The following is a 54,445-nucleotide window of genomic DNA, read 5'->3' on the forward strand; positions in this document are numbered from 1 at the left end:
ATCCGTCGACATGACTTCCATGGCGAATGGAACTACACCATTTCGCCAAACACACCGACCAGATTGAAGCGATAATTTATCAACAGACCCTAAGCCGTCCAGCCGCCGTCTATGACATGGATGGCGCCGGTGGTGAAGGACGAGGCGTCGCTTGCCAAGTACAGCGCCAGTTCCGCGATCTCCTCCGGCCGGCCCAGGCGGCCCATGGGCTGGCGAGCAACGAAAGCGGCCTGAGCGGCGGCATAGTCGCCGGTGGCGGCCAGGCGTTCATCCAGCGAGGGGGTGTGCACCGTCCCGGGGCAGATGGCGTTGCAGCGCACCCCCCGGCCCACGAAGTCGGCCGCCACCGCCTTGGTCAGGCCGATGACGGCGGCCTTGGTGGCGCCGTAGGCGAAGCGGTTGGGCACGCCCTTGATGGAGCTGGCGACCGACGACATGTTGACGATGCTGCCCCTGCCCGCCTCCAGCATGCCGGGCAGGAAGGCACGGATGGTGCGGTACATGGCGCTGACGTTCAGGTCCCAGGAAAAGTCCCAGGCGGCCGCATCGCACTTCAGAATGGTGCCGGCATGGACGAAGCCGGCGCAGTTGAACAACACGTCGATGGGCCCGACCACCGCCGCGATGGCGGCCACGTCCGCATCGCTGCGCACATCCAGCCTGTGATGGCGGCAGCCCGCTACCTCGGCCAGCTTGTCGGTGTTGATGTCGGTGGCGTGGACGGTCGCCCCCTCGCGCGCGAACAACTCCGCCGCCGCGCGGCCGATGCCCTGGGCGGCCGCCGTCACCAGCGCGGTCTTACCCTCTAGACGTCCCATTAGTGATCTCCTTCAGGCGGCGCGGCCGCGCGTGGGCAGGCAGGCGGGGCCCACCGGCTCGAACGATTTGTAGGTCAGGATGAATTCCTGGTGGCCCAGGGCCTCGGACGCGGTGCGGTCGCCCGCCGCCGCCGCCTCGACCAGGTCCAGGATCTCGGCCCCCACCTCATCCAGCGTGGCCTTGCCTTCCAGGATGCGGCCGGCGTTCACGTCCATGTCCTCCGACAGGCGCGCGTAGGTCTCCGGATTGGCGCAGACCTTGATGACGGGGGAAATGGCGGAGCCGACGACGGAGCCGCGGCCGGTGGTGAACAGGATGACGTGGCTGCCCGATGCGATCAATTCCACGATCTCGGCATTGTCGGAGATGTTGGGGAAGCCGAAGCGCGGCTCCCCATCCGGTACCACGTCCATCAGGTACAGGCCGCCCGTGGGCGGGATGTCGCCCGGCTTGATCAGGCCACTGATGGGGGAGGAACCGGACTTGGAATAGGCGCCCATGGACTTTTCCTCCTGGGTGGTGAGGCCGCCCTCGGCATTGCCGGGGGCGAAGCTGCCGAAGCCCATGATGGTGTAGTAGCGCTCCGCCTTCTGCACGCAGGCCTCGATCTCAGCGCCCAGTTCCGGCGTCACGGCGCGGTCGGACATGATGCGCTCACAACCCACCAGCTCGCCCGTCTCTTCGAAGATGCAGGTGGCGCCGGCCTCGACCAGCCAGTCGAAGCAGCGGCCCACCGCCGGGTTGGCGGTGATGCCGCTGGTGCCGTCGGACCCGCCGCAGATGGTGCCCACCACCAGTTCATGCCGCGCCATGGGCACCACCGGTGTCTGGCCGGCGATGGCCTTCAGGCGGGCCACGGCGGCGCGCCCGGCCTCGATGGTGGCCCTGGTGCCGCCGGCCTGCTGGATCACCAGGGTTTCCACCGGCCGGCCGCTGGCCGCCACCGCCTGGCGCAAGGCCTCGCGGTTGAAGCTTTCGCACCCCAGGGACAGCAGCAGCACGCCGCCCACGTTGGGGTGGGTGCACAGCTTGGTCATGATCTGGAAGGCGTAGCTGTTGGGATAGCAGCCGGGGAAGCCGATCAGGTGCACGTCCATGTCGTCGCTGAGCGTGACGATACGGCGGGCCACATGGTGGGCGCATTCCACCAGATAGGCCACGACCACCACGTTGCGGATGCCCTTGCGCCCGTCGCTTCTCAGAAACCCACGCATCTCAGCCATATCAGTGGCCCCCTTCGCTACCGCCGACCACCTGGCCCCCAACAACTTGGCGTGTATGGCTGGCGATGTAATCGCTTTTCATGTTGTGCATGTGAACATGGCCGCCGACGTCCACCGCGGCGGTCATGGACCCGATGGGCGCGCCGTATTTCAGCACCTTGTCGCCAGCGGCCAGGACGCGGCGGGCCAGCTTGTGGCCCACGGTCACGTCCTGGGCGGCGGTGACCCGGGCGCCATCGATGTCCAGGGCGTCGCCGGCGCGGATGGCGGCGCGGACGACCAACACGTTGTCATCCGGATGCAGCAGGATGAGGGGGGAGATGGGCGTGCTCATGCGGCCTTCGTTGCGTTGGGGGTGGGAACGGGGGCGTCCGGGTGCAGCAAGCCGTCGGCGCGTAGGGCCCACCACAACTCTGGCGGAACGCCGGTATCCATCAAGGCCCGGGTTTGGGCCACCTGTGCCGCGTCCGCCATGCCGGGGATGACGCTGGCCACCACCGGATGGGCCAGGGGAAACTGCAAGGCGGCCGCGGCCAGGGGCACGTCGAAGCGGTCGCAGGCCGCCTCCAGCCGGCGCACGCGGTCGACGATGGCGGCGGATGCCGGCTCGTAGTTGTAGTACAGCGGCGCGGCGCCCCGGGTTCCGTTCACCAGGATGCCGGAATTGTAGGGGCCGCCGACGATGACCCTGACCCCACGCGCGGCGCAGGCGGGGAAGAAGGCGTCCAGCGCCGTCTGCTCCAGCAGGGTGTAGCGGCCCGCCAGCAGCACGACATCGAAATCGGCATGGCCCATGGCATCCAGGCACACCTGCCACTCGTTGACGCCCAGGCCGATGGCGCGCACCGCCCCCTGGTCCCGCAATTCCCGCATGGCGCGGTAGCCGCCGTCCAGGAAACGGCGAAAATGAGCGGCGTGGTCATCGCCATGGGTGACGGTGCCCAGGTCATGGACCAGCAGCAGGTCGATGCGCTTCCGCCCCAGCCGCCGCCGGCTTTCGGTGTAGGAGCGCATGACGCCATCATAGCTGTAGTCGAACACCGGTTCATACGGTGCGGCGTCGGCGAATCCGTGCCTCACCGGGCTCGCGCCCGCGCCGACCGGGACCAGCACCCGCCCCACCTTGGTGGAGACCAACAGGTTCTCATCCGGATCCAACTCGGCCAGCGCGGCACCCAGACGGCTCTCGCTGAGGCCGAAGCCGTAGTGGGGGGCCGTGTCCAGGTAGCAGATGCCGGCGCTCACCGCCGCTGTCACGGCGGCCCGGGCCTCCTCCTCCGCCACCGCCTGGTACAAGTTGCCGATGGCCGCGGCGCCGAAACCCAGCGGGGGCAAGGGCGGGCATGTCGGAGTGAAGGATGCGTCCATTGGGGCCTTCCCGGAGTGGGGCGACTTTCCATTCATATACGAAATCGCCTTCCGCATATAAAATCGTCGGCCGCATTCCGGAAGTCAAGGCGCTCACGCCATCTCTTGCCCGGCGGGCGCCCTGATGGCATAGCCGGAGAGCCGCAAACCCAGCCCTCAGGCGCAGGCCGGATTATCCCATGACCGCCCTTCCCGATGATACCGTGCCCGACCTCGACGCCACCGACGGCTTGACCGGCGATGGCGCGGCGGAAGCCGTGCGCAAATACCGGGCGCCCGCCTTGGAGAAGGGCCTGGACATCCTGGAGCTGATGGCCAGCCACGGCGCGCCCATGACGCCGTCGCAGATTTCCGCCCGCCTGGGCCGCTCGGTCAGCGAGTTGTTCCGCATGATCCAGGTGCTGGAGTTCCGGGGCTACATCGCGCCGGCGGCGACGGCCGATGGCTATGAGCTGACCAACAAGCTGTTCACCCTGGGCATGGCCCGGGCATCGGTGCGCACCCTGCTGGAGGCGGCCTTGCCCCTGATGCGCGAGCTGGCGCTGGCCATCGGCCAGTCCTGCCATTTGGCGGTGGCCTCGGACGACCAGATGGTGGTGGTGGCGCGCATCGAGAACCCCGGCCATCTGGGCTTTTCCGTCCGTCCCGGCTATCACCGCAGCCTGGTGGAGGCCACGTCCGGCATGGTGCTGTACGCCTTCCAGCCACCGCACACCCAGGTCCTGTGGCGCGCCATGCTGGAACGCGCCGTGGGGCCGGCCCGGGTGGCCCCCTTCGCCGCCCGGGCCGACGCCGTGCGCGCCCAAGGTTATGCCCAGGCCGCCAGCGACTACGCCCTGGGCGTCACGGACCTGTCCGCCCCCGTCATCGGCGGCACCGGGGCGGCGGTGGCGGCCCTGACCGTGCCTTTCATGCAGCATACGCCCCCGGTCCGCTCCTTGGCGGAAACCATAGGCATGGTGCAGGCCACCGCCCGGCAGATCGCCCAGGATCTCACGGAACGGGCCTGAACCGCCCCGGCGCGGATGGCCGGCATGCACGCGCCCAGGGCTGTGACACGCCCTTGGTTTATGCTAGACCCGGGCAACTTCCTTCCAAATAACACCCGCATGCCTTGAGGAATCGTTCGCCGTGACGTCGCAGCCGCCCCCCGCTCCCCACAGCCCCTACGTCCTGGTCCTGACCTGCCCCGACGTGAAGGGTGTGGTGGCCGCCGTCTCCAGCTATCTGGCCGACAACGACGCTTCGATCACCGAATCCAACCATTTCAACGACCAGCTGACCAACAGCTTTTCCATGCGCACGGCCTTCCGGCCGGACGGCCCGGGCTTCCCCGACCTGGAGAGCCTGCGCCAGGGCTTTCAGTTGATCGCCCGCCGTTTCCGCATGGATTGGCAACTGGTGGACATGACGGTGAAGCCCAAGGTGGTGATCGCGGTGTCCAAGTTCGGCCATTGCCTCTATGATCTGCTGCACCGCGCCCGCTCCGGCTCCCTGCCCATCGACATCCCGGCCGTCATCTCCAACCACGACGACATGCGGTCCTTCGTGGAATGGAGCGGCGTTCCCTATCACCACCTGCCGGTGAAGGGGGACAAGGCGGCGCAGGAGGCCGCGTTCATGGACGTGGTGAACCAGGCGGGTGCCGACCTGGTGGTGCTGGCCCGCTACATGCAAATCCTGTCGGCCGACCTCTGCGGCCAACTGGCGGGCCGCTGCATCAACATTCACCATTCCTTCCTGCCCAGCTTCAAGGGCGCCAAGCCCTACCACCAGGCCCACGCCCGTGGGGTGAAGCTGATCGGCGCCACCGCCCACTACGTGACGACCGATCTGGACGAAGGCCCCATTATCGAGCAAGGCATCGAACGGGTGGACCACACCCAGACGCCGGAGGATCTGGTGGATATCGGCCGCGACATCGAATGCGCCGTGCTGGCCCGCGCCGTGCGCTGGCACATCGAACGCCGCATCCTGGTGACCGGGCAGAAGACCATCGTCTTCAGCTGAACGAAAGGGCGGGACAGCCGCCCAGCCGTCCCGCCCTTCGTTTTCAAGCGCCGCTATGGTTTAGCGCGGCGTCACGCTGGTGTTGGCCGAGGTGCTGCCCGAGGCGTTCACCTTGGCCGAGGCGCCGCCGGCGGACACGCTGTCCTGGCTCTGCACCTTGGCATGGTCGCTGGCGGACACGCCGGACTTACCGGCCGAGACACCAGCGCCGCCGTTGGTGCCGGTCGACATGTCGGCACCGCCATTCAGCGGCGTCGGCGCCTTGGCGGTGCCCACGGCCGTGGTGCTGGTGCTGCCGGTGGTCTGGGTCGTGCCGGCGGCGGTGCCGTTGGTCACGCCCATGGCGCCGGCGGTGGTGCCGTTCTCCACCTCCTGGGTGGTGGCCGCCGCGCTGGCGGCGGTGTTGCCGGCGGCGTTGGCGTTCGCCTTGGCGGCATCGGTCGCGGTGTCGGCGCCGTTCTGCGCGGTCACGGCGGCGCTGTCCGTCACCCGGCCTGCGGTGGTGGCGGTGCCGCTGGCGGCACGGGAGGCGGCCTGGGTGTTCAAGCCGGCCATCGCATTCTGCTGGGCGCCCAGGTTGGCGCCGGCGGCGGTGTTCATGGTGCTGTTGACAGCACCGGTGGCATGGCCGCCAATCAACTGGGCGTTGGCGCCGCCGGCCAGCAGGGTGGCGACAGCCACGCCGCTCAGGAGAAGACGGGTATTCATGGTGTTCCTCCGTATCGCAGTGCGGCAAGCGCCTTCAAATTCCCGCGCCTGCCTTTGCCACTGATGCCAGTTCATTACCCAATGATGGCGGCAATTTGGCAAGGTAATGGATTCAATTAGCCTAGTGCGAAGGCCATAGAAGCTGACAATTCAAAATATTTCGCACCCTATTAAAAATGAAATTGGGCAACATCCAGCCTCTACACCTCCATAACCTACGCGAATTTTTCAGCGGCATAGCCATAAGAAAGGGCGGGACATCCCGGGGACATCCCGCCTTGCTTTCGCCGGCCGCCAGGACCGGTCACACCAACGGCGCTCAGCGCGGCGTGCTGGTGGTGGTCGTCGTGGTGCTGGTGTTGCCGTACCCGTCCGTCTGGGTCGCCTGGCGTTCCACCACGCTGCCGTCCGGCGTCTCAACCTTGCTGCCGCTGCGCGTGATCTTGGTGCCGTCCGGGTAGGTCGTGGTCGTGGTGCGGGACTTGGTGACGCGATCGTCATCCGAGCCGGTGACCGAGCTGTAGGAGGTCTCGGTCGATTGGGTGGTGCCGGGCGCCATCATGTCGGGGGCGGGCGGCTGCACCGTGGTGGTTTCGGTGGTGGTGGTGCGGGACTGGGCCACCGGCGCCGCGCTGGTGGTGACGGTGCGGGTCGTGGTCGTTTCGGACTGGGCGCAGGCCGCGCTGGCCAGAAGGCTGGCCAGGGCCGCGCCGCTCAGAAGAAGACGGGTGTTCATGATTATTCCTCCATTGAGTCGTGGCGGGCGTCGTCCGTTGAAGTCATCGCGTCCGCCTTGCTACGGATTCAAAATTTATCTTGGAATATGGCCGGATTTCGGCAGATCATTGGAATAAATTTGCCGGTATATTTTTGAAACTGACGCATATTTGAAATATATTTCAAGATACAATGAATAAATAAGGGCAGGATGACCTGCTGGGACATCCCGCCCTTCTTTATCTACTGCACTATCCTGGGGGCGCATTGCGGGACGCAAGCCACACCCCGGTTGGCGTCAGCGCGGCGTGCTGGTCGTCGTGGTGGTGCTGGTGGAATTACCGTTGCCGTCGGTCTGGGTCGACTGGTGCTCCACGGTGCTGCCGTCCGGCGTCTCCACCTTGCTCTTGCTGTGCGTGGACTTACTGCCGTCCGGATAGGTGGTGGTCGTGGTCTTCGACTTGGCCGTGCGATCATCGTCCGAGCCGGACTGGGAGCTGTAGGTCTCCGTCGACTGGGTGGTGCCGGGCATGGCGGCATCCGGGGCCGGAGGCTGCTGCGTGGTTTCCGTGGTGGTGGTGCGCGACTGGGCCGCCGGAACGGCGGTGGTCGTCGTGGTGCGCGAGGTCGTGGTTTCCGACTGGGCGCACGCCGCACCGGCCAGAAGGCTGGCGAAAGCCACGCTGCTCAGAAGAAGACGGGTATTCATGGTTATTCCTCCGTATCTGCATACGGCGGGCATCACATGAAACGATGCGCCTGCCTGTTACCGACCAGAGTTCAGCCCCGTAATATGGCCGGAATTTGGCAATAATCGCAGCTCTATCTGCTTAACCCCTTCGCGGGCGCATGGGTATTTTAAAATGGATAGGAGAATCGATGAGCGACATATACTCCTCATGCTGCCCGAATGAGGGACTGATCACTTAGCCATCATGGATAGACGGCGGTCAGCCATTCGGCCAGGAGCGCCGGCTTTTCCTGACCTTCGATTTCAATGGTGACGGTGCGGGTCAACACCCAACCGCCGCCCTTTTCCTCAACCGAATCCACGGTCTGGCGACTGCGCAGGCGCGATCCGGCCGGCACCGGGGCCAGGAAGCGGATCTTGTTGAAGCCATAGTTCACGCCCTTGCCGGCGTCACGCACCTCCAGCGTCTGATCGCTGAAGACGGCCAGCAACGACAGGGTGAGGAAACCGTGGGCGATGGTGCCGCCCAGCGCCGCCGTGGCACGCGGCACGTCGATATGGATCCATTGATGGTCGCCGGTGGCATCGGCGAAACCGTTGATGCGGTCCTGATCCACCACCACCCAGTCGGAGTAGCCCAGGTCCCGCCCCGCCAGGGCGGGCAGGTCGGCCATATTCACTATCAGCATGCCTTGCGTCCTCCACGTTATTGGCGCCCCCGAAGGTTTGCCCGTATCACGGGGACGGCGCGTTGGCGGCAGGATGCCAAATTGGCGGGGCAAGGGCACGGACTATGCAATTCCCCACGCACACCATTCGCCTACCATGCGCGTCTTGCTTCCCTGTGGCCCCACCCTTGGCCCGCCCTGACCAACGGACCATCCATGACCGCCACCGCCGTGCCCGACGATATCGCCCCGGACGAGCGGGGGCCCAGCCGGTCGGTATGGGCTGAGTTCCGCCGGGGCCTGGCCGCCATGGCGCCCATCCTGCTGGGCGTGGCGCCTTTCGCCCTGGTGCTGGGCTCCCAGGCCGCGATGAAGGGCCTGAGCCCGCTGGAGGTGGCGCTGATGTGCGGCCTGAACTTCGCCGGCGGGTCGGAGTTCGTCGCCATCGAGCTGTGGCGCAGCCCGCCGCAGATCGCGCTGATCGCCGGCATGACCCTGCTGGTCAACTGCCGCCACCTGCTGATGGGGGCATCTTTCGCCCCCCATCTGCGGCGCCTGCGCCCCTGGCAGGCGGCCCTGGTGCTGTTCGTCATGGCGGATGAGACCTGGGCCCTGGGCATGGACGACGCGCGCCGCCGCATGGCCGCGACCGGCCGGCCAGGCATCAGCCTGCCCTACTACGCCGGCCTGGCCGTGTCCCTCTACGTCGCCTGGGTGGCGGTCACGGTGCTGGGTGCCGTGGTGGGGCCGGTGCTGGGCAACCCGCACGCCTATGGCTTCGACATGGCCTTCACCGCCGTCTTCCTGGTGCTGATCCGGGGCATGTGGAGGGGCTGGCGCCGCGCCCTGCCCTGGCCGGCCAGCCTGGGCGTGGCCGCCCTGACCCATCTGGTGGTGCCCGGCGCCTGGTATGTGCCGGCCGGCACGCTGGCCGGCCTGGCCGTCGCCTATTTCGTCGCCAGCACCGAAACGGCGGAGGCAGCACCGTGAGCGATTTCGCCCGCTATGTCGCCTTGGACGTCCCGTCGCTGCTGGCCATCCTGTCCATGATGGCGGTGACCTACGCCACCCGGGTTACGGGGTACCTGGTGCTGCGCAAGCGCGCCCTCAGCCCCCGGGCCACCGCGGTGCTGGAGGCAGTGCCGGGCGCCGTGCTGATCTCCGTCATCGCCCCGGCCTTCACCACCACCAATCCGGCGGACCTGCTGGGCCTGGCGGTGACCTTGGCCATGGCCTGCCGCTTCTCCATGCTGCCCACCGTCATCGTCGGTGTGGCGGCCACCGCCCTGTTGCGCCACCTGCTTTGACATGTTGCGCGGGGCGCGGTTGATCCGCGCCCCGGTCCTTGGCATCCTTTCCCGCCAAGACGTTCGGGGCCAAGACGTTCGGGGCCAAGACGTTCGGGGCCAAGACATCCGGGGCCACGGCATTTGGGGGAAAGGCATCATGATCGAACTCGTCATCGACCAGCGGCGGCGTGATTTGGGCGGGTTCGAGGTCGGGCGCATCCTGCCCGTGGCCCAACGCCGCCATGTCGGCCCCTTCGTCTTCTTCGACCACATGGGCCCGGTGGATTTCCCCAAGGGCATTCCGCTGGAGCGGGACGTGCGCCCGCACCCGCACATCGGCCTGTCCACCGTCACCTACCTGTTCGATGGTGAGATCATGCACCGCGACAGCGTGGGCTCCGAACAGGCCATACGGCCGGGCGAGGTCAACTGGATGACCGCCGGCAGCGGCATCACCCATTCCGAACGCTTCGAGAAGGCGCGGGCCGAGGGCGGCGCCCTGCACGGCATCCAGGCCTGGGTGGCCCTGCCAGAGGCGGACGAGGAAACCGCCCCCAGCTTCCACCACCACGGCGTGGACGACCTGCCGACCTATGAGCACGGCGGCCTGTGGGCCCGGCTGGTGGCGGGTGAGGCCTTCGGCGCCAAGGCCAAGGTCAAGACCCACTCCCCCCTGTTCTACGTGCACTGGGTGCTGCAGCCCGGCACCAAGGCGCAGTTGCCGGCCGAGTATCCGGAGCGCGCGGCCTATGTCGCCGTCGGCTCGGTGGAGGTGGAAGGCAGGACGGTGGAGGCCGGCCACATGCTGGTGTTCGCCCCCGGCCAACCGGTGCTGTTCACCGCCATTACCCCCGCCGTTGTCATGCTGCTGGGCGGCGAGCCGCTGGGCGACCGCTACATAGACTGGAACTTCGTCTCCTCCCGCAAGGAGCGGATCGAGCAGGCCAAGGCCGACTGGCGCGCCGGCCGCATGAAGCTGCCGGACCTGGACGACAAGGAATTCATTCCGCTGCCGGGGTGAACCGCGTCTGACGGCTTCACAAACGCGCAGCGCTGACGACGATGCCGTCCTCATCGGCGTAGAGCCACGCGCCGGGCGTGAACTGCGCGCCGCCGAAGGACAGCGGCACGTCCACCTGGCCGGCGCCGGTCTTCGTGCTTTTCTTCGGGTTGGTGCCCAGCGCCTTGATGCCCAGGTCGATGTGGGCCAGGGCCACGCTGTCACGCACGGCGCCCCACAGCACCAGGCCGGCCCAGCCGTGCTTGAACGCCAGGCCAGCGATGACGTCGCCCACCAGGGCGGTGCGCAACGAGCCGTGGCCGTCGACCACCACCACGGCGCCCTCGCCCGCCTCGGACAGCGTATGCTTCAGCAGGGCGTTGTCCTCGTGGCAGCGCACGGTCCGAATGGGCCCGTGGAAGGACGCCCGCGCCCCAAAGGAGCGGAACTGGATCTCACAGCTTTGCAGGCTGTCTTCATAGGCATCGACCAAGTCGGCGGTGCGATGGGTCATGCCGCCCCTCCCTTCCCTGCCAAGGTTTCGTACCATTCTAACGCATTTCGCCTGGCCCGGCAGCGGTGAGGATGGCACCGCGACCACACTCTTAAGTGACTACAAGGATGTGTATACTTCCATGCGAAGGTTTGGCGCCGGGTTGGGGACGACAGGGCCGGCGCCGGACCAGGAACTGTGGGGAAATCCTGTGGCTTATTCCGTCTATGTCTTGGTGGTGCTGGTGCTGGCCTATGTGCTGGCCTTCATCGATCGCCAGATCCTGACTCTGCTGGCGGTGCCGATGAAGGCCGATCTGGGCTTGAGCGACCTGCAGCTCAGCCTGTTGCAGGGTCTGTCCTTCGCCCTGTTCCTGGCCATCGGCGGCCTGCCCATCGGCCGCCTGGTCGATCGGCGGCGGCGCACGGCGGTGCTGGCCGCCGGCGTCGCGGCCTGGAGCCTGTTCACCGCCGCCTGCGGCCTGGCGCGCACCTTCCCGGCCCTGTTCCTGGCCCGCGTGGGGGTGGGCTTTGGCGAGGCGGCGATGGTCCCGTCGGCCTACTCCCTGATCGGTGACCTGTTCCACGGCCGCCGGCTGGGCCTGGCCATCGGCCTGTACAACATGGGCCCCTATGTCGGGGCCGGGCTGGCCCTGATCCTGGGTGGGCTGGTGCTGCACCATCTGCCGCCGGATGTCGTCCTGCCCGTGCTGGGCAGCCTGCGCGGCTGGCAGGTCGTGTTCCTGCTGCTGGGTCCCGTGGGCCTGCTGATGGCGCTGTGGGTCGCCAGCGTGCGGGAACCGGGGAGGACGGGCGCCGGAGCGCACACCGCGCCCAACTGGGCCGAGGTGCGGGCCTATTACCGCGCCCATGGCGTCAACGCCCTGCTGGTCAACCTGGCCGGCACCTTCGCCGCCATGGCGCTGTACAGCCTGGGTGCCTGGCTGCCCCATCTGCTGGCCCGCATCCATCACATGAAGCCGCTGGATATCGGCCAGGGCATGGGCTGGCGCCTGATGGTGTTCGGCGCCGGCGGCGCCTTGCTGGCCGGCATCCTGGGCGATTTCCTGCGCCGCCGGGGCTGGGCCCAGGGGCGCCTGATGGTGATGATCACCGGTGCCACCACATCCTGCCTGCTGCTGTACCCCGCCCTGTACGCGCCAGACGGCGGCAGCGCGCTAATGTGGCTGGGGCCGCTGATCGGCTGCATGACCCTGGCCATCGGCTCCAGCCCCCCGGCCTTGCAGGAGATCACCCCCAACCGCCTGCGCGGATTCCAGCACGCCGTGGCGGCGCTGATCGCCACCCTGCTGGGCCTGGGCGCGGGCCCGTCGGTGGTGGCCCTGGTGACGGACACGGTGCTGCGCGACGAAAGCCGGCTGGACCTGTCGCTGCTGCTGACCCTGCCCGCCATGCTGGGCGCCTGCATCCTGCTGGCGTTGATCGCGTGCCGCCGCTACGCCGCCAGCCTGGCGGCTATGGCGTCAACGTCCGAAGCGGTGCCAGCGGCCGGCCTTTCCCTTTCGGGGGCAAGCGGAAGAGCCACAACCTGAGCAATCTATTTTTGTAGGAAGCTCCCGCAAAAAGATGTATGAGGGGATGCATCGTTTATGCGCGCATAGGTTGTCGCGCCAGCCCTGGAGAAGAGCATGTACAACACCGCCACCTTCCCCGTGCCGGACGGCACCACCATCAAGATCAACGGTTTCACCAATTCCGCCTACTGGGCCCAGCGCATCGTGATCGAGGTCACGGGCCAGACGCCCATCACCTGGAACGGCACCGGCGCCCAGAACAACAAGCTGGTGGGCCAGGTGGTCATCCCGCCCGGCAACGGCCGCCAGGTCAGCATCACCATGTCCTACGATCCGGGCGGCGGCTTCGCCCCATCCACCGTCGTCAAGATCCCCTTCGACGATCCCAGCTTGACCGGCTTCGTCATCGGCGGCCAGGACGCCGGCGGCCGCCCCAACGGCCCCGCCAGCTGGAACACGGTGGCCTTCGTCTATTGGGCCAAGGGTTACTGATCCCGCTCCGCCCGTTGAAAAACCCCCGGGATGGAAGACCACCCCGGGGGTTTTTGTTTTGGCGATTTAGGCCGCTTCGCGGTTCTGCGCCAAGCGGTCCAGCAGGGTGTCCTGCTGATCGATCAGTTCCTGCGGCGTGTCGCCGCCGAAGCGGCCGAACAGCTCGGACTGGTCGCGCAGTTCCGTCTCGGCTTCCACCTCGTCCACCGCCATGACGGCGTCGAACTGGTCGCGGCCGAAATCCAGGCCGGTCCAGGTCAGGTCCTCATAGCGCGGCGTCAGGCCGAACAGGTTCTCATCCGTCTCCGGCGCCCGGTCGCGCACGCGGTCCACGATCCACTTCAGCACGCGCATGTTGTCACCGAAGCCCGGCCAGGCGAACTTGCCGTCCTGGCCCTTTCGGAACCAGTTGACGCGGTAGATGCGCGGCAAGTCATTGATCTTGTTGCCCATGTCCAGCCAGTGGCGCCAGTACTCCGCCATGTTGTAGCCGCAGAACGGCAGCATGGCGAAAGGATCGCGGCGGATGGCGGCCTGGCCCACGGCGGCGGCGGTCGCCTCCGAGCCCAGGGTGGCCGCCCAGTACACGCCCTCGTTCCAACCGCGGGTCTCGAACACCAGGGGGAAGGTGCGCGACAGGCGGCCGCCGAAGATGAAGGCACTGATGGGCACGCCGGCGGGGTCTTCCCAGGCCGGGTCGATGCTGGGGCATTGGCTGGCCGGGGCGGTGAAACGGGCGTTGGGGTGCGCCGCCTTGCGGCCGCTGGCGGGCGTCCAGTCCTTGCCCTCCCAGTCGATCAGGTGGGCCGGCGGCGTCTCGGTCAGGCCCTCCCACCACACGTCGCCGTCATCGGTCAGGGCGCAGTTGGTGAAGATGACGTTGGCGTGCAGGGTCAGCAGGGCATTGGGATTGGACTTCAGGCTGGTGCCCGGCGCCACGCCGAAGAAGCCCGCCTCCGGATTGATGGCGCGCAAGGTGCCGTCCGGCGACGGCTTGATCCAGGCGATGTCGTCGCCGATGGTCCGCACCTTCCAACCATCGAAGGCGGCCGGCGGCACCATCATGGCGAAGTTGGTCTTGCCGCAGGCCGAGGGGAAGGCCGCCGCGACATAGGTCTTCTCACCCTCCGGGCTTTCCACGCCCAGGATCAGCATGTGCTCGGCCAGCCAGCCCTCCTCGCGCCCCAGGGAGGACGCGATGCGCAGCGCGAAGCACTTCTTGCCCAGCAGGGCGTTGCCGCCATAGCCGGAGCCGAAGCTGATGATCTCATGCGTCTCGGGGAAGTGGACGATGTACTTGTGCTTGGCATTGCAGGGCCAGGCCACGTCCTTCTGGCCGGCCGTCAGGGGGGCGCCCACGGAGTGCAGGCACTTCACGAAGCCGCCGTCACCCAGCTGGCGCAGCACCGCCTCGCCCATGCGGGTCATGATGCGCATGTTCACCGCGACATAGGGGCTGTCGGACAACTGAACGCCGATGTGGGAGATGGGGGAGCCCAGCGGCCCCATGCTGAAGGGCACCACGTACAGGGTGCGGCCGCGCATGCTGCCCTTGAACAGGCCCTGCAGCGTCTGGCGCATCTCGGCGGGATCGGCCCAGTTGTTGGTCGGGCCGGCCTCTTCCGCCGTCGGGGTGCAGATGAAGGTGCGATCCTCCACCCGGGCGACGTCGCCGGCATCGGACCGACAGAGGAAGGAATTGGGCCGCTTGGCCGGGTTCAGGCGGATGAAGGTGCCCTGGGCCACCATCTCCTCGCACAGCCGGTCATATTCCTCCTGGCTGCCGTCGCACCAATGGACGGCCGCCGGCCGGCAATGGGCGACGACCTCGTCAACCCAGTTCAGCAGGGCCTGGTTGGTGGTGGGCGCGCCGGTGAGGGACGTCGTGACGGTGCTGCTCATGGAAATATTCTACCTTTCGATCCGCGAAACCGCTGGCGGCTGGCCCGGCTTGATCCCGGCCTATCGGGCCCGGGAGGGTCGCCGGCCGTCGATGGAAGCGCTGGATACGCGGCATCGTTCCTTGAGGGCCGGCGGGGCGTGGGCACAGCCGAAGGCAAACGATGCCGCGCCGCTTCCATCGGCGCAGACGGTCATGATGGGTATGGGGCGTTGAAGGGCGCGATGGCCGACCGTTGACAGGTCAACTATATGCGCATGCCTCCCTGGCACCGGACAGGCCGGGTGCGGCAGGGCGATAGCCCCGCAAATGGGATCGTCGGTGTATTCCGTGGGTGAAGGTCATTGTGCGCTACTCCCCGAAGTTGAGTACGGGTGGGCCGGTCTTTGCCGCCAGCTCCACCCTCAAAATATGGCCGGCCCTGTCGCCGGGCGCGCGCCTGATCCATCTTCTACCGCCGCGCCACCGGATGTCCAGTGGCTTGGCTGTGTCAACGGCGGCCGGCCTGGTCCGGAACGTCGGACGCCTTCATCCAAGGTATTAACATCATGGCGTATCCGCCAGCATCCGCGCGGTCGACGGGTCACGCCGGTAAACCATGAGGACGGACAGCAAACCGCACAGGGCGGCGGCGGCCATCCACAGGCCGGGTGCCGCCTTGTCGTCCGTCAGGTCGATCAGCCAAGTCGAGACCAGCGGCGTGAAGCCGCCGAACAGCGCCGTGGCCAGGCTGTAGGCTAGGGAGAACCCGACCGTCCGCACCTCCGGGGGCATCACCTCCGTCAGGGTCACCAGGGCCGCCGCGTTGTAGCTGGCGTAAAGGAAGGACAGCCACAGCTCGGCCACCAGCATGGTGCCGAAGCTGACGTCATGAACCAGCCAGCTCAGCACCGGATAGGCCGTCAGCATGGCCAGTACGGTGAAGGCCGTCAGCAGGGGCCGGCGGCCCACCTTGTCGGACAGCGCCCCCATCACCGGCAGCCAGATGAAATTGGACAGGCCGACGCAGAAGGTGAGCAGCAGGCTTTGCCCGGCATCGAGCTTCAGCACGCTTTTGCCATAGGTCGGCGCGTAGACGGTGATGAGGTAGAAGGACACCGTCGTCATCACCACCATCATCATGCCGGCCAGCACCAGCCGCCAGTTCGCGGCGATGGACCTGACGATTTCCCGGAAGGTGGGGCGATGCCGCCGGTGCTGGAATTCCGCCGTCTCCTCCAGCGAGCGGCGGATGATGAAGATCACCGGCACGATCAGGCAGCCGATGAAGAAGGGGATGCGCCAAGCCCAGTCGTGGATTTGCTGCGGCGTCAAAACCCGGCTCAAGCCATAGCCGATGAGGGCGGCGGCCATGATGGCCGCCTGCTGGCTGGCGGATTGCCAGCTGACATAAAAGCCCTTGCGACCCGGCGTGGCCATTTCCGACAGGTAGACCGAAACGCCACCCATCTCCACCCCGGCGGAAAAGCCCTGCAACAGGCGGCCGATCAGCACCAGGGCGGGGGCCAGCAGCCCGATGCTGGCGTACCCGGGCACGAAGGCGATCAGCACCGTGCCCAGCGCCATGATGGCCAGGGTCAGCACCAGGCCCTTGCGGCGCCCGATCCTGTCGATGTAGCTGCCCAGGATGACGGCGCCCACCGGCCGCATCAGGAATCCGGCGCCGAAGGTGGCGAAGGTCAGCATCAGCGACGCGGTGTCGTCGCCGCTGGGGAAGAAGGTGCTGGCGATGTAGGGCGCGTAGAAACCGTAGAGGAAGAAATCGAACATCTCCAGGAAGTTGCCACTTGTCACACGCAGCACCGTGGCCAGCCTGGACGGCTGCTTGGCATTGGAACTCGGCATAGGGGGCGATCCTCAGCGGGGGGCTGCGGGGGCGGGCACCAGCCCGGATTTGATGATCAGCGACGCCGCGTCGGGCGAGGACAGGAACGCGATCAAGTCCTCAGCCGCCCGCGTCTCCCGCGTTCCGGCGACGATGCCGATGGAAAACGGCGTCACCTTCTGCGCCTCGTCAGGCAGGGGCCCGACGATGTCGATGCCGGACAGCGGCAACAATTCGCTGATCTGCTGGAAGCCGACCTCCGCCTCGCCGCGCGCGACCACGGCGCCGACCGGTTCCGCCGGGATCATGCGCGCCTTGTCCTTCATGGCGTCGGCGATGCCCAGGCGCTGGAACAGGACCGTGGAAAGGAAAACACCGCTGGCGCTGTCCGAATAGGCGACCGACTTGGCTTCCAGCAGCACCTTCTTCAAAGCGGCGACGGTGGAGATGTCCGGATGGGGGGCGCCGGCCTTCACGGCCAAGCCGATCTTGGACAGGGCCAGGACCCTGTGGTCCAGATCCATCACCTGCCCGGCCCGCACCAGAGTCTCAAGGCTGTCACCCACCATGATGACGACATCGATATCATGATGGTGCCGCAGCCGATTGGGGATGGCCTCCGGCGTGTCGCCCATGGACGGGCCCCACACGGACACCAGCGTATGCCCGGTGCGTTTCTCAAACTCGGGCGCCAGCGCCTTGTACGCGGCGGCGAAGCCCCCGGAACTGGCGACGTGCAGTTCCGCGGCGCTGGCCGGCAGCGGCGACAGCGCCAGCAGCAGGGCGACCACGCGCGACATGACGCCGCCCGCGGAACGCGGGACACTTCCGGTCATCACCGTCTCCTCCGGTTTTTATGTCGCGGTCATTGTGGAACGCCGACGACCGAACATGAATTGCATTTATCTTCTCAATTAATAATGATGGCGCATCAATGGGAGCGTGCGGCATGCGGTTGGACTTTGAATTTGGGGAGGTGCTGGCCTTCGTCACGGTGGCGCAGACGTTGAACTTCCGCGCGGCGGCGGACAGGCTGCACCTATCCCAGCCGGCGCTGAGCCGGCGGGTGGAGAAGCTGGAGGCGGCGTTGGACATGCGCCTGCTGGAGCGGACGACGCGCAAGGTGGACTTGACGGAGGCTGGCCGCCAGTTCCTGAACCACGCCGTCGTCATCCTGGAAGAGCTGGAGCTCGCCCGGGCCAGCATGGTGGAACGCGCCAGCCGGGCCAAGCAACTGGTGACCGTGGCCTGCGTGCCGTCGGTGGCCAACCACGTGCTGCCCGACATCCTGCGCCTTTACGCCCAAACCCATCCGGGGGTGCGGATCCGCATCATCGATGAAAGCGCCGGCAAGGTGCTGGAGGCCGTGATGGAGGGCGAGGCCGATATCGGGATCAGTTTCCTGGGCGCCCAGAACGCGGAGGTCGACTTCACCCCCATCCGCAGCGAACCCTATGTGCTGGCGGTGCGCCGCGACCATCCCCTGGCGGCGGCGGCGGCGGCCCGCTGGGACAGCCTGGAGGCGGAACGGCTGATCGCCGTCTCGCTGAACAGCGGCAACCGCATCCTGATTGAAAACGTGCTGGCCGGCCTGCCGCGGCGGCCGACCATCCATTACGAGGCCAACCACGTCACCGGGGCGCTGGGCCTCGTCTCGGCCGGGCTGGGCGTGGCCGTTCTCCCCGCCCTGGCCCTGGCCAACAACGCCTATCCGGCGCTGGTGGGCATACCGATGCGCGACCCTGAGCTCAGCCGCACCCTGGGCCTGGTCACCCGCGCCGGGACGCGGCTGAGCCAGCCCGCGTCCGCCCTTCATGACCTGATCTTGCGTAAGATCGGCGAGTAGCCGCGCCTCACCCCACCTTGGCCAACAGGGCGCGGCCGGCGCGGCTGGCGTTGGGGCGGCCGATGGCGCCTGAGATCCAGCCACCGATGGCCGACAGCGCGTCCAGGTCCACGCCGGTGGACAGGCCCTGCCCTTCCAGCATGTAGACCACATCCTCCGTCGCCACATTGCCGGTGGCCCCCTTGGCGTAGGGGCAGCCGCCGAGACCGGCGACGGAGCTGTCGATGACCCGGATGCCCTCGTCCAGGCAGGCCAGCAGGTTGGCCAGGGCCTGGCCGTAGGTGTCGTGGAAATGCGCGGCCAGCCGGGACACCGGAACCTCCTCGGCCACGCGGCGGACCAGGGCCGCCGCCTTGGCCGGCGTGCCCACGCCGATGGTGTCGCCCAGGGAGATCTCCGCGCAGCCCAGCTCCACCAGGCAGGCCGACACCTCCGCCACCTTGGCGGGGTCGATGGCGCCCTCATAGGGGCAGCCCAGGACGCAGGAGACGTAGCCGCGCACGGCGATGCCGTTGTCCCGCGCCAGGCGGGTCACGGGGGCGAACCGGTCCAGACTCTCGGCGATGGAACAGTTGATGTTGCGCTGTGAAAAGGCCTCCGACGCGGCGGCGAAGACGGCGATTTCCGTCACACCCGCCGCCAGGGCCTGGGTGAAGCCGCGCTCATTGGGCACCAGCACGGGATAGCCCACGCCCGGCCGCCGCTGGATGCGGGCCAGCACGTCGGCCGTGTCGGCCATCTGCGGCACCCATTTGGGCGAGACGAACGCACCGGCCTCCACCACCGGAAGCCCGGTGGCCGACAGGCGGTCGATCAGGGCCACCTTGGTGTCGGTGGGCACCAACGCCGCCTCGTTCTGCAGGCCGTCGCGGGGACCGACCTCGACAATGCGAATGGCCGAAGCGTTCATGCCTCATCCCCCTTCACGATGATCAGTTCGGCGCCGTCCGGCACCTGATCGCCCACGGTATAGCGCACGGTTTCCACCGTGCCGGGCCCTTGCGCCTTGATGGTGTGCTCCATCTTCATGGCCTCCAGCACCACCAGACCCTGGCCCTTCTCCACCCGGTCGCCGGCCGCCACCAGCACGGCGATGACCTTGCCCGGCATGGGCGCCACCAGGCGCCCGCCGCCGCCGGCATCGACCACGCCCACGTCCAGCGGATCGGCCAGGGTCAGGCGGTGGTGCCGGCCGGGGCGGAACAGGTCCAGCTCCCGTCCCCGGCGTGACCACCCGGCCGTCAGGCGACGCCCGCCGACCTCGGCCACCAGGCGGCCTTCCCCATGAGCGTCATCGGGCTCGAAGCGGGCGTTACCCGCCAGTTCCTGGCCGCTGGGCAGGGTGATGTCGAAGCCGCCATCGCGCCGGCGGCAGGCACGCACCTCTTGCGGCTCGCCGCCCTCACGCCCATCGGCGAAGGTCAGGACTTCCGCCACGGCGTCGTTCAGGCGCCAGCTGTCCGCCGTGGCCCAGGGGCTCCACGGGTCGTTGGTCCCGGCCGCCGCGGCCACCGTTTCCGCCTTGCGCTCCAGCAGCACGCCCAAGGCGGCCAGCGCCAACACATCATCGTCGGGCGCAGCCGGCGCGGGCAGCAGATCGGCCTGGTACCGCTCGATGAAGCGGGTGTCCAGGTCCGCCGCCAGGAAGGCGGGATGGCCGGCGATGGCCGCGAGGAAGGGGATGTTGGCCGCCAGGCCGCCCACTTCCGTCCCCGCCAGGGCCTGGCGCAGGCGCCGCACGGCGGCGGGGCGGTCCACGTCCCACACGATCAGCTTGGCGATCATGGGGTCGTAGTGGATGGAGATGGCGTCGCCCTGGCGCACGCCCGTGTCGACCCGGATGTGCGGCCCCGCTTCCGGGAAGCGCAGGTGCGACAGGGTACCGGTCTGCGGCAGGAATCCCTTGTCCGGATCCTCGGCGTAGAGGCGCACCTCGATGGCGTGGCCGTTCACCGCCAGCTGGTCCTGGCTCAGCGGCAGGGTGCCGCCGGCCGCCACCCGCAGCTGCCATTCCACCAGGTCCTGGCCGGTGATGTACTCCGTCACCGGATGTTCCACCTGCAGGCGGGTGTTCATCTCCATGAAGTAGAAGCGGCCGTCCCCGCCCGTCTCCACCGGATCCAGCAGGAATTCCACCGTGCCGGCGCCGACGTAGCCGATGGCCTTGGCCGCCGCCACGGCCGCCGCCCCCATCTCCTGCCGCAGTTCCAGCGGCAGGTTGGGCGCCGGCGCCTCCTCCACCACCTTCTGGTGGCGGCGCTGGATGGAACAGTCACGCTCGAACAGGTAGACGCAGTTGCCGTGGCTGTCCGCGAACACCTGGATTTCCACGTGGCGCGGACGGCCCAGGTATTTCTCGATCAGCACCCGGTCATTGCCGAAGGCGGCCTGCGCCTCGCGCTTGGCCGAGGCCAACTGTTCGTGGAAGTCCTCGGCCGAGGTGGCGACCTTCATACCCTTGCCGCCGCCGCCGGCCGACGCCTTGATCAGCACGGGGAAGCCGATGCGGGCCGCCTCGGCCGCCAGCACGCCGCTGTTCTGCTCCTCCCCGTGGTAACCAGGCACCAGGGGGACGCCGGCGGTCTCCATCAGGGCCTTGGCCTCGGACTTGCCGCCCATGGCGCGGATGGCGCTGGCCGGCGGGCCGACGAAGATCAGGCCGGCGGCGGCGCAGGCCTCGGCAAAGCCGGCGTTCTCCGACAGGAAGCCATAGCCCGGGTGGATGGCCTGGGCGCCGGTGCGGGCGGCCGCGTCCAGGATGGCGTCCATGCGCAAGTAGCTGTCGCGGGCCGGGGCGGCGCCGATGCGTACCGCCTCATCCGCCATGGCCACATGCAGCGCGCCCGCGTCGGCGTCGGAATAGACGGCGACGGTACGGATGCCCAGGCGCCGGGCCGTGCGGATGACGCGGCAGGCGATTTCCCCGCGGTTGGCGATCAGCAGCGTATCGATCATCATCACTTGTCCCCACCCTTTACCCAACTGGCCTTGCGCTTTTCCAGGAAGGCGGCGACACCCTCCCGCCCCTCGTCGCTGGCCCGGATGCGGGCGATGCGTTCCGCCGTGTCGCTGATCAGCGCGTCGGTCACCGGCCGGTTGGCGCAGTCGAACACCAGGGCCTTGGCGGCCATCTGGGCGTGGGGGCCGCCGTCGGCCAGCCGCTTGACCAGCGTGGCCACGGCCTCGTCCAGCTGGTCGGCCGGCACCACCTGGTGCACCAGGCCCGCCGCCTGGGCCTCCGCGGCGCTGAAGCGCTCCGCCGTCAGGAAATAGCGGCGGCAGGCGCGCTCCCCCATGGCGGCCACGACGTAAGGGCCGATGGTGGCCGGGATCAGGCCCAGCTTGACCTCCGACAGGCAGAAGGTGGCGCCCTCGGCCGCGACGGCGATGTCGCAGCAGGCCACCAGGCCCACGCCGCCGCCGAAGGCCGCGCCGTGGACCACCGCGATGGTGGGCTTAGGCGCCCGGTTCAGGGTCCGCAGCATGGTGGCCAGGCCCAGTGCGTCGGCGTGATTCTGGTCGCGGCTATAGCCCGCCATGCGCCGCATCCAGTCCAGGTCCGCCCCGACGGAAAAGCTGGGGCCGTTGCCCTTCAACAGGATGACGCGCACGTCCGGGTCGGCGCCCAGCTGGTCGAACAACTGGGTCAGCTCGGCGATCACGCCCTCGTTGAAGGCGTTGTGCAGGGCCGGCCGGTCCAGGGTGACGGTGGCGACACCGGCTTTATCCACTGTGGCAAGAACATCGGTCATGGTCTTGATCTCACATCCGGAAGACGCCGTAGGTGGTCGGTTCCACCGGCGCATTGAGGGCGGCGGAGAGGGACAGCGCCAGTACCATGCGCGTCTCGGCCGGGTCGATGATGCCGTCGTCCCACAAGCGGGCGCTGGCGTAATAGGGATGGCCCTGATGTTCGTACTGGGCGCGGATGGGGGCCTTGAACGCCTCCTCCTCCTCGGCGCTCCAGCTCTTGCCCTGGGCTTCCAGGCCATCGCGCTTCACGGTGGCCAGCACGCCGGCGGCCTGCTCCCCGCCCATGACGCTGATGCGGGCGTTGGGCCACATATAGAGGAAGCGGGGGGAATATCCCCGGCCGCACATGCCGTAATTGCCGGCGCCGAAACTGCCGCCGATGATGACGGTGAACTTGGGCACCCGGGCGCAGGCCACCGCCGTCACCAGCTTGGCGCCGTCCTTGGCGATGCCGGCGTTCTCATACTTCTGCCCGACCATGAAGCCGGTGATGTTCTGCAGGAAAATCAGCGGGATGCCGCGCTGATTGCACAGCTCGATGAAGTGCGCGCCCTTCAGCGCGCTTTCCGAGAACAGGATGCCGTTGTTGGCGATGATGCCGACGGGATAGCCCCACAGATGGGCGAAGCCGCAGACCAGCGTGGTGCCGTACAGCTGCTTGAACTCATCGAACTCCGACCCGTCGACCAGGCGGGCGATGATCTCGCGCACGTCGAAGGGCTTGCGGCTGTCGGTGGGGATGATGCCGTAGATCTCCTCCGCCGCGTACTTGGGCGCCACCGGTTCGCGCAGGGCAAGGGCGGGCGCCTTCACCCGGTTCAAATTGCCGACGATGCGCCGGGCGATGGCCAGGGCATGGGCGTCGTTCTGGGCCAGATGGTCGGTGACGCCGCTGGTGCGGCTGTGCACGTCGGCGCCGCCCAGATCCTCGGCACTCACCACCTCACCCGTGGCAGCCTTCACCAGGGGCGGGCCGCCCAGGAAGATGGTGCCCTGGTTGCGGACGATGATGGATTCGTCCGCCATGGCCGGGACATAGGCCCCGCCGGCTGTGCAACTGCCCATCACCACGGCGATCTGGGGGATGCCCGCCGCCGACATGGTGGCCTGGTTGTAGAAGATGCGGCCGAAATGGTCGCGGTCGGGAAAGACCTCGTCCTGGTTGGGCAGGTTGGCGCCGCCGCTGTCCACCAGGTAGACGCAGGGCAGGTTGTTCTCCCGCGCGATCTCCTGCGCCCGCAGATGCTTCTTCACCGTCAGGGGATAGTAGGTGCCGCCCTTGACCGTGGCGTCGTTGGCCACCACCACGCACTCGGTGCCGGAGACGCGGCCGATGCCGGTCAGGATGCCGGCGGCCGGCACCACGTCGTCATAGACGCCGTGGGCCGCCAGTTGCGAGAACTCCAGCCACGGGCTGCCCGGATCCAGCAAGTGGCGCACCCGGTCGCGGGGCAGCAGCTTGCCGCGCGACAGGTGCTTGGCCCGCGCCTTCTCGCCCCCACCCTGCTTGATGCCGGTGACGGTGGTGTGCAGGTCATCGACCAGGGCGCGCATGGCCGCGACATTGTCGGCGAAGGCGGCGGCGCGGGTGTCGATCTGGGAAATCAGCTGGGGCATGACGCGGGTGTTCCTCCCCCATTAACAGGGACGGGTTGTCAGGCAAAGGCAAAGAGGTCGGACGCGAAAGCCACCGATCAAGTGGCGCTTTCGCGGAACAGTTCACGGCCGATCAGCATGCGGCGGATCTCCGACGTGCCGGCGCCGATCTCATACAGCTTGGCGTCGCGCAGCAGGCGGCCGGTGGCGTATTCGTTGATGTAGCCGTTGCCGCCCAGGACCTGGATGGCGTCCAGGGCGCACTTGGTGGCGCTTTCGGCCGCCAGCAGGATGGCGCCTGCCGCGTCCTTGCGGGTGATCTTCTTGGCATCGGCCGCGCGGCCCACGGCGTAGACATAGGCGCGGGCGGAGTTCAGCGCCACGTACATGTCCGCGACCTTGCCCTGGATGAACTGGAACTCGCCGATGGGCTGACCGAACTGCTCCCGGTCGTGGATGTAGGGCACGACCACGTCCAGGCAGGCCTGCATGATGCCGATGGGGCCGGCGGCCAGCACGGCGCGCTCATAGTCCAGGCCGCTCATCAGCACGCGGACGCCACCGCCCACCTGGCCCAGGATGTTCTCTTCCGGCACCTCGCAGTCCTCGAACACCAGCTCGCCGGTGTGGCTGCCACGCATACCCAGCTTGTCCAGCTTCTGCGCGCAGCTGAAGCCCTTGAAGCCCTTCTCGATCAGGAAGGCGGTGATGCCCTTGGGGCCCGCCGACGGATCAGTCTTGGCGTAGACCACCAGGGTATCGGCGTCGGGGCCGTTGGTGATCCACATCTTGGTGCCGTTCAGGACGTAACGGTCGCCCCGGCGCTCGGCCTTCAGCTTCATGGACACGACGTCGGAGCCGGCGCCGGGCTCACTCATGGCCAGGGCGCCGACATGCTCCCCCGAGATCAGCTTGGGCAGGTAGCGCCGCTTCTGCTCAATGGAACCGTTCAGGCGGATCTGGTTGACGCACAGGTTGGAATGGGCGCCGTAGCTGAGGCCGACCGAGGCGGAGGCGCGGCTGATCTCCTCCATCGCCACCATGTGCTCGACATAGCCCATGGCCGCCCCGCCGTACTCCTCCTCCGCCGTCACGCCCAGCACGCCCAGGTCGCCCAGCTTGCGCCACAGGTCCATGGGGAACTGGTCGGTGCGGTCGATCTCCGCCGCGCGCGGGGCGATCTCCGCCGCCGAGAAGGACGCCACGGCGTCGCGCAGCATGTCGGCGGTTTCGCCAAGGCCAAAATCCATGGTGGGGAACGCGGCGGAGATCGACATGGCGGGCTTGTCCTCCCTGGGGGAATGTGAGATTGCTTATTTACAAACGGTCATACGTTTCTTTCGGGCGGGCCGCAAGGGTGATTTAGGGACCAAATGGGGCGTGATCTTGACGGCCGCCAGCGGCAGGCTGAAAAGTCGCGGGCACCGGCGGCCCTAAGCCCCGGAAACATCAGGGATTGGATTTTTCGGCATGGTGCGGACGGTGGGCTCACGCGGGCCCAAGACGATGGAGGCGATACGCGCGGCTGGCCTGCGCCTGATCCGGCAGCACGGCTATGAAGCCATCACCCTGCGCCAGCTTGGGCAGGAGGTGGGCATCCAGCCCGGCTCAATTTACAATTACATCCAGTCCAAACAGGAACTGCTGTTCATCCTGATCCGCGACCACATGGTGGCCCTGTCGGCCGAGGTGGCCGTGGCGCTGGAGGATGCAACCGATCCCCTGGACCGATTGCGGCGCTTCATCCGTTTTCACGTCTCATACCACATCCGCCGCACGGATGAGGTGTTCATCGGCGGATCGGAACTGCGCAGCCTGGAGGGCGAGAACCGCGCCACCATCTTGGCCATGCGCCGGGACTATGAACGCCTGCTGGTCGCCATCCTGGAGGACGGCATGGCCGCCGGCCAGTTCAAGCGCACCGACCCGCCCGTCACCGCCTACGCCATCCTGGCCATGCTGACCGGCGTATGCACCTGGTACAACCCCGCCGGCCGCATGGGCGAGGAAGAGCTGATCCTCCTGCACCAGGATATGATCCTGGGCGGGGTGGTGGCGTGATCGCATGTCAGCCCGAACCGGGCTGAAAGGACTACCTTCATCGGTGGGGCACATCACGCGGAGCCGTGAGTTCCGTTTCAAGCTAATCACAGACATCACGCAGACCGTAAACCCGGCCCGCATCGATATCCGCGATGCCTTCCGCAAACACGCTACAGTGCTGGCGGCGTCGCCGCCAGGAAGCGCGCCACCTCGGCCGGGGTGCCCAGGGGCACCACCGCCTCGAACGGCATGCGGTGCAGGTAGACGGGCAGTCCCGCCCGGATCAGGTGGTTGTAGAGCGGGGCGATATACTTCTCCCCCTTCGCCATGTTGGCCGGGTTGGCGAAGAACGCGGCATAGGATTGGGCGTAGAGGGTGAAGGAGGAGAACCAGTAGAGTCCCACGCTGGCGTCGTCGGAGATGCGCTCCTTCTCCCTCAGCTCCGCGATGCGGCCGCTCTCATCTGCGCGGGCGAAGCTCCAGGCCGCCCCGGGTCCCGGGAAGCAGGGAACCCAGCCGTCGCCGCACACGGCATCGGCGGGCAGGTGGGCCGGATCGACATGGGTGTCGATGTTGTAGACCAGCATGGGCCGGTCCGGATGGGCCACCGCGTCCCCGGCCGCCAGGGCGCTGGTGGCCTGACCGTCGGTCAGCGCGTCCAACTGGACCAGCGCGACCTCGCGGATGCCCAGGGCGGCGGCTTGCTCACGAATGAAATCCTCCGCCCCATCCTGGCGCAGGGCCACGAAGATGAAGGGCGATCCGGCCGCGATGAAAGAGCGCAGGCTGAGCATGGACCAGGCGAACAGGGTGCGGCCGTGCGCCTCGATCCTGTACTTGGGCACGGTGTAGCCGGCGTCGCGGAAGCGCTGGCCCATGCCCGCCATGGTGATGATGACCGTGGGCGGGGCGGCGGTGGTCATGAGGCGGCGAACCTTCCTTCAGGCGGCGGCGGTCGCCTGCTCGATCTCTTCCAGGATGGAGCGGGCGGTCAGGGCGAAACCTAAAATCTTCTTTGGCACATCGATGTGCAAGGGCGCCATGCTGATGAACAGCGAGGCCTCGCACAGCCGCACCAGCAGCGGGTCGAAACCCGTCTGGGCCAGGCGGTCGCGGAACTGTTCCTGCGCCCAGGCGCGTTCCCCGGCGTTGCTGGCCAGGGTCAGGCCCAGGTCGGCGCCCAGCGCCACCTCATACTGCCCGCTGTTGACGAAGTCATAACCGCCCAGGATGGAATGGGACAGCTTGGCCAGGTCGTAATAGGGGTCGGTATACAGCTCGTCCGCCGACTCCACGCCGCGCGGATCGATGAAGCGCAGCAGTTGCGTCGCCTTGGAATACAGGATGTTGGAGAAGCACAGGTCGCCATGGCCCACCACCAGCCGGTCGGCGGGGAAGCGGTCCCGCAGGCCCCCGTAGGCCGCCAGATAGCGGTCGGCCAGCGCGTCGATGCCGCCCACGGCGCGGGCCAGCAGGGGCGCCAGGTCGCCATAGGCCGGCAGGCTTTTCAGCAGGGCCACGCGCTCCACCACCTTGTCGCGGTAGAGTCGGTCCATGACGGCCCTGCCCTCCGGCCAGCTGACGCGGCGGGCCGGGCGCTGGGTGACGTAGCTGAACACCCGATCCAGGAACAGGCCGAACTCCGCCGGGGTCATGGTGCCGTGCACCCACTGGATGCCCATGTCGGCGATCAGCAGGCGTTCCATGCGATAGCTGGCGGTCTCGCCGTCATCCTGGAAGTCGAAGGGCTGCACGAAGAAGATGCGCTGCTGTGCCGGCAGCAAGCCGTAATACTCGAACTCCCGCCGCAGCTTGGCGCGGTCGCGTGACCGCTTCACCAGGGTATAGTCCGGCCCGTCGCTGATGGAATTGAAGTGGCGGGCGTCAAAGTTGTTGGCCAGGAATCCCACGAACTGCGCCGGGTCGCGCAAATCGATCAGGCCCGTGTCGGCCAGGTCGGGTGCCGTGAAGTCCTTGCGCCGCCGCGCCACGAACTCGCGCAGGCGCCCCTGGGCCAGGGCGCTCAGCGCACCCTCGGCCAGGCGCTGTTCCACCAGCACCAGGCCGGTCCACTCCGCAGCGGTACGAACGGGCCAGGCCTGGTTGCCGCTGGCCTGGGCCAAGGTCTTCAGCAGCTGTGTCAGTTGCCCGCGCGCACCAGCGGCGGCGAGATTGGCGGGGAACAGCAGGAATTGGGTGGACGCCGGGGCCGTCCCCGCCCGCTCCGCCGCCTCATCCAGGGCGGCGCGGGTGGTGGCCACCACGGGGGGGGGCAGGCCCGCCTCCTGCGCCGCCTCCTGCACGTGGCGCAGCAAGGTGCGGCGGCCGTGGATCAGGCCACCGAAACTGCCCACGCCGGTCATGCTGAGGATGTCGTCGGGAACCCGGCGGCTGTCATCGAACAGTATGGTCAGACCCATCGCGATCACTCCTCGATACCGGCACCGCCGGTGTGGACGACGCATGGCCTGACAAGAATGCAGGGATTGTGCCAGCAGCGCCGGCGCGGCGACAAGAGGCCGGCCCTACCCTTTCTGATAGACGACGGACGGGCGGTGCCCTGCGTGCGGCCACCGTGAAGGCGGCCAGGCGCGGCATAGGACGGGGGCTTGACGTTTTCCACTCGACGGCGGTCCCTGGAGAGGTCGAAGATCGGCGCAGGACGGACGGGACGGCAACAACGTCCCTTTCTCCAGACGGTTTTCATACGGTTTCCATTCCCCCTCTCTGAACCGGATCCTGATCCATGCCTGGCACCCCCACCCACACCCCGCCCGTTCCCGACGCCCAGAGCTGCCTGCACGCCGAAGGCCCGCGACTGTCGCCGCTGGTCTGGGGCGCCTGGCGCTCGCGCGAGGGGGAAGAAACCGGCACCCCGGCAAAGCTTGCCCGCTTCCTGGACGGATGCCTGCAACTGGGCATCAGCAGCTTCGATCATGCCGACATTTACGGCGATTACGGGGCGGAGGCCCTGTTCGGCCAAGCGCTGAAGGAATGGGGCGGCAAGCGCTCCGCCCTGCAGCTGGTCACCAAGTGCGACATCGCCCTGCTGTCACCGCAGCGGCCGGACCATGTGGTGAAGCACTACAACACCTGCGGCGATCACATCATCGCCTCGGTGGAGCAGTCGCTGCGCAACCTGGGCACGGATTATATCGACCTGTTGCTGCTGCACCGGCCCGACCCCCTGATGAATCCGGACAACACCGCCGACGCGCTGGATCGGCTATTGCGGTCGGGCGTGATCCGCCACGTTGGCGTGTCCAACCACAACCCGTCGCAGGTGCGGCTGCTGCAATCCCGCCTGGGCCGGCCGCTGGTGACCAACCAGATCGAATTTTCGGTCACCAGCCTGGCGCCGCTGTTCGACGGCACCCTAGACCAGGCGCTGGAACTGCGCATGCGGCCCATGGCCTGGTCGCCGCTGGGTGGCGGCGGCCTGTTCACTGGCGCCACGGAGCAGGCGCGCCGCACCCTGGCGGCGCTGGAGGCCGTGGGCGCGGAAATGGGCGTCGGCGACCCGGGAACGGTGGCGCTGGCCTGGCTGATGCGCCACCCGTCGCGCCCGGTGCCGGTGCTGGGCACCACGCGCCTGGACCGCGTGCGCACCTACACGCAGGCCGCGCACCTGAAGATGCAGCGCCAGCACTGGTTCCAGATTCTGGAGGCCAGCCAGGGCCATGAAGTCCCCTGAATAGGGGATGGTGCCATTCAGCATGGTGCCACCTGGCGTGGCCGACAGTGTCGGATGGATGTCCTTCCGTCCGGCACGCGCCCCGCCGATACTGCCCCCACGACGCGGCCGACCGGAGGGTCGGCGCGATGAGGGGGTTGGGGAATGACGCGGGCACCGGCAGGCATCGGAATTCTGGGCTATGACGACGTCAACGCCCTGGACGTGACCGGTCCGGCCGAGGTCTTCGCCAATGCCGCCGACCTGGCGGAATGGGGCGAGGCGGGCCTGCCGGCCGGCACCCGCCCGTACCGCGTCGTGCCGCTGGGCGTGAAGGCGGGGCCCTTCACCAGCGAATCCGGCCTGACCTTCACCCCGGCGCACAGCCTGGCGGCCGACGACGTGCCGGACCTGGACACGCTGATCATTGCCGGCGGCAAGGGCCTGCGCGAGCCGGCGACCAATGCCGCCGTGGCCGGCTGGCTTGCCGGGAACGCCCATCGCTTCCGGCGGGTGGCCAGCGTCTGCACCGGCATCTATGGACTGGCGGCCAGCGGCCTGATGGACGGCCGCCGCGTCACCACCCATTGGCGCCACGCCGCCGACCTGGCCCGCCGTTTCCCCCGGCTGAGGGTCTGCGCCGACGCCCTGTTCCTGAAGGACGGCGATTTCTACACCGCGGCCGGCGTCACCGCCGGCATCGACCTGGCCCTGTCGCTGGTGGAGGAGGATCACGGGCCGGCCCTGGCCCTGGCGACGGCCCGGGAAATGGTGGTGTTCGTGAAGCGCCCGGGTGGCCAGGCGCAATTCTCCGAACCCCTGCGCTTTCAAAGCCGGGCGGCCGACCGCTTCGCCGACCTGTCGGCCTGGATGCTGGGCAACCTGGACCGCGATTTATCGGTGGAGGAACTGGCGACGCGGGTGAACCTCAGCCCCCGGCAGTTTCGGCGCCGCTTCACCGCCGCCCTGGGCTGCCCGCCCGCCGACTATGTCGCCGACCTGCGCTTGGGCGAGGCTTGCCGCCGCCTGGTGCAGCCGGGCGTGAGCGTGGAGACGCTGGCCGCCGCCATCGGCTTCCGCAGCGCCGACGCCTTCCGCCGGGCCTTCCGCCAACGCTACGGGGTGTCCCCCAGCCAATATCAGGCGCATTTCTCACCGGCCGGCAGCAGCTGAGCCGTTTCATCCCACCCCGAACCACCGGAGGGCCCCATGGCCTGGTTTTCCCCTGCCCGCCGCCTCGCGGCGGCGATGCCCCTGCTTTGCCTGCTGCTTACCCCGGCGACCGGCTCTACCGCCACGGACGGTCCCGCCCCCTTCGTTCCGCAATTCGACAAGGACGATCGACTGACCTTCCCCGCCGACTACCGGGAATGGGTCTATGTCACCACCGGCATCGACATGGCCTATGGCCCCGCCATGCGCATGGGCCATTCCATGTTCGACAACGTTTTCGTGAACCGCGAGGCCTACCTGGCCTTCAAACAGACGGGCACCTGGCCGGAGAAGACCACCTTCGTACTGGAGGTACGCGGGGCGGCGGACAAAGGCTCCATCAACAAGTCCGGCCATTTCCAGACGCCGGAGGTCATGGGGTTGGAGGTCCATGTGAAAGACACCGCCCGCTTCCACGACGACGGCTGGGGCTTCTACTCCTTCGACGCGGGCAAGGCAGCCCCCCCGCCGGCGGAGCAGTTGCCGGTGGAGCAGAGCTGCTACAGCTGCCATCGGGACCATGGGGCGGTGAACACTACTTTCGTGCAATTCTATCCGACATTGCGCCCCATCGCCGAGGCGAAGAAAACCTTCAGCGCCGCATACCTGGCCGAAAAACCCTAGGCGGCACCTGCTGCCAGCCGGGGTGATCGCGGGCCGGGCCATCCTTTCGGGTCGTTGTGACATATTCTGACACGGCGCCGTTGCCGTCGTGTCGGGGATGGACTATCAGTGCGCTTCGGCAGATAAAAGCGCGGTCATGAAGCCCGGCCTGATCCCCCCTCTGGACCCGTCCCTTTCCGATTCTCCGCTGGCGGCGGCGGGAGGTTCGGCGCCATCCCGCACAGCGGCTCGGCCCCAGGACGGCACCCGGGAACGGCTGATCGACCAGGCGCACACCCTGCTGGCCCAGGGCGGTCTGAAGGCGCTGAGCGTCCGCAACCTGGCCGCTGCCGCCGGCCTGTCCACCAGCGCCGTCCCCTATCACCTGGGGGATAAGGACAGCCTGACCCAAGCCGTGTTCCTGGCCGCGGCGGAGCGTGACCGCCAAGCTTGGGCACTGTTCCGCGTTTCGCTAGGCGATGGCGGCCTGCCCGTCCACGCCCTGGCCGACGCGCTGGTGGTGCAGGCGCTGGACCTGTCGTCCCGCCAGGGCACCATCGAGTTGGTATGGTACGAGCTGATCCACCAGGCCCGCCATACCCCCGCCCTGCGCCCCATCCTGACGCAATGGTATGAGGAGCGGCGCAGCCGCTATCGCGACCTGTTCGCGCTGGCCAGCCTGCCCACCCATATCGCCGACATCATGACCCACTATCTGGTGGGCGACCGGTCCACCCTGCTGGTGGCCGGCGGCGCATCGGGCTTCGCCCTGTCGGTGGTGGAAAACATCCGCCACCTGTGCGACCCGGAGGAAGGCCGCGGCGCCCTATGGTACGGGCGTCTGCGCCGTCCCGGTGGCGCGGGCGATGACGCCGGGGAACCGGTGGGCGAGACGGAGCGGCGCATCGTCGCCGCCGCCGTGGCCACCATCATTGACCAGGGCGTGGCCGCCGTGACCCATCGCGCGGTGGCGCAGCGGGCGGGCGTGTCCCTGTCGTCCACCACCTATTACTTCCGCTCGCGCGGCGACATCATCCGCCGCGCCTTCCAGTTCATTCATGACGAGTTGCGGCGCGAAATCCCGGCGGTGCACCGCGAGCCGCCGCCGCTGGGCATCTTTCTGCGGGCCGTCGCCGACCACATGCTGACGCCGGTGGAGGGCGGACGCATCGCCGGCCGCAACGCCACCCACGCCATGGGCGACTTCGCCCTGGAAGCTTGCCGCGACGCCAGCCTGGTGCCACTGTACCTGGCCTTCCGCCAGGGCCGGGGCTCCCGCATCCGCGCGGCGCTGGATCACGTGGTGGGGCCGCAGGCCTCCCTCTCCGCCTTTCAGGCGCAGATCGTGTCCACCTGGATGCAGGGGCGCGCGCAGATCCTGCACGCCATGGACGATCCGCCCAATGTCGACGGCTACGCCACCGAAATGATCGTCCTGATGCGCTACCTGCAGCCGGCAATACCCAAGCCCTGACTGAAATCCCCGCCGTTAAAAAGCCAGGCGTCCCAGATGGCGGCCGGCCAGAACCCAGGCGCGGGCGGTAGCCAGCTGTTCGCCGGCCAGGACCCGCCGCAAATGGGTCACCCGGCGCACATGCCGCCGGCTTTCCAGCACCGTGTAGATATGGGTGTACAAGCCGTGGCGGCGGTGGACGACGGCGTAGGTGCGGGCGACACAGTCCGGCACGCCGGCAAGGGGCATGCGCTCTTCCCGCAGCAGATGCACGGTATCGCCCGGATGGCTGGCGATGCCCGGCGCGGTGCCCAGGACCGGCGTCAGCGAATCTTCTTCCGCCTGCGCAACGGTGCCGGGCGTATCGAGCGGGAAAGCGGCGGGAATATGCACGGAATGTCCACTCCAAACCGAACGGACCCGGCATGACGCGACCATACGCTGCGACCCACTTGGTTGCCGCCGCCCGGAAAACCGGGGGCCGCCACATCTCCGCGTAAACGCGGAAACCACCTTGCCTGGGTTGGCAGGTTGGTGCGGGACGCCGGCCCCGCTCCTGATGCAACAGTGCCGGCACGAATACCGGCGGCTTGTGGATACGCCCAACCGTCAGGACTGGCAAGCAGCCAATTGGGCATGGCTGGCCCAGTCATCCCGCGTCCAGTGCGGCGCCAGCACCAGGGCGCGCCCCGTGGCGACGATCTCGCCGTCGCGCCCGCTGTCGTGGATACGGCAGACCGTGGCCAAATCCACCAGCCGCTTTTCAGGCCGCAGGCGGATGATGGCCACGGTGGCGGACAGCGCCGCATCCAAGGGCACGCGGCGCCAGAACACCGTGTCTTGCTTGAGGTAGTTGGTGCCCGGCCCCGGCAGGCGGACACCCAGCAGGAAGGAGAAGAGGCTCAGCACCAGTGGCTCGCGCAGGCGATGGCCGGTCAGGCGCTCGTAAAGCGCCAAATCCTGGTCGGCGTAGAGGCGGGTGACGTGGGCGACGGCGCCCGGCGGCGGCTCGCGCCAATCCCCATCCGGCGCCAGCGGGGCCAGGGTGGCCACGCCGTCGCATACCGCCTGGCCATCCGCCTGCCGCTGGGCCAGCAGGCGCACATGGGTATCGTCCTGCAGGTCGGCGCGGAAGGTCAGCGCCTCGTCCGCGTAGGCCGGGGCCGGGAAGGTCACGGCCAAGCGGGCCAAGGGCTGACCCGGCCGCGCGTCGGCGGCCAGGCCGCGCAGCAGGGCGCACAGCAGCGCGCCATGCGCCACGGTGCGGCCGAAGCGGGTACGGGCGGCGTGGCCGGGGTCGACATGGATGGGGTTGTCATCGCCCGACAACCGGGCGAAGGCGTGGAAATCGTCCTGGGTCAGGGCGCGGGTGAGGATCACGACGCCAGATCCAGGCCCGGCGGCGGCACCAGGCGATGCTTCTGGATCTTGCCGGCGGCGGTGCGGGGAAAATCCTCCACCAGCACGAAGCGGCGCGGCACCTTGTAGCCGGCCAATAGTCCGCGGCAATGCCTGGCCAGGCTGTCGATGTCGGTACCGGGCTGGGCGCGGACATGGGCATGCCCCACCTCCCCCCACACCGGGTCGGGCACGGCCACCACCGCCACCTCCAGCACGCCGGAATGGCGCAGCAGCGCGTTCTCCACCTCCACCGGGTAGACGTTCTCCCCGCCCGAGATGAACATCTCCTTCAACCGCCCCACGGGGTAGTAGTAGCCGTCCTCGTCCTGACGCACCAAATCGCCGGTGCGCAGCCAACCGTCGGGGGAAAAGGCGGCGGCGGTGGCCGCCGGCTGCCGCCAATAGCCGGGCGTGACCGCGGCGCCCTTCACCCACACCTCACCCACTTGGCCGGGGGGTGCGTCCCGCCCGGCCCCGTCCACCACCCGCACACGGCAGAGGATCTGCGGCTTGCCGATGGACCCCACCTTGGCGGCGGCCCCGGCCGGGTCGTTCAGGAACAGGGTGGGGCCCGTCTCCGTCATGCCCATGCCGTTGCACACGAACGCGCCGCGCTCGACGAAACGGCGGGCCAGCGCATCCTCCAGCGGGGCACCGCCGCAGGCCCAGCGCCGCACGACGCCCAGGTCGGTGGCGGCGAAACGGGGATGCAGGGCCAACTGGCGATAGACGGCCGGCACGCCGAAAAAGGTCGTGATGCGGCCCCGGGCGATCAGATCCAGCACGGCACCAGCGTCAAATTGCGACTGCACCATCACCTCACCCCCCGCCATCAGCAGCGGCAGGGTGTGCAGGTTGATGCCGGCGGTGTGGAACAGCGGCAGGTAGTTCAGGGTGCGGTCGTTCTCCGACAAATCCACGCCCTGGCGCAGATTGACGTAATTCGCCATGGCCATGCCGTAGGTGTAGAGCACGGCCTTCGGCTTCCCCGTCGTGCCGGAGGTATAGAGCAGGTACCAGACGTCATCGGCCGGCCAGACCTCGCGGGACGGCAACGGCGGCTGCTTCGCCACCAGGGCTTCGAAGTCATCGTCCAGATCGACAAGGGCCGGCCCACCGGACAGGGCCTGGGCCGTGGCCCCATCCTCGCTCCCATGGAACAGCAGCCGGGGTTGGCAATCGGCCAGCACGGGGGCCAGTTCCGCCGCCGGCATGCGCCAATTCAGCGGCACCAGCAGGCAGCCCAGCTTGGCGCAGGCGAACAGCAGCGTGAAGAAATCCGGCCGGTTGCGGCACAGCACCGCCACCCTGTCACCGGGCTCGGCGCCCAGGGCGGCCATCAGGCTGGCGGCACGCGCGGCGCGATCGTCCAGGCCGGCATAGGTCAGCGACCCGCCGGCCCCTTCGCCAGCAGTGAGGTCCACCAGGGCCCTGCGGTCCGGCGACAGCCGGGCGCGCTGCGCCGTCAGGTCGAACAGATCCCACATGATTTGGCGCCGGGCGCCCCGCTCCCTCGTCGTTCCGGTTCAGAAATGATCCAGGCAACTTAAGGCTTGGTCAATTAGGGCTTCAGGCCCCGGGCGATGAAGTCGGCCGCCTCCGCCGCGACCTCCGCCGCCGGGCGGTCGTCGCCCCAGACGGCGTAGCGCTGGCCGATGAAGACACTGACGCCGATCAAGGCCCAGGCCCGCACCTCCACGTCGCCCTCGCGTATCTCCCCCCGTTTCTTGGCCGACTCCAAATTATTGATATAGCCGTCGGCGAACACCTGATAGTAGCGCCGGTAGGCATCCTCGGCAACGAACTGCGCCTCCATCACGATGCGGTAGAGGTTGCGGTGGGCGCGCACGAACTCGATGAACGCCTCCAGGCCCAGGCGTTCCGCCGTCAGCCGGTCGGGCGCGTGGGCCACCCGCTCCGCGATCCAGCGGCGGGTCAGTGCGCCCATGTCCTCCACCAGCGCGCGGAACAGCGATTCCTTGCTGTCGAAGTAGGTGTAGAAGGTGCCCAGGGCCACGGCGGCGCGCTGGGTGATGCCACTGACCGACGCCTCGTGGAAGCCGCGCTCACCGAATTCCAGGGCGGCGGCGTCCAGCAGCTTGCGCAGGGTGCGCTTGCCCCGCTCGGTCCGCGGCGTCTTGTCGGCGGCCGCTTCCCCGGGCGCCGCCCCGGTCTCAGGCCCCTCGCCCACGCCGCCCCGCGTCATGGCATCGGTTTCGCCATCGCCGGCGGCCCGCTTCGCCGCCTCGGGTGAACGCGCCATGCCCCAACCTCCCTCTCTCGCTTTCTCAAACTTGAACGTTGACTCAACTTTCATCTTACGGCAAGCATGACGGCGGGAGGATGATCCGCCGACGCTACCGTCGGTGGATACCACGAAGCGCGGAAAACACCGATGCACGAACTGGGGCGACAGGCCGGGGCCCGGCCACGCGGGGAAGACTCATGCCCGCTGATACCCGCTGACGGCGGCCTGATGGCCTATCGTCTGGCCGGCAAGGGCCGCCCTTTGGTGCTGCTGCACGGCTGGGCCACCCACGGCGGCTTCTTCGCCCCGCAGTTCGCCGACTTGGCCGCGTCGTTCCAGGTGCTGGCGCCCGACCTGCCCGGCCATGGCGCCACCCCAGCCCCCCACCCGACGGTGCGGCACCAGGCGGATGCGCTGCGTGCGCTGCTGAACGCCCTGGACCTGCGGGGCGCCATGCTGGTCGGCTGGTCCATGGGGGCCATGGTGGCATGGCGCGCTCTGCTGGATGGTGCCGGGGAGCGGGTGGCCGGCCTGGTGGTGGTGGATATGAGCCCGCGCCTGGGCAACGACACCGGCTGGCCCTGGGGCCTGCGGGGGGCCGTCCAGGCGCGTGGGCCCCAAGCCGCCCGCTTGCTGGCCACCGACTGGGCCGCGTTCGCGCCCCGCATCGCCCGGCGCATCTTCGCCGCCGGCAGCCCGCACAACACCGACCTGCGCCGCTGGGTGGAGGGAGAGGTCGCACGGTGCGATGCCGAAGCCATGGCCGTCCTATGGCTGGATCTGCTGGCCCAGGATTTCCGGACCGACCTGGGCCGGCTGGACCTACCCACGCTGATCCTGCGCGGGGGCTTGAGCCAACTCTATCCCGCCGGCACGGCCGACTGGCTGGCGACAGCCCTGCCCCAGGCGCGGCAGGTGACCTTCGCCGCCTCCGGCCACGCGCCGCACCTGGAGGAGCCGGAACGCTTCAACGAGATCATCACCGGTTTCGCCACCGGCCTGCCGCCCTGAGGGGTTTGGCAGGGAATGGCGATCAACAGGCGAAAGAACGGGCCCATGAACAGGGCCATGGACGGGAGGACACAGGGAATGAGCAAGGCTGCACGCTGGTTGTTGGGCGTCTCGGTCGCGGGTCTGGTGCTGGGGGATGCGGCGTGGGCGCAACAGGCCGCCGACCCCGCCACCGACAGCGACGTGCTGCAAGAGGTGGTGGTGACGGCCCGCCGCCGGGCGGAGAACTTGAAGGATGTGCCGGTGGCGGTCACCGCCATTTCCGCCGACCAGTTGCAGGCCCAGGGCTCGGTCAACCTGACCGACCTGGAATACAAGTCGCCCAACACCACGGTGCAGGTGGCGCGCGGTTCCAACTCCACCCTCATCGCCTTCATCCGCGGCGTGGGCCAGCAGGACCCGCTGTGGGGTTTCGAGCCCGGCGTGGGCCTGTACGTCGACGATGTCTACATCGCCCGCCCCCAAGGGGCCGTGCTGGACATCTACGACGTCAGCCGCATCGAGGTGCTGCGCGGACCACAGGGCACGCTGTATGGCCGCAACACCATCGGCGGCGCCATCAAGTACGTGACCCGCGACATGACCGATCAGCCCACCGCCAATGCGCGGGTGGAGATCGGCAGCTATAACGAGCACAACGTCATCCTGTCCGGCAGCACGCCGCTCAGCGAGAAGTTCGCCATCGGCGGCGCCGTGGCCATCTACCGCCACGACGGCTATGGCCACAACCTCTACACCGGCGCCGATCAGTACAATAAGGACGTGGTGGCCGGCCGCATCAGCGCGGAATTCAAGCCCACCGAGAAATTCACCATCAAGGTGGCGGCCGACCAGACCAACGACATGTCCAACGCCAAGAGCGGCCACCGCGAAACGGCGACACCGGCTGGCGCCGCTCCCCTGCCCGACGATTACGACACCATGGCCGGTGTGGGCGACCACAACTTCGTGACCAACCGCGGCATGTCGCTGACGGCCGAATGGCAGCTGTCGGACCAGTGGCTGCTGAAGGCCATCAGCGCCTATCGCGACGGCTACACCCAGACCAACATCGACTTCGACAATCTGCCCCAGCCCTATCTGGACGTGCCCGCCTGGTACAAGGACCACCAGTTCAGCCAGGAGGTTCAGGCCGTTTACACCGGCGAACGACTGCAGGGCGTGGCCGGCATCTATTACATGGACGCGACCGCCGCTGGCGCCTTCGACACGGATGTGCAGAACCTGGGTCTCAGCATCTTGACCTCCGGCTCGGTCAAGACCAAGAGCATCGCCGGCTTCACCGACCTCAGCTACGACATCACCGATGACCTGAAGGTCTCGCTGGGCGGCCGCTACACCAACGACGACAAGACCGGCAGCGTCTATCGCGCCTATTACCTGGGCATCCGCAGCCCCATGTTCGGTGGCAGGCAGCAGGCGCCCTTCTCCATCCGCACCAACTACACCAACGATCGCAGCTTCGGCGAATTCACGCCGCGCGCCAGCGTCAGCTACAAGCTGACGCCGGACGTGACGGGCTATGTCTCCTATTCCAAGGGCTTCAAGTCCGGCGGCTTCGACATGCGCGGCGACGCCGTGCTGACCCCCGACACGGTCAAGGGCTATAACCCCGAGACGGTCAACAGCTATGAGGTGGGCCTGAAGGGGGACTATCTGGACCGGCGCCTGACCCTGAACCTGGCCGGCTTCTACGCCGACTACAGCGGCCAGCAGGTGACGACCCAGGTGCCCACCGCCACCGGCATCGCCAGCTTCGTCGATAACGCCGGCGCCAGCCATATCTACGGCCTGGAGTTCGAAGCCGTGGCCAAGCTCACCCGCCAGCTGACCGCCCAGGCCAATGTCGGCTACACCCTGGCGCAGTTCGACAAGTTCCTGTCCTACGACCTGACCAGCAGGCAGTACGTGGACGTGGCCAACACCCGGGGCTTCCAGAACACGCCCAAATGGACCACCGGTTTCACCCTGTCCTACCTGCTGCCCTTCGATGACAAGAGCACCCTGAATTCCTCGGCCAGCGTGTCCTATCGCAGCTTCACCCAGTTGTACGATACCGCCAGCATCCTGGACCAGCCGGGCTACACCTTGCTGGACCTCAACTTCATCTGGACCTCCGCCGACGACCATTGGCAGGTGGGCCTGCATGCCAAGAACCTGACGGACGAACGGTACCGCGTGGGCGGCTATCCCTTCGGCGGTGCCACCTACGCCAATTCCTTCGCGGCCTATTACGGCCCGCCGCGCACCATCACCGGCACCATCGGCCTGCATTTCTGATAACGGTCCGTTCGGGCCCCAAGCGGGCGGATCCAGATCAGCGGTTCCGCCCGCTTCCCCATGCTAGAGATCAGCCAGGTTCACCCATGAGCGAGCGCACGATGACCGAGACCGCCCCACCTCCGCCACAGGTTCTGAGCCCGACCCTGGTGCGGCCGGGATATCGCGTCCTGGTGATGGCGGCGCTGTTCGTCGTCTACACCCTGAACTTCGTGGACCGGCAGATCCTCAGCATCCTGGCCGTGCCCATCAAGACGGAACTGGGACTGACCGATACGCAGCTGGGCTGGCTGGGCGGGCCGGCCTTCGCCCTGTTCTACACCTTCCTCGCCATCCCCATCGCCCGCCTGGCCGACCGCATGAGCCGGGTGCGCATCATGGCGGTGTCGCTGGCGCTGTGGAGCGGCTTCACCGCGCTGACCGGCCAGGTGGGCCTGTTCTGGCAACTGTTCCTGTGCCGCATGGGCGTGGGCGTGGGGGAGGCCGGCGGCGTGGCCCCCGCCTATTCCCTGATCAGCGACTATTTCCCCAAGCACCAGCGGGCCCGCGCCCTGGCCGTCTATTCCTTCGGCATTCCCTTCGGCAGCGCCCTGGGCATCCTGCTGGGCGGCTACATCGCCACGGCCGTGAACTGGCGCCTGGCCTTCACCGTCTGCGGCATCGCCGGCCTGGTCATGACGCCCATCTTCCTGATCTGCGTGCGCGAGCCGGCGCGCGGCGCGTTCGATGCCGTGAAGAACGCGGCCGCGCCGGTGCCGCTGCGGGCCGTGCTGTCCATCCTGGGCACCAAGCCGTCGTTCTGGCTGTTGTCGGCCGGTGCCGCCTCCTGCTCCGTCCTGGGGTATGGGCTAGCGTTCTGGATGCCGGCCTTCCTGGCACGCGTGCATGGCATGGCGCTGAAGGACGTCTCGCTGTTGCTGGGCGTCGGTAGCCTGGTGGCCGGCACGCTGGGCATCTGGGCCGGCGGCGCCCTGGCCGACCGGCTGGGCGGCGCGAGGAAGGCCGCCTACCCGCTGGTGCCGGCCGCGGCCTTCCTGGTGGCGGTGCCGCTCTACGCCCTGGGCTTCCTGGCCCGGGAGCTGTGGCTGGTGGCGGCGCTATGCACCCTGCCCCTGGCTCTGGGGCTGGCCTGGCTGGGCCCCGTTGTCGCCGCCGTACAGCACGTGGTGCCGCCGGCCATGCGGGCCACGGCCTCGGCCATCTTCCTATTCATCAACAATTTGGTGGGCATCGGCTTCGGCATCTTCTTCTTCGGCCGCCTGTCCGACTTCCTGGCCCCCCGCTTCGGCGCGGAGGCCCTGCGCTATTCCATGCTGATCGGCCTGGGCTTCTACCTGCTGAGCGCCCTGTTCTTCATCCTTTCCAGCCGCCGCCTGGAACGGGATTGGGAGGGGTGAGCGTTGAAGCCAGGCCATTTACCCTTTACGGTAGAGGCTTGGTATCCGGGAGAGTTGAAATGGCGTCGGAATTGATTGTGACGTCCGAAGGCCAAGTAGTCTTGCCAGATGAAGTCCTGGCTCATCTGGGTGTGCGCGGACCAGTCACATTGGTCGTCGATTTGCTGCCGGAGGGCCGTATTCAGCTTCATGCGAAGCGTGGGCTGTCAATCACCGACCTGTTCGGTTCTCTGCGGCGGCCAGGTCAGCGGACGATCTCCATTGATGAGATAAACGAGGCGACAGCAGCGGGTTGGGCCGGGCAATAGGAAAAGGGGGCGGGAACGCTGCCGAACCCGCCCTTATCCTGTCCGCCGGCTGATCACTCCGCCAGTTGCGCCTCACGCTGGCGGGCGGAGTTGCGCATGCCGTAGAGGAAGTAGATGGCCAGGCCCAGCAGGCTCCACGCGCCGAAGCGGATCCAGTTGCTGAGGCCCAGCGAGATCATCAGCGCCACGCAGATCACGGCGCCGGTGACGGCCACCACCGGCAGGTAGGGCACGCGAAAGGGGCGCGGGCGGTGCGGGTCGCGCACGCGCAGCACCAGGGTGGCGACGCAGACCAGGGCGAAGGCCATGAGCGTGCCCAGGGACACCAGGTCGCCCAGCACGTCCAGGGGGGCGATACCGCCGATGATGGCGGCCACCAGCGTCACCCACAGCGTCGCCTGCCAGGGCACATGGTGTTCCGGGTTGACCGAGGCGAATGACGGCGGCATCAGGCCGTCGCGCGCCATGGCGTAGAAGATGCGGATCTGGCCGTAGTTGCAGATGAGGATGGCGGAGCCCAGGCCCAGGATGGCGGCCAGGTTGATGATCATGCCCAGCCAGGCCAGGGACGGGCCGGCGTTCTTGATGGCGATGAAGATGGCCTCGGGCGCGTCCAGCATGGTGTAGGGCGCCAGGCCGGTCATGATCAGGCCCACCACCACATACAGCGTCACGCAGACGGCCAGGCCGCCCAGGATGCCGCGCGGCACCGTGCGCTGGGGCGACCGCGCCTCCTGCGCCGCGGTGGAGACCGCGTCAAAGCCGATATAGGCGAAGAACAGGGTGCCGGCGGCGCGGAACACCCCGGACCAGCCGAAGGTGCCGTCGCCCGTGTTCTCGGGAATGAAGGGATGCCAGTTGGCGGTATCGACGTAGAAGATGCCCACCACCGCGAACAGCACCATGGCGCCCACCTTGATGGCCACGGAGATGTTGTTGAAGCGCGCGGTTTCCTTGATGCCCAGGCTGAGGATCACGCCGCACAGGGCGATGATGAACACGGCCGGCCCGTTGATGAAGGCGCCGGTCCATTCAAAGCCCTTCTCATCCGAGTAGGACAAGGGGGCCGATGCCAGGTTGGTGGGCAGGTGCACCCCCCATTGCCCGAGGAAGGCGTTGAGATAGCCGGAAAAGCCCACGGCCACGGCCGACCCGCTGATCATATATTCCAGCACCAGGTTCCAGCCGACCAGCCAGGCCACGATTTCACCCAGCGTGGCATAGGTGTAGCTGTAGGCGCTGCCCGCGACGGGGATGACGGTGGCCAGTTCGGCGAAGCACAGCCCGGCGAACAGGCAGGCCAGCGCGGCGAAGGCGAAGGAGAGGGCGACCGCCGGCCCCGCATGGGTGGCGGCCTGCGATCCGGTCATGACGAAGATGCCGGCCCCCACCGTGCACCCCACGCCCGCCAGGATCAGGTCCAGCGTGCCCAGGCCGCGCGTCAGCTTCGCGACCCCGTGCTTCCCCTCGCCGGCCGCGATGAGCGCATCGACCGGCTTGACCGTCCACAACCCCATACCCGTCCCTTTCCCCGTTCACGCCACCAGGTGGGCCGCACGTCCGGGGCCCTGTCCTATCCGTTATTCCCGTCCTAGCACGTTCCGGCATGCCCCGTCCCAGCCCGGGCCCCGGACGCGATCAAATTTTTCAGTCCACGCCATCCTCTTCCGGCGAGGGGTACTGGCGCAGCACCGCCTCGACGACGAAATTCTGGCCGGTATAGACATGCTCGTACAATAGCTGGGCCGCCTTCTCGCCATCGCCGGCGATCAGGGCGGCCAGCACCGGCTGGCTGCCGGCCCGGTAGGCCGCCGCGCCTTCGGACTGGGGGATGCCCATGAACAGGGGGCGCTGCCCGCGCTCGTACAGGTTCCGCAGGATCTGGTGCAGGCGTGGGTTGCCCGACGCCTCGGCGATGGTCTCGTGGAAATCCTGGTCGGCCTCCAGGATCTTGCGGTGCTGGTCGGGGTCGTCCGGTTCCACCGTTATGGTGGTGGCGCGCACCAGCCGGCGGACATGCGCCGTGGTCAGCCGCCCCGCCGCCAACCGCCCGGCCATGGGCTCCAACGCCAGGCGGATCTGGAAGCAGTGCATGATATCTTCGGGCGTGATGGGCGCCACGGTGAAGCCGCTGCGCGCCCGCGCCGCCATCAGCCCCTCCTGGCACAGACGGGCCAGCGCCGTGCGCACCGGCGCCTTGCCAAACCCCAGCCGCTCGGCCAGCAAAGCCTCGCTGACCCGCTGCCCCGGCGTCAGGCGGCAGAGCATGATGTCGGCGCGCAGGGCCTGGTAGGCCCGTTCGCTCAGGCGTTCCTCGGTGGTGGTCAAGGCCCGTTCCCCTCCCGCTCATACCGCTTTAATGTCACCCCCCTTACGCGAACTCCAACCCCGCGCCCAGGTCCCCGTTCACCACCAGGGCCTTGGCGGCGGCGATGTCGGGGGCGAAGTAGCGGTCCTGGTCGTAGGCCGGGACCACGGCGCGCAGCTTGGCCCTGGCCGCCTCCAGCGCCTCGGAGGTCTTCAGCGGCCGGTGGAATTCCAGGCCCTGGATGGCGGCCAGCGCCTCGATGCCGACGATGCCGGCGGCGTTGTCGGCCATGTCGATCAGGCGGCGGGCCGCCCAGGTGGCCATGGAGACGTGGTCCTCCTGGTTGGCGGAGGTGGGGATGCTGTCCACCGAGGCCGGATGGGCCAGGCCCTTGTTCTCGCTGGCCAGGGCCGCCGCCGTGACATGGGCGATCATGAAGCCGGAATTGATGCCGCCATCCTTGACCAGGAAGGCCGGCAGGCCGCCGTTGTGGTGCGGATCCACCAGCATGGCGATACGGCGTTCCGACAGGTTGCCGATCTCGGCCAGCGCCAGGGCGATCTGGTCGGCGGCGAAGGCCACCGGCTCGGCATGGAAGTTGCCGCCGGACAGGATGTCGCCGGTGTCGGGGAAGACCAGGGGGTTGTCGGTGACGGCGTTGGCCTCGATCAACAGCGTGCCCGCCGCCATGCGCAACTGGTCCAGGCAGGCGCCCATGACCTGCGGCTGGCAACGCAGGCAATAGGGGTCCTGCACCCGCTCGCAATCCAGGTGGCTGGCGCGCACGGCGCTGCCGTCCAGCAGGCGGCGATAGGCGGCGGCGGTGTCGATCTGGCCCTTTTGCCCGCGCAGCGCGTGGATGCGGGCGTCGAACGGCGTGTCGGACCCACGGGCCGCGTCCACCGACAGGGCGCCGGTGGTCAGCGCCGCCTGGAACACCCGCTCCGCCGCGAACAGCCCATTCAGGGCCAGGGCGGTGGAGACCTGGGTACCGTTCAGCAGGGCCAGGCCTTCCTTGGGGCCCAGCTCCATGGGCTCCAGCCCCGCCCGCTTGATGCCGTCGGTGGCGGGTAGGATCTGGCCGTCCACCCGCACCTCGCCCACGCCCAGCAGCGGCGCCACCAGGTGGGCCAGCGGCGCCAGGTCGCCCGAGGCGCCGACGGAGCCCTTGGACGGGATGCACGGGTAGACACCGTGGTTGGCCAAAGCCACCAGCGCGCGGATGACGCTGCCGCGCACGCCGGAGTAGCCGCGCGCCAGGCTGGAAATCTTCAGCACCAGGATCAGGCGGACGATGGCGTCGTCCAGCAGCGGGCCGGTGCCCACCGCGTGACTCAGCACCAGATTGCGCTGCAGTTGCGACAGCTGGTCGTTGCCGATGCGGGTCTTGGCCAGCAGGCCGAAGCCGGTGTTGATGCCATAGGCCGTGCGGCCGGCGGCCATGACGGCGTCCACCGTGGCGGCGGATTTTTCCGCATTCGCCAGGGTGGCGTCATCCACCACCAGGTGGACGGGGCCCGCCAGGGTGGCGCGCAGGTCAGCCAGGGTCAGGCGGCCGGGGATTAGGGTAAAAGTGTGCATGGCACGGGAACTCCCGAGGAAAAACAATATGCTGTGAGGCTATCTTCAGGCGGCGGTGTAATGCCGGGCAGCGGCGGACAGAAAGGTTTTGATCATGGAACGAAGCACAGGGCGCAGTCGGTGACAGCGCCCGTCATCCAGCGTCGGCACTAGGCCGGGGGCCAGGTGGGTGTCCTGCGACAGCTCCAGCTGCAGGGCGTGGACATGCTCTGCCGGTTGGCCGTAGTGGCGGGTGATGTGCCCGCCCTTGAAGCGGCCGTTTAGAACCGCGCTATAGCCGCTGGCCCGGGCTATCTGGAACACCGCATCGGCGAAAGCTCCGGCGCAGGAAGTGCCAGCGTTGCTGCCCAGGTTCAGGTCGGGCAGCCGGCCGTCGAACAGGCGCGGCACCTCCGCCGCGATGGAGTGCGCGTCCCACAGCAGGGCGTAGCCGTGCCGGGCCTTCAGCCGATCCAACTCTGCCCTCAATTGGGCGTGGTAAGGCTGCCAGTAGGTGGCGACGCGGGCGGCCTTTTCGGCCTCGTCCGGCCCCTGCCCCGGCAGATACAAGGACGTGCCGTCGAACATCACCTCCGGAATCAGGCCGGTGCCGGCCTGGCCGGGATAGAGGCTGGCGTCATCCGCCGGGCGGTTCAGGTCCACGACATAGCGGCTGTAGCCCGCCACCAGGGTAGAGGCACCGAGCTCGGTCGCGAAGTCATACAGCAAATCAACATGCCAGTCGGTGTCGAGCAGGCTGTGGGCCTCAGGCACCAAGCGGGACGATATGTCCCCCGGCACCTGGATGCCAACATGGGGAAAAGAGATCAGCAGCGGCGCCGCCCCTTCCCGAAAGGTGAAGACTGACGGCGTCATTGGACGACCACGGGCAGCTCCAGACCATGGCACCGGCCGCCATCGCCAGTCAGTTCATGAGTCAGTTCATGGCCGGCGGTGACGTGTGGGACGGGGGCGCTCATTTGACATGCCTCTTTCCTGTTTCCCCGGCCAGTGCATATTGCTGAGGGGCGTTTTTGCCCTTTAACAACCGATCTCGATGGCAATGGCGGCAACACAGACGCCATCCTAGCGGCGGGGCGATGGTCCGTAAAGGCCTGCCACGCTATCTGACCTGTCAGTAATCTCACCGGGATAGAGCCTGACAGCCCTGCTTCGCCCTGCCAAAACGCCGAATCTGGCTATATACCCCCTTGTGATGTTCGGCTAATGGGGGTTTTGCAATATGCCAGGATGTTATCGGCCAACTGAAATTTCAGGAATGCCAGCGGAGCGCCCCCTCATCTGCACGAGGGAATTGGTCTGCCGACCGGATGGCGACGCCTGTGCCAAACGGGACGCGCGGTGGTCAGGCCGTCTGATCAGGGGCGGCAGACACCGCCAGCAGGCAGGCCAGGAAGTCAGACGCGTCCTCGGCGTCGGCCAGGAAGTCCGCGCCGATGATCCGCCGCTCCACATCCACCCGTCGCACGATGATGGGGAACAGGGCGACGCCGTTGGTCACCTCGCTATGGATGCTGACGGTCAGGGCCTGAGCCAGGGCAATATCCTCCACCCCGCCGTGCAGCTGCAGGCCGATGCCCTTGGCCGACCAATCGACCAGGCGGGCCTGATGGCGGCCCACCCGCAATGGGTACGCGTCGCCGGACAGACGCTTGGCCTGCCGGCGGTCCATTGCGGAGGGGGGTGTCTCGTCCGTCATGGGCGCCATCCTACCCGGATCAGACGGCCAAGGCTTCAGCGGAAAAATTCTTGGCACCGCGGAAGTCGGCGTTGCGAATGTCGGCCTCGCGCAGATCGGCCATGGTCAGGGTCGCGTCGGTAAGGCTGGCGCCGGCCAGGACGGCGTTACGCAAATTGCTTTGGGTCAGGTCGGCGTCTTCCATGCGGGCCATGGTCAGGTCGGCACCCGCCAGATTTACCCGCACCATGCGTCCCTTGCTGAAATTGGTCGGCCATTCATGGCCGTTGCGCAAATCCATGGGGCAGGCCACGGCGTTGACCAGGTTGGCCTCGTTCAGGGTCGCGCGCTCCAGACAGGCGCCGCGTAGATCGGCGCCGACAAGTTCCGCGCCCCGCAGGTCGGCCATGGACAGGTCGGCCATGGCCAATACCGTGCCGCTGAGGTTGGCGCCCTTCAGCGTCGTCTGTCTGAGGATGGCGGCCGACAGGTTCAGGTTCGACAGGTCCTGCCCGCTGAGATTGGTGGCCGACAGGTCCGCGCGCTTGCCCTTGCCGCCGTTGCTCAATATCCACAGGCGGTGCTGGCGCAGGGTTTCGCCGATGGTGCCCTCAATATCGTCCAGGCGGCGCACTAGGTCGGCACCCGTCAGGTTGGCCATGGACAGGTCGACATCGTCCAGCAGGGCACCCAGCAGACTGGCCTTGGACAGGTTGGTGCTGCGCAGCAGGGCGCGGGTCAGCACCGCGCCATCCAGCTTGGTGCCGCTGAGATTGGCCTCGGATAGGTCCGCCCCCTCAAGGTTGCAGCCGGTGAGGTCGGAACCGCTGAGATCAGCCCTAACGAAAATGGCGCCGCGCAAGTCGGTATCGCGCAGGTCGGTCTGGACGACGAAGGCGTTGGACAGCTTGGCGTAGCTGAGGTCGGCCTTGGTCATGGACGCCTCCGTCAACTCGGCCGAGGGGTTGCCCTGCACGTTGGGCGTCAACTCGCCATTCTTGCTGCGCATCAGGTGGCCGTCGCGCAGGTCGGCCTCCACCATCACGACCCGCCGCATGCTGGCCCCACGGAAGGCGGCGCCGCGCAGATCGGCTCGGGTCAAGTTGGTGCGCTCCAACGTGGCGCGGCGCAGGTCCGCCCCGAACAGGCAGGCGGAGCGCAAATCCGCCTCCGACAGGTCGGCATCGCTAAGCCGCGCGCCGGTCAGGTCGGCGCCGGCCAACATCCGGCCGCGCAATACGGTGTTGGACAGATCACAGAACTTCAGGCTGGCCCGCGCCCCACCCCGTTGCCCCTGGAGGTAGCGCAGATGCAGGGTCAGGGCTTGCTCGATCTCCGCAGCCGAGAGGCGCCGGTAACCGATATCGAGGCTGTCAACGTCGGCCCTGGGGCTCATATGGGTCTCAGGCTTTAAGGTTCGTCATCGCGGGAGCCTATGTGATAGCGGCCCTTCGTTAATAAAAGGTCATTAATTTAAGGTTTGTGACGAAGGGAAAAAGAATCAGGGGTTCCGGGGCCAGTTCATGAGCCAAGGACTGTTCAGATAATCTCATGAATTGCGGTTCCGTCACAAAATCGACTGCTATTAGATTTTTGGGCGGTTTGGCAAAGTTAGACGGCCGTATCCCTGTCGTGCGCGCTCTTGTCACGCCTACATAGCGTGATCAATGCGCCCCGAAGATTGAGGAATGGCGCATCATCGCCGGCATGGCTCAGTCTAACGGCTCGGAAGATGGGGATCGTGGCGGCGCAGATGTCTTGCACCAATACCGCGCCGTCGGAGCGCATTGTCCTGCGGCGTGGGCGCGGCAGTTACCTCGCCGGGCTGTTCGGCTTCCTATTCGGCGTGCTTGTGATCGGACTTGATATTCCACACATCCGAAGCGGCTGGTCACTGTTGGTGATAGTGGCGTTCGCGCTCTACTGCGTCTATGCGCTGCGCGTTTATTGGCCGGGATGGCTTAGGCTCGCCATCGACGCGGACGGCGTGACCCTGACCCGCGGGCCCAATGTGACATTGTGCCGTTGGGATGATGTCCTCCTCATGAGGCGTTGCATGGGCAGCAGAAACCAGGAGGCAGGCATTTTCATCCGTCGGCGAGGCGATCCACCCGCCGACCACGGCTGTTACGACAGAAGCTGGTTTTTCATCCCGGACAGCTTTCCGCTCAATCGGGCAGCCCTCGCTGACCTGCTGCGGCGCTATCATGATCAGGGTGGGCGCCCGCCCTTGCCACCGGAGCAGGAGGATTCCCTTTATGATGCCAAGAGCGTCCGGCTGATAGTGCTGGTGCTGGGGGGTGTCTTCTGCGCACCGGTCATTATGCTGTTGGCGGTTTTGTTTCTGCGCCACCACTGATCACCATAAAAGGCAACGGCGGAACCCGTGGGTCCCGCCGTTCCGTCCAACTGCCACTTGCCCTAGAATTCATGTTCTTGCCCGCGGGGCGCCTGCCGTGGCGTTGTCGTCCGGTTGGGCGCGCCCACGTCAAGAATTAGGCCAAATGGGTCTCCAGGGCCGCGTTCTTCACGGCCTTCTGAAGCTTTTCGAACGCCCGCACCTCGATCTGGCGCACACGCTCGCGGCTGATGCCGAACTCCTGGGACAAATCCTCCAGCGTCGTCGGGTCGTCGCGCAGGCGACGCTCCGCCAGGATACGGCGCTCGCGGTCGTTCAGGCCCTTCATGGCGCCGGCCAGCAGGGCCTTGCGCTTACCCAGCTCTTCCCGGTCGGCCAGACGGATTTCCTGGCTTTCCGTCTCGTCCACCAGCCAATCCTGCCACTCGCCCTCGCCATCCACGCGCAGGGGGGCGTTCAGGCTGTGGTCGGGGCTGCCCAGGCGGCGGTTCATGGACACGACGTCCTGTTCCGGCACGTCCAGCTTGGTGGCGATGGCGGTCACCGTCTCCGGCGACAGGTCGCCGTCCTCGATGGCCTGCATCTGGCCCTTCAGCTTGCGCAGGTTGAAGAACAGCTTCTTCTGCGCGGCCGTCGTGCCCATCTTCACCAGGCTCCAGCTGTGCAGGATGTATTCCTGGATGGCGGCACGGATCCACCACATGGCGTAGGTGGCTAGGCGGAAGCCGCGGTCGGGGTCGAAGCGCTTCACCGCCTGCATCATGCCGACGTTGCCTTCGGAGATCAGCTCGGACAGCGGCAGGCCGTAGCCGCGATAGCCCATGGCGATCTTGGCCACCAGGCGCAAATGGCTGGTCACCAGCTGGTGGGCGGCGATGCCGTCCTCATGTTCCTGCCAGCGCTTGGCCAGCATGAACTCCTTCTCCGGCTCCAGCATGGGGAAGCGGCGGATTTCCTGAAGATACCGCGACAGGCTCGATTCCGAACTGACGGCGGGGATGGCGGGCAAGGTGGCCATGGTCAACAACCTTTCACGGTTAAGGACCCCCGGGGATCGGGCGGTCCCCCCATGCCGGATGCTCAAATGGAGCCCCCCGGACGGGGTTGGGGTGACACACTGATCAGTATACGCCTCTGACTCGTATCCGACCACACTTTAAAATCATTCTAAACTAAAGATCAGCCCTGCAAGATCGGCGGGCAGGTCGCTGGTGAAGGCCACCATGTCACCGCTGGCCGGGTGACGGAAGGCGATGTCCTTCGCATGCAACGCTTGGCGGCGAAAACCGAGAAGTTGGGCCTGCGCGTCCGGCGTCGCCTCCTTCAGCCGAACGCCCAGGGCGCCGGTGGGGCGGGCCTTGCCGTACAGAGGGTCGCCCACCAGCGGATGGCCGATCTGGGCCATGTGCACCCGAATCTGGTGGGTGCGGCCCGTGGCCAACTTGCACTCCACATGGGCGGCCAGCAGGCCGTAGCGGGCCAGCGTGCGCCAGCGGGTCAGGGCCGGCTTGCCGCCCTTGCTTACCACGGCCATGCGCTTGCGATCCGTCGGATGGCGGCCGATGTTGCCCTCGATTTGCCCCTCAGCCGTCGCCGGGGAGCCCCAGACGACGGCGTGGTAGGTGCGCGACAGGGTGCGGTCGGCGAACTGGGCCGACAGGCCGGCATGGGCGCGATCGGTCTTGGCCACCACCATCAGGCCGCTGGTATCCTTGTCCAGACGGTGGACGATGCCCGGCCGGCGCACGCCGCCGATGCCGGACAGCCGCTCCCCACAATGGAACAGCAGGGCGTTCACCAGCGTGCCGTCCGGGTTGCCGGCGGCAGGATGCACCACCATCCCGGCGGGCTTATCGATCACCAGCAGGTCATCGTCCTCGAAGACGATGGTCAGCGGGATGTCCTGCGCCACCGGCACGGCCGGTTCCGGCGCCGGCACGGAAATCTGGAACACCTGGCCGGGTTTGACCCGGTATGAGGCGTCGTCTATGGTCTGGCCGCCCGGCTGACCCAAGGCCACGCGCCCCTCCCCGATCAGCGCCTGCAGGCGTGAGCGGGTGAGGCCCGCGGCCTCCGGCACCAGCTGGGCCAGGGCCTTGTCCAACCGGTCGCGGGCCGCGGTGTCGGGGATAGTGACGGCGATCAGGGCAGAACCCGCCTCATCGCCCTCCAGTTCCTCATCCTCCGCGCCGTCCACCACCGGGGCGCCAAGATCCAGGCGGTCAGCCCCGCCCTCTCCCGCCACGGCGCCGAAGCGCGCGACGGCGGGGTCGGCAGGCTGGCCCGGGGCGGCACAGATGGTTGAAGCAAGTGCGGACAATAAAGACCTTCCTCGTCATCATGGGCGTACTCATCGTCGCCGGTTTCACCTTCATCGGGGTGGAGGTCTGGCGGCGTGCCACCGACCCGAGCCACCCCCGCGCCTTCGGCCGCCATGCTGATACGGCGACCCTTGGCACCACTACCGTGGGCACGACCACCGCAGGCACAACCACCGGTTCGGCCCTGCCGCCCGGGGCCCTGGCTCCGCTGCTGAAACTGCCGGAAGGCAGCCGCATCGAAGCCATGACCAGCGTGGGCAGCCGCCTGGCCGTCCAGGTCGTCCTTCCCGGCGGTGCCCAGCAGATCGTCCTGCTGGAGCCCAGTACCGGAAAGGTCCAGATCGCGGTCGTTACTGGAACCACTTCATCGGGCACCCCATCTTCCACAGGTGGGGCGCCTGAACCCAACCAGACGATGCGCCCGCAGGTTCTCCGGACGCCGTGATTACGGTCACACCGCCCCGCCCCCCACCAGCGTAATCGCCCTACATGACAGAGATTTAATGGCTCTTGTCACGAAGCCGGGGTTGGTCAAGGGGGCGCCGGCGACCGCCCAATATTTCACCATCCGGCGGCAGCATTGCGCTTTCCCACGCTTTTTTGCTTCCGCTTCAGGCGCGCCAGACCCGATCATCACCCGACATCCAGCAAAAGGCGAGACGGTCCCCCATGAACTTCATGAGCGACAATGTGGTGGGCGCGGCCCCGGAGATCCTGGCGGCCTTGGCCGCGGCCAATGAGGGCGCGCAGCCCTCCTACGGCGGCGACCCGCTGACGGCGCGGGTGACCCGGGACCTGGCCGAGTTGTTCGAGTGCGACGTCACCATCTTCCCCGTTGCCACCGGCACCGCCGCCAACGCGCTGGCCCTGTCGGTGCTGACCCCGCCCTACGGCGCCGTCTATTGCCATGACGAGGCCCACGTGCAGGTGGATGAATGTGGCGCGCCGGAGCTGATGTCCGGCGGCGCCAAGCTGGTTCCCTTGGCGGGCCCCCATGGCAAGCTGGACGCGATGGCGCTTAAGGCCGCCTTGGACAAGGGCGGCGCCGGCGTCGTCCACCATGTGCAGCCGGCCGCCCTGACCCTGACCCAGGCGACGGAGTCCGGCACCGTCTACACCCCCGGCGAGGTGATGGCCCTGACGGAGGTGGCGCGGGCGCACAAGCTGCGCGTCCACATGGATGGCGCCCGCTTCGCCAACGCGGTGGCCAGCCTGGCCTGCGCCCCGGCCGACATCACCTGGCGCGCCGGCGTGGACGTGCTGTCCTTTGGTGCCACCAAGAACGGTGCTCTGGCGGCGGAGGCGGTGATCTTCTTCGATAAAGCCCTGGCCGACAGCTTTGCCTATCGCCGCAAGCGGGCCGGCCACCTGTTCTCCAAGATGCGCTTCCTGTCGGCGCAGTTGGACGCCTACCTGACGGATGGCCTGTGGCTGCGCCTGGCCACCCACGCCAACGCCATGGCGACGCGCCTGGCTCAGGGCCTGGACGCCCTGCCCGGCGTCGGCCTGCGCAGCCCGGTGCAGGCCAACGAGGTCTTCGCCGTGATGCCGGAGCCGATGATCGCGGGGCTGGAAGCCGCCGGCTTCCACTTCTACCGCTGGGATGGCGCCTGCATCCGCCTGGTCACCGCCTGGAACACCGACCCGACCCATGTCGATGCCTTCGTCGCCACCGCGCGGGGGCTGGCGGGGATCGCCTGAGGCAAAAGACCGCCCCACGCCCAGGCCCGCGATGGCGTAGGGTCTGGGCCTCAAACCGGGGGCTGATGCATCCCGGCGAACTCTGTGGAGATGATATGCGCACCATCGTTCTCGCCGCCGCCTTCTCGCTGGTGGCCACCGCTCCGGCCTGGGCGGCCCTGCCCAACGGCGCCCCGGCCCCGGCCTTCACCGCCCAGGGCGCCCTGGGCGGCAAGACCTCGACCTTTTCGCTGACCGACGCGTTGAAGACGGGTCCGGTGGTGCTCTACTTCTTCCCCGCCGCCTTCACCAAGGGCTGCACCGTGGAGGCGCATGAGTTCGCCGAGGCGACGGAGACGTTCAAGCAGTACGGCGCCACCGTGGTGGGCGTGACCGCCGGGAACATCGATCGCGTGGCCGAGTTCTCCTCCGTTGAATGCCGGGACAAGTTCATGGTGGCCGCCGACCCCGACGCCAAGATCGCCGCCGAGTACGACGCCAAGAACCAGGGCAATGCCGCCATCTCCAACCGCACGTCCTACGTCATCGGCCAGAACGGCAAGGTCGTCGCCAGCTACACGGACAACAATCCGGACCAGCACGTGCAGTTGATGCTGGACGCGGTCAAGGCGCTGCACGCCAAGTAAGCGCAAGGCGCCAGACGCAAGGGGTGGGCGCAGGGGGCGGGCGCAGGGGGCGGCATGGCCGCGTGTCACCCCTCACGCCTCCGCCCTCACGCCCCCGCGACCAGCCTGAACGCGATGGCCCACATCACCAGCGCGATGACACCGTCCAGCAGCCGCCAGGCGGCGGGGCGGGCGAAGATGGGGCGCAGCTTGGTCGCGCCGTAGCCCAGCGAGAAGAAGAACAGGAAGGAACCGGTGATGGCGCCGGCGGCGAAGGATGCCTGGAAGCCGTCGAACTGCGTGGAGATGGTGCCCAGCAGGACCACCGTGT

At 67.8% G+C, this 54,445-nt stretch carries 54 protein-coding genes and 1 riboswitch (1 of these 55 cut by a window edge); of the genes, 22 read left to right on the forward strand and 32 right to left on the reverse strand.

The annotated features are described in order from the left end of the window. Positions 1–89: 89 nt before the first annotated feature. From FBZ89_RS23235 to FBZ89_RS23250, 4 genes are read right to left on the reverse strand one after another with little or no spacing between them, the layout of a single operon-like run. Positions 90–818: an SDR family oxidoreductase gene (locus FBZ89_RS23235; RefSeq protein WP_145752612.1), complete on the reverse strand. Its 729-nt coding sequence runs from the start codon at positions 816–818 to the stop codon at positions 90–92. A 12-nt stretch (positions 819–830) separates the two neighbouring features. Beyond that, complete coding sequence (locus tag FBZ89_RS23240; RefSeq protein WP_145752614.1) at positions 831–2,042, reverse strand: UxaA family hydrolase; 1,212 nt, start codon at positions 2,040–2,042, stop codon at positions 831–833. Between the two features lies 1 nt (position 2,043). Beyond that, a complete protein-coding gene (locus tag FBZ89_RS23245) occupies positions 2,044–2,376 on the reverse strand; it encodes a UxaA family hydrolase (protein WP_145752616.1) in 333 nt (110 codons plus the stop codon). After that, positions 2,373–3,410 (reverse strand): aldo/keto reductase, encoded by a 1,038-nt coding sequence (locus tag FBZ89_RS23250; protein WP_145752618.1) that lies wholly within the window; start codon positions 3,408–3,410, stop codon positions 2,373–2,375. Before FBZ89_RS23250 ends, FBZ89_RS23245 begins: the two co-directional genes overlap by 4 nt. 179 nt (positions 3,411–3,589) lie before the next feature. On the opposite strand from FBZ89_RS23250, the gene FBZ89_RS23255 reads away from it, so the two are divergent. Next, a complete protein-coding gene (locus FBZ89_RS23255; protein WP_145752620.1) occupies positions 3,590–4,420 on the forward strand; it encodes an IclR family transcriptional regulator in 831 nt (276 codons plus the stop codon). A gap of 121 nt (positions 4,421–4,541) precedes the next feature. After that, positions 4,542–5,420, forward strand: a complete 879-nt coding sequence (purU, locus tag FBZ89_RS23260; protein WP_246172491.1) for a formyltetrahydrofolate deformylase — start codon at positions 4,542–4,544, stop codon at positions 5,418–5,420. Positions 5,421–5,480: 60 nt separating this feature from the next. Here the strand turns inward: purU and FBZ89_RS23265 are convergent, their stop codons facing one another. The 4 genes from FBZ89_RS23265 to FBZ89_RS23280 all read right to left on the reverse strand — a co-directional run bounded on the left by FBZ89_RS23265 (position 5,481) and on the right by FBZ89_RS23280 (position 8,225). Beyond that, positions 5,481–6,128 (reverse strand): hypothetical protein, encoded by a 648-nt coding sequence (locus FBZ89_RS23265; protein WP_145752622.1) that lies wholly within the window; start codon positions 6,126–6,128, stop codon positions 5,481–5,483. Positions 6,129–6,447: 319 nt separating this feature from the next. After that, complete coding sequence (locus FBZ89_RS23270) at positions 6,448–6,864, reverse strand: hypothetical protein (RefSeq protein ID WP_145752624.1); 417 nt, start codon at positions 6,862–6,864, stop codon at positions 6,448–6,450. Positions 6,865–7,143: 279 nt separating this feature from the next. Next, the gene (locus FBZ89_RS23275) at positions 7,144–7,554 is read right to left on the reverse strand and encodes a hypothetical protein (RefSeq protein WP_145752626.1); all 411 of its coding nucleotides are present in this window, start codon (positions 7,552–7,554) and stop codon (positions 7,144–7,146) included. A gap of 224 nt (positions 7,555–7,778) precedes the next feature. Continuing rightward, entirely contained in the window at positions 7,779–8,225 is a 447-nt protein-coding gene (locus FBZ89_RS23280) for a MaoC family dehydratase (RefSeq protein ID WP_145752628.1), read from the reverse strand. Positions 8,226–8,420: 195 nt separating this feature from the next. Between FBZ89_RS23280 and FBZ89_RS23285 the strand changes: the two genes are divergently transcribed. The 3 genes from FBZ89_RS23285 (at position 8,421) to FBZ89_RS23295 (ending at position 10,514) form a co-directional block, all read left to right on the forward strand. Beyond that, positions 8,421–9,194: an AzlC family ABC transporter permease gene (locus FBZ89_RS23285; RefSeq protein ID WP_186457524.1), complete on the forward strand. Its 774-nt coding sequence runs from the start codon at positions 8,421–8,423 to the stop codon at positions 9,192–9,194. Beyond that, positions 9,191–9,511 carry an AzlD family protein gene (locus FBZ89_RS23290; protein WP_145752629.1) on the forward strand — a complete coding sequence of 107 codons (321 nt, stop codon included), beginning with the start codon at positions 9,191–9,193 and terminating at the stop codon, positions 9,509–9,511. The genes FBZ89_RS23285 and FBZ89_RS23290 overlap by 4 nt, the downstream gene beginning before the upstream one ends. 139 nt (positions 9,512–9,650) lie before the next feature. Then, complete coding sequence (locus FBZ89_RS23295) at positions 9,651–10,514, forward strand: pirin family protein (protein ID WP_145752631.1); 864 nt, start codon at positions 9,651–9,653, stop codon at positions 10,512–10,514. A gap of 16 nt (positions 10,515–10,530) precedes the next feature. Here the strand turns inward: FBZ89_RS23295 and rraA are convergent, their stop codons facing one another. Beyond that, on the reverse strand, positions 10,531–11,007 hold the full coding sequence (gene rraA, locus FBZ89_RS23300) for a ribonuclease E activity regulator RraA (protein ID WP_145752632.1): 477 nt from the start codon (positions 11,005–11,007) through the stop codon (positions 10,531–10,533). Between the two features lie 121 nt (positions 11,008–11,128). Between rraA and FBZ89_RS23305 the strand changes: the two genes are divergently transcribed. Continuing rightward, complete coding sequence (locus FBZ89_RS23305) at positions 11,129–12,538, forward strand: MFS transporter (RefSeq protein WP_145752634.1); 1,410 nt, start codon at positions 11,129–11,131, stop codon at positions 12,536–12,538. 96 nt (positions 12,539–12,634) lie between these two features. Then, the gene (locus FBZ89_RS23310) at positions 12,635–13,012 is read left to right on the forward strand and encodes an SRPBCC family protein (protein WP_145752636.1); all 378 of its coding nucleotides are present in this window, start codon (positions 12,635–12,637) and stop codon (positions 13,010–13,012) included. 66 nt (positions 13,013–13,078) lie between these two features. On the opposite strand, the gene FBZ89_RS23315 is transcribed toward FBZ89_RS23310, so the two are convergent. After that, entirely contained in the window at positions 13,079–14,914 is a 1,836-nt protein-coding gene (locus tag FBZ89_RS23315) for a phosphoenolpyruvate carboxykinase (GTP) (protein ID WP_145752638.1), read from the reverse strand. On the opposite strand from FBZ89_RS23315, the gene FBZ89_RS23320 reads away from it, so the two are divergent. Beyond that, positions 14,898–15,128: a hypothetical protein gene (locus FBZ89_RS23320; protein ID WP_145752640.1), complete on the forward strand. Its 231-nt coding sequence runs from the start codon at positions 14,898–14,900 to the stop codon at positions 15,126–15,128. The two genes, FBZ89_RS23315 and FBZ89_RS23320, sit on opposite strands and share 17 nt — an antisense overlap. Before the next feature lie 330 nt (positions 15,129–15,458). Here the strand turns inward: FBZ89_RS23320 and tcuC are convergent, their stop codons facing one another. Both tcuC and FBZ89_RS23330 read right to left on the reverse strand, forming a co-directional pair. After that, positions 15,459–16,757, reverse strand: a complete 1,299-nt coding sequence (gene tcuC / locus FBZ89_RS23325) for an MFS transporter (protein WP_145752642.1) — start codon at positions 16,755–16,757, stop codon at positions 15,459–15,461. A 12-nt stretch (positions 16,758–16,769) separates the two neighbouring features. After that, a complete protein-coding gene (locus tag FBZ89_RS23330; protein WP_211115330.1) occupies positions 16,770–17,573 on the reverse strand; it encodes a substrate-binding domain-containing protein in 804 nt (267 codons plus the stop codon). A gap of 113 nt (positions 17,574–17,686) precedes the next feature. Between FBZ89_RS23330 and FBZ89_RS23335 the strand changes: the two genes are divergently transcribed. Then, the gene (locus tag FBZ89_RS23335; RefSeq protein ID WP_145752644.1) at positions 17,687–18,583 is read left to right on the forward strand and encodes a LysR family transcriptional regulator; all 897 of its coding nucleotides are present in this window, start codon (positions 17,687–17,689) and stop codon (positions 18,581–18,583) included. A 7-nt stretch (positions 18,584–18,590) separates the two neighbouring features. On the opposite strand, the gene FBZ89_RS23340 is transcribed toward FBZ89_RS23335, so the two are convergent. From FBZ89_RS23340 to FBZ89_RS23360, 5 genes are all read right to left on the reverse strand, one after another. Continuing rightward, a complete protein-coding gene (locus FBZ89_RS23340; protein ID WP_145752646.1) occupies positions 18,591–19,493 on the reverse strand; it encodes a hydroxymethylglutaryl-CoA lyase in 903 nt (300 codons plus the stop codon). Further along, entirely contained in the window at positions 19,490–21,538 is a 2,049-nt protein-coding gene (locus FBZ89_RS23345; protein ID WP_145752777.1) for an acetyl/propionyl/methylcrotonyl-CoA carboxylase subunit alpha, read from the reverse strand. Before FBZ89_RS23345 ends, FBZ89_RS23340 begins: the two co-directional genes overlap by 4 nt. Before the next feature lie 2 nt (positions 21,539–21,540). Next, positions 21,541–22,335 (reverse strand): enoyl-CoA hydratase/isomerase family protein, encoded by a 795-nt coding sequence (locus FBZ89_RS23350; RefSeq protein WP_145752648.1) that lies wholly within the window; start codon positions 22,333–22,335, stop codon positions 21,541–21,543. Positions 22,336–22,345: 10 nt separating this feature from the next. Next, entirely contained in the window at positions 22,346–23,953 is a 1,608-nt protein-coding gene (locus FBZ89_RS23355) for a carboxyl transferase domain-containing protein (protein ID WP_145752649.1), read from the reverse strand. Positions 23,954–24,030: 77 nt separating this feature from the next. Continuing rightward, on the reverse strand, positions 24,031–25,209 hold the full coding sequence (locus FBZ89_RS23360) for an isovaleryl-CoA dehydrogenase (protein WP_145752651.1): 1,179 nt from the start codon (positions 25,207–25,209) through the stop codon (positions 24,031–24,033). Positions 25,210–25,402: 193 nt separating this feature from the next. Here FBZ89_RS23360 and FBZ89_RS23365 point away from each other — a divergent pair, with 193 nt between their 5' ends. Further along, positions 25,403–25,993 (forward strand): TetR/AcrR family transcriptional regulator, encoded by a 591-nt coding sequence (locus FBZ89_RS23365; RefSeq protein ID WP_145752653.1) that lies wholly within the window; start codon positions 25,403–25,405, stop codon positions 25,991–25,993. 152 nt (positions 25,994–26,145) lie between these two features. Here FBZ89_RS23365 and FBZ89_RS23370 read toward each other — a convergent pair whose 3' ends face one another. Together FBZ89_RS23370 and FBZ89_RS23375 are read right to left on the reverse strand one after the other, a co-directional pair. Next, positions 26,146–26,898 carry a glycosyltransferase family 2 protein gene (locus tag FBZ89_RS23370; protein WP_145752655.1) on the reverse strand — a complete coding sequence of 251 codons (753 nt, stop codon included), beginning with the start codon at positions 26,896–26,898 and terminating at the stop codon, positions 26,146–26,148. Between the two features lie 18 nt (positions 26,899–26,916). After that, positions 26,917–28,395 carry a capsular biosynthesis protein gene (locus tag FBZ89_RS23375; RefSeq protein ID WP_145752657.1) on the reverse strand — a complete coding sequence of 493 codons (1,479 nt, stop codon included), beginning with the start codon at positions 28,393–28,395 and terminating at the stop codon, positions 26,917–26,919. Between the two features lie 326 nt (positions 28,396–28,721). Between FBZ89_RS23375 and FBZ89_RS23380 the strand changes: the two genes are divergently transcribed. The 4 genes from FBZ89_RS23380 (at position 28,722) to FBZ89_RS23395 (ending at position 32,937) form a co-directional block, all read left to right on the forward strand. Next, entirely contained in the window at positions 28,722–29,669 is a 948-nt protein-coding gene (locus tag FBZ89_RS23380) for an aldo/keto reductase (protein WP_145752659.1), read from the forward strand. Positions 29,670–29,813: 144 nt separating this feature from the next. Further along, positions 29,814–30,821 carry a GlxA family transcriptional regulator gene (locus tag FBZ89_RS23385; RefSeq protein ID WP_145752661.1) on the forward strand — a complete coding sequence of 336 codons (1,008 nt, stop codon included), beginning with the start codon at positions 29,814–29,816 and terminating at the stop codon, positions 30,819–30,821. A gap of 36 nt (positions 30,822–30,857) precedes the next feature. Then, positions 30,858–31,484, forward strand: coding sequence for a cytochrome P460 family protein (locus FBZ89_RS23390; RefSeq protein WP_211115331.1), 627 nt, complete (start codon positions 30,858–30,860; stop codon positions 31,482–31,484). Between the two features lie 136 nt (positions 31,485–31,620). After that, positions 31,621–32,937: a TetR/AcrR family transcriptional regulator gene (locus tag FBZ89_RS23395; protein ID WP_186457525.1), complete on the forward strand. Its 1,317-nt coding sequence runs from the start codon at positions 31,621–31,623 to the stop codon at positions 32,935–32,937. Positions 32,938–32,952: 15 nt separating this feature from the next. Here FBZ89_RS23395 and FBZ89_RS23400 read toward each other — a convergent pair whose 3' ends face one another. From FBZ89_RS23400 to FBZ89_RS23420, 4 genes are all read right to left on the reverse strand, one after another. Continuing rightward, on the reverse strand, positions 32,953–33,309 hold the full coding sequence (locus FBZ89_RS23400) for a hypothetical protein (RefSeq protein WP_145752664.1): 357 nt from the start codon (positions 33,307–33,309) through the stop codon (positions 32,953–32,955). A 49-nt stretch (positions 33,310–33,358) separates the two neighbouring features. Next, positions 33,359–33,484, reverse strand: a riboswitch (SAM-I-IV-variant riboswitch). Between the two features lie 41 nt (positions 33,485–33,525). Further along, positions 33,526–34,296 carry a MaoC/PaaZ C-terminal domain-containing protein gene (locus FBZ89_RS31210; RefSeq protein WP_211115337.1) on the reverse strand — a complete coding sequence of 257 codons (771 nt, stop codon included), beginning with the start codon at positions 34,294–34,296 and terminating at the stop codon, positions 33,526–33,528. Next, a complete protein-coding gene (locus FBZ89_RS23415) occupies positions 34,293–35,804 on the reverse strand; it encodes an AMP-binding protein (protein ID WP_145752665.1) in 1,512 nt (503 codons plus the stop codon). The genes FBZ89_RS31210 and FBZ89_RS23415 overlap by 4 nt, the downstream gene beginning before the upstream one ends. 74 nt (positions 35,805–35,878) lie before the next feature. Continuing rightward, a complete protein-coding gene (locus tag FBZ89_RS23420; RefSeq protein ID WP_186457526.1) occupies positions 35,879–36,580 on the reverse strand; it encodes a TetR/AcrR family transcriptional regulator in 702 nt (233 codons plus the stop codon). A 213-nt stretch (positions 36,581–36,793) separates the two neighbouring features. Here FBZ89_RS23420 and FBZ89_RS23425 point away from each other — a divergent pair, with 213 nt between their 5' ends. The 4 genes from FBZ89_RS23425 to FBZ89_RS23440 all read left to right on the forward strand — a co-directional run bounded on the left by FBZ89_RS23425 (position 36,794) and on the right by FBZ89_RS23440 (position 41,561). Beyond that, the gene (locus FBZ89_RS23425) at positions 36,794–37,576 is read left to right on the forward strand and encodes an alpha/beta fold hydrolase (protein ID WP_186457527.1); all 783 of its coding nucleotides are present in this window, start codon (positions 36,794–36,796) and stop codon (positions 37,574–37,576) included. A gap of 78 nt (positions 37,577–37,654) precedes the next feature. Next, positions 37,655–39,856, forward strand: coding sequence for a TonB-dependent receptor (locus tag FBZ89_RS23430; protein ID WP_145752669.1), 2,202 nt, complete (start codon positions 37,655–37,657; stop codon positions 39,854–39,856). Positions 39,857–39,942: 86 nt separating this feature from the next. After that, complete coding sequence (locus FBZ89_RS23435; protein WP_145752670.1) at positions 39,943–41,253, forward strand: spinster family MFS transporter; 1,311 nt, start codon at positions 39,943–39,945, stop codon at positions 41,251–41,253. A gap of 59 nt (positions 41,254–41,312) precedes the next feature. Further along, on the forward strand, positions 41,313–41,561 hold the full coding sequence (locus FBZ89_RS23440) for an AbrB/MazE/SpoVT family DNA-binding domain-containing protein (RefSeq protein WP_145752672.1): 249 nt from the start codon (positions 41,313–41,315) through the stop codon (positions 41,559–41,561). A 53-nt stretch (positions 41,562–41,614) separates the two neighbouring features. Here FBZ89_RS23440 and FBZ89_RS23445 read toward each other — a convergent pair whose 3' ends face one another. The 6 genes from FBZ89_RS23445 to FBZ89_RS23470 form a co-directional block, all read right to left on the reverse strand. Next, entirely contained in the window at positions 41,615–43,078 is a 1,464-nt protein-coding gene (locus tag FBZ89_RS23445; RefSeq protein WP_145752674.1) for an APC family permease, read from the reverse strand. A gap of 130 nt (positions 43,079–43,208) precedes the next feature. After that, a complete protein-coding gene (locus FBZ89_RS23450) occupies positions 43,209–43,889 on the reverse strand; it encodes a GntR family transcriptional regulator (RefSeq protein ID WP_145752675.1) in 681 nt (226 codons plus the stop codon). Positions 43,890–43,932: 43 nt separating this feature from the next. Continuing rightward, positions 43,933–45,450: a histidine ammonia-lyase gene (gene hutH / locus FBZ89_RS23455; RefSeq protein WP_145752677.1), complete on the reverse strand. Its 1,518-nt coding sequence runs from the start codon at positions 45,448–45,450 to the stop codon at positions 43,933–43,935. 45 nt (positions 45,451–45,495) lie between these two features. Further along, positions 45,496–46,305 carry an N-formylglutamate deformylase gene (hutG, locus tag FBZ89_RS23460; protein WP_145752679.1) on the reverse strand — a complete coding sequence of 270 codons (810 nt, stop codon included), beginning with the start codon at positions 46,303–46,305 and terminating at the stop codon, positions 45,496–45,498. A gap of 490 nt (positions 46,306–46,795) precedes the next feature. Then, positions 46,796–47,149, reverse strand: a complete 354-nt coding sequence (locus FBZ89_RS23465) for a hypothetical protein (protein WP_145752681.1) — start codon at positions 47,147–47,149, stop codon at positions 46,796–46,798. Between the two features lie 19 nt (positions 47,150–47,168). Further along, positions 47,169–48,524 (reverse strand): pentapeptide repeat-containing protein, encoded by a 1,356-nt coding sequence (locus FBZ89_RS23470; protein WP_145752683.1) that lies wholly within the window; start codon positions 48,522–48,524, stop codon positions 47,169–47,171. A 345-nt stretch (positions 48,525–48,869) separates the two neighbouring features. Between FBZ89_RS23470 and FBZ89_RS23475 the strand changes: the two genes are divergently transcribed. Beyond that, on the forward strand, positions 48,870–49,487 hold the full coding sequence (locus tag FBZ89_RS23475; protein WP_145752685.1) for a hypothetical protein: 618 nt from the start codon (positions 48,870–48,872) through the stop codon (positions 49,485–49,487). 136 nt (positions 49,488–49,623) lie between these two features. Here the strand turns inward: FBZ89_RS23475 and rpoH are convergent, their stop codons facing one another. Both rpoH and FBZ89_RS23485 read right to left on the reverse strand, forming a co-directional pair. Continuing rightward, complete coding sequence (gene rpoH / locus FBZ89_RS23480) at positions 49,624–50,505, reverse strand: RNA polymerase sigma factor RpoH (RefSeq protein ID WP_004272279.1); 882 nt, start codon at positions 50,503–50,505, stop codon at positions 49,624–49,626. A 144-nt stretch (positions 50,506–50,649) separates the two neighbouring features. Then, positions 50,650–51,660 carry an RluA family pseudouridine synthase gene (locus FBZ89_RS23485; RefSeq protein ID WP_425465976.1) on the reverse strand — a complete coding sequence of 337 codons (1,011 nt, stop codon included), beginning with the start codon at positions 51,658–51,660 and terminating at the stop codon, positions 50,650–50,652. Positions 51,661–51,788: 128 nt separating this feature from the next. On the opposite strand from FBZ89_RS23485, the gene FBZ89_RS23490 reads away from it, so the two are divergent. The 3 genes from FBZ89_RS23490 (at position 51,789) to FBZ89_RS23500 (ending at position 54,135) form a co-directional block, all read left to right on the forward strand. Beyond that, positions 51,789–52,253, forward strand: coding sequence for a hypothetical protein (locus FBZ89_RS23490; protein ID WP_145752687.1), 465 nt, complete (start codon positions 51,789–51,791; stop codon positions 52,251–52,253). A gap of 224 nt (positions 52,254–52,477) precedes the next feature. Next, complete coding sequence (locus FBZ89_RS23495) at positions 52,478–53,509, forward strand: threonine aldolase family protein (protein WP_145752689.1); 1,032 nt, start codon at positions 52,478–52,480, stop codon at positions 53,507–53,509. A gap of 95 nt (positions 53,510–53,604) precedes the next feature. Next, entirely contained in the window at positions 53,605–54,135 is a 531-nt protein-coding gene (locus FBZ89_RS23500; protein WP_211115332.1) for a peroxiredoxin, read from the forward strand. A gap of 86 nt (positions 54,136–54,221) precedes the next feature. Here the strand turns inward: FBZ89_RS23500 and FBZ89_RS23505 are convergent, their stop codons facing one another. Beyond that, positions 54,222–54,445, reverse strand: the end of a protein-coding gene (locus FBZ89_RS23505) for a LysE/ArgO family amino acid transporter (RefSeq protein WP_145752692.1). It continues 388 nt past the right edge of the window; only the last 224 of its 612 coding nucleotides appear in the window; its start codon lies off the right edge, out of view; the stop codon is at positions 54,222–54,224.

Origin of the sequence: Nitrospirillum amazonense, assembly GCF_007828045.1 — a bacterium.
Classification (GTDB): Bacteria; Pseudomonadota; Alphaproteobacteria; order Azospirillales; family Azospirillaceae; genus Nitrospirillum; species Nitrospirillum amazonense_C.

Excerpts from the sequence above, each read along its gene's own strand:
- FBZ89_RS23360 (WP_145752651.1), bottom strand. The coding sequence starts at position 25,209 with ATGTCGATCTCCGCCGCGTTCCCCACCATGGATTTTGGCCTTGGCGAA.
- FBZ89_RS23275 (WP_145752626.1), bottom strand. The coding sequence starts at position 7,554 with ATGAATACCCGTCTTCTTCTGAGCAGCGTGGCTTTCGCCAGCCTTCTG.
- hutH (WP_145752677.1), bottom strand. The coding sequence starts at position 45,450 with ATGCACACTTTTACCCTAATCCCCGGCCGCCTGACCCTGGCTGACCTG.
- FBZ89_RS23240 (WP_145752614.1), bottom strand. The coding sequence starts at position 2,042 with ATGGCTGAGATGCGTGGGTTTCTGAGAAGCGACGGGCGCAAGGGCATC.
- FBZ89_RS23270 (WP_145752624.1), bottom strand. The coding sequence starts at position 6,864 with ATGAACACCCGTCTTCTTCTGAGCGGCGCGGCCCTGGCCAGCCTTCTG.
- FBZ89_RS23395 (WP_186457525.1), top strand. The coding sequence starts at position 31,621 with ATGAAGCCCGGCCTGATCCCCCCTCTGGACCCGTCCCTTTCCGATTCT.
- FBZ89_RS23465 (WP_145752681.1), bottom strand. The coding sequence starts at position 47,149 with ATGACGGACGAGACACCCCCCTCCGCAATGGACCGCCGGCAGGCCAAG.
- FBZ89_RS23500 (WP_211115332.1), top strand. The coding sequence starts at position 53,605 with ATGCGCACCATCGTTCTCGCCGCCGCCTTCTCGCTGGTGGCCACCGCT.
- FBZ89_RS23330 (WP_211115330.1), bottom strand. The coding sequence starts at position 17,573 with ATGACCGGAAGTGTCCCGCGTTCCGCGGGCGGCGTCATGTCGCGCGTG.
- FBZ89_RS23285 (WP_186457524.1), top strand. The coding sequence starts at position 8,421 with ATGACCGCCACCGCCGTGCCCGACGATATCGCCCCGGACGAGCGGGGG.
- FBZ89_RS23345 (WP_145752777.1), bottom strand. The coding sequence starts at position 21,538 with ATGATCGATACGCTGCTGATCGCCAACCGCGGGGAAATCGCCTGCCGC.
- FBZ89_RS23435 (WP_145752670.1), top strand. The coding sequence starts at position 39,943 with ATGAGCGAGCGCACGATGACCGAGACCGCCCCACCTCCGCCACAGGTT.
- FBZ89_RS23470 (WP_145752683.1), bottom strand. The coding sequence starts at position 48,524 with ATGAGCCCCAGGGCCGACGTTGACAGCCTCGATATCGGTTACCGGCGC.
- FBZ89_RS23335 (WP_145752644.1), top strand. The coding sequence starts at position 17,687 with ATGCGGTTGGACTTTGAATTTGGGGAGGTGCTGGCCTTCGTCACGGTG.
- FBZ89_RS23380 (WP_145752659.1), top strand. The coding sequence starts at position 28,722 with ATGCCTGGCACCCCCACCCACACCCCGCCCGTTCCCGACGCCCAGAGC.
- FBZ89_RS23310 (WP_145752636.1), top strand. The coding sequence starts at position 12,635 with ATGTACAACACCGCCACCTTCCCCGTGCCGGACGGCACCACCATCAAG.
- rraA (WP_145752632.1), bottom strand. The coding sequence starts at position 11,007 with ATGACCCATCGCACCGCCGACTTGGTCGATGCCTATGAAGACAGCCTG.
- FBZ89_RS23255 (WP_145752620.1), top strand. The coding sequence starts at position 3,590 with ATGACCGCCCTTCCCGATGATACCGTGCCCGACCTCGACGCCACCGAC.
- FBZ89_RS23305 (WP_145752634.1), top strand. The coding sequence starts at position 11,129 with ATGCGAAGGTTTGGCGCCGGGTTGGGGACGACAGGGCCGGCGCCGGAC.
- FBZ89_RS23315 (WP_145752638.1), bottom strand. The coding sequence starts at position 14,914 with ATGAGCAGCACCGTCACGACGTCCCTCACCGGCGCGCCCACCACCAAC.
- FBZ89_RS23250 (WP_145752618.1), bottom strand. The coding sequence starts at position 3,410 with ATGGACGCATCCTTCACTCCGACATGCCCGCCCTTGCCCCCGCTGGGT.
- hutG (WP_145752679.1), bottom strand. The coding sequence starts at position 46,305 with ATGACGCCGTCAGTCTTCACCTTTCGGGAAGGGGCGGCGCCGCTGCTG.
- FBZ89_RS23385 (WP_145752661.1), top strand. The coding sequence starts at position 29,814 with ATGACGCGGGCACCGGCAGGCATCGGAATTCTGGGCTATGACGACGTC.
- FBZ89_RS23350 (WP_145752648.1), bottom strand. The coding sequence starts at position 22,335 with ATGACCGATGTTCTTGCCACAGTGGATAAAGCCGGTGTCGCCACCGTC.
- FBZ89_RS23495 (WP_145752689.1), top strand. The coding sequence starts at position 52,478 with ATGAACTTCATGAGCGACAATGTGGTGGGCGCGGCCCCGGAGATCCTG.
- FBZ89_RS23370 (WP_145752655.1), bottom strand. The coding sequence starts at position 26,898 with ATGACCACCGCCGCCCCGCCCACGGTCATCATCACCATGGCGGGCATG.
- FBZ89_RS23390 (WP_211115331.1), top strand. The coding sequence starts at position 30,858 with ATGGCCTGGTTTTCCCCTGCCCGCCGCCTCGCGGCGGCGATGCCCCTG.
- FBZ89_RS23245 (WP_145752616.1), bottom strand. The coding sequence starts at position 2,376 with ATGAGCACGCCCATCTCCCCCCTCATCCTGCTGCATCCGGATGACAAC.
- FBZ89_RS23355 (WP_145752649.1), bottom strand. The coding sequence starts at position 23,953 with ATGCCCCAGCTGATTTCCCAGATCGACACCCGCGCCGCCGCCTTCGCC.
- FBZ89_RS23440 (WP_145752672.1), top strand. The coding sequence starts at position 41,313 with ATGGCGTCGGAATTGATTGTGACGTCCGAAGGCCAAGTAGTCTTGCCA.
- FBZ89_RS23375 (WP_145752657.1), bottom strand. The coding sequence starts at position 28,395 with ATGGGTCTGACCATACTGTTCGATGACAGCCGCCGGGTTCCCGACGAC.
- FBZ89_RS23430 (WP_145752669.1), top strand. The coding sequence starts at position 37,655 with ATGAGCAAGGCTGCACGCTGGTTGTTGGGCGTCTCGGTCGCGGGTCTG.
- FBZ89_RS23420 (WP_186457526.1), bottom strand. The coding sequence starts at position 36,580 with ATGGCGCGTTCACCCGAGGCGGCGAAGCGGGCCGCCGGCGATGGCGAA.
- FBZ89_RS23235 (WP_145752612.1), bottom strand. The coding sequence starts at position 818 with ATGGGACGTCTAGAGGGTAAGACCGCGCTGGTGACGGCGGCCGCCCAG.
- FBZ89_RS23295 (WP_145752631.1), top strand. The coding sequence starts at position 9,651 with ATGATCGAACTCGTCATCGACCAGCGGCGGCGTGATTTGGGCGGGTTC.
- FBZ89_RS23445 (WP_145752674.1), bottom strand. The coding sequence starts at position 43,078 with ATGGGGTTGTGGACGGTCAAGCCGGTCGATGCGCTCATCGCGGCCGGC.
- FBZ89_RS23415 (WP_145752665.1), bottom strand. The coding sequence starts at position 35,804 with ATGTGGGATCTGTTCGACCTGACGGCGCAGCGCGCCCGGCTGTCGCCG.
- FBZ89_RS23425 (WP_186457527.1), top strand. The coding sequence starts at position 36,794 with ATGGCCTATCGTCTGGCCGGCAAGGGCCGCCCTTTGGTGCTGCTGCAC.
- FBZ89_RS23340 (WP_145752646.1), bottom strand. The coding sequence starts at position 19,493 with ATGAACGCTTCGGCCATTCGCATTGTCGAGGTCGGTCCCCGCGACGGC.
- FBZ89_RS23265 (WP_145752622.1), bottom strand. The coding sequence starts at position 6,128 with ATGAATACCCGTCTTCTCCTGAGCGGCGTGGCTGTCGCCACCCTGCTG.
- tcuC (WP_145752642.1), bottom strand. The coding sequence starts at position 16,757 with ATGCCGAGTTCCAATGCCAAGCAGCCGTCCAGGCTGGCCACGGTGCTG.
- FBZ89_RS23365 (WP_145752653.1), top strand. The coding sequence starts at position 25,403 with ATGGTGCGGACGGTGGGCTCACGCGGGCCCAAGACGATGGAGGCGATA.
- rpoH (WP_004272279.1), bottom strand. The coding sequence starts at position 50,505 with ATGGCCACCTTGCCCGCCATCCCCGCCGTCAGTTCGGAATCGAGCCTG.
- FBZ89_RS23280 (WP_145752628.1), bottom strand. The coding sequence starts at position 8,225 with ATGCTGATAGTGAATATGGCCGACCTGCCCGCCCTGGCGGGGCGGGAC.